The following is a 51,749-nucleotide window of genomic DNA, read 5'->3' as shown; positions in this document are numbered from 1 at the left end:
CGCACCGAACTCGCCCACCACCTCCACCTCACCGAAGAAGAAGTCGCGGAAGGACAGCTCGCCGCCCACGGATACGCCACCCGCTCCCTCGACACCCCGGTCGGCGACGACGGCAACGCCTCCGGCGCGAAGCCGCGCCATCTGGCGACCGCCGAGCCCGCCTACGAGCTGATCGAATCCCTGGCCGCGCTCCGGCCCCTGCTCGACCGGCTCGACGAACGCGACCGGCACATCATCGAACTCCGCTTCGGCGAAGAGCTCACCCAGGCCGAGATCGGCCGGCGGATCGGGCTCTCCCAGATGCACGTGTCACGGCTGCTCACCCGCATCCTCGGCGAACTCAGGGAAGGCCTCACCGACGACAGCGCCCCTACGGACGGGCCGGCAGACTGACCTCCAGCCACACCACCTTGCCCGCAGCCCCCGCGCCCCTGGCCTCGTAGCCCCACGCCCCCGCCAGCCTGTCCAGCACCATCAGGCCGTGCCCTCCCGGCAGCGAGGGCGAGCGGGACGAACGTACGCGCGGCGGCTCCGGGCTGGGGTCGGAGACCTCCACCCGCAGCCCCTCCCGCTCGCGCCGCAGGACGAACTCCTCCGGCCCCCCGGCGTGCAGACACGCGTTGGTGACCACCTCCGACACCAGCAGCAGCACGTCCTCGACCCGCTCCTCCCCCGCCTCGCTCCCCGCCGGAATCCACCCCCAGTCCGCCAACGCCTCCGCCGTGAAATCGCGACACCGCGACACCACCGTCCGCGCGCCCCGCAGCAATAGCCTTCGCACCTGAACTCCCTCGCCGTCAGCCATGACCCTGTCGGGGCTCGATCTCGTTCCCCGGCCCTTCTTTCCGCACAGATGACACGGGTGTCATGGAATTCACCGGTCCTCTCACACTTTCTGCTCCTTTTACCTCTTTCCGAGAACAGTGGTCACATTCCTGAGATTCGAGGGATTACGAAAGAGGGTTCGGGGAAAACGCGACGCGCACTCCCCACCGAAAACACCGCCGCCCAAAAACCCGCCACGGCCCCCGGGAAGAGGCCCCGGACGGCACGATTCGGCCCGGCCGACCGGGGAAGCCGCCGCATATGAACGGTCGCCCCGTCCCGCACACACAGCCCGTGGCCACCGGCGCCCGTCGCTACGAACTGACGGAGGAACCCGGGGTGGTGGGCACCTGCCGGGACCTGACGCGGCGGGCGCTGAGCGAGTGGTTCGGAGCCGCGGGCGCGTCCGGGCAGGTCGCCGCCGAGGACGCCCTGCTGCTGGTCTCCGAGGTCGTCACGAACGCGTTTACCCACGGGGGCACCCCGCGCGAACTGCGGCTCGACCGCGTCGGGGACCGGTTGTGGGTGCAGGTCAGCGACACGAGTCCGGTGCGCCCCCGGCCCCACGGCCCGCACCGCCCCAGCCGTTCCTCCGGACACGGCCTGTACCTCCTGGAGCGGCTGTCGGCCGCCTGGGGCTGCGTCCCGAGGGACGGCGGCAAGGCCGTCTGGTTCGAGGTGGAGGTGCCGCCCGCACCCAGATCCCGCGACCACCCGCGTCCGGAGGGATGAGCCGGAGCGCGGTGTTTACGGAGCGCGCCGCGCGGTCACTCGCAGGGCGAGGCCGGTCCCCCGGCCCGGACCGGCGGTGAGCACGTCCCACCGCCCCTGTCCGTCCCCACCCGTCCCCCGCGATTGGACAGCGCCATGAGGGTCGTCGTCACAGGAGCCACCGGAAACGTCGGGACCAGCGTGGTCCGGGCACTCGACCGCGACCGTACGGTCACGGACGTGCTCGGCGTCGCCCGCCGCGTCCCCGACCTCCGGATCGGCGGGACCCGCTGGGCGGCGGCGGACGTCGACCCCGGCGGCCCCGACCTGGCCGGGCTGTTCGCGGGGGCCGACGCTGTCGTCCACCTCGCCTGGAAGTTCCAGCCCACGCACGACCCGGTCGAGACCTGGCGCACGAACGTCCTAGGCAGCATCAGGGTCTTCGAGGCGTGCGCCCGGGCGGGCGTGCACTGCCTGGTGCACGCCTCCTCGGTCGGCGCCTACTCCCCCGGTCCGTCGGACGGGCGCCCCGTCGACGAGTCGTGGTCCACCCACGGGTGGCCCGGCGCGGCCTACACCCGGGAGAAGGCGTATCTGGAGCGCTATCTGGACGGCTTCCAGCTGGCCCACCCGGATCTGCGGATCGTGCGGATGAGGCCGGCGTTCCTGTTCAAGGAGGAGGCGGCGAGCGAGCAGCGCCGCATCTTCGCGGGCCCCCTCCTGCCGTGGCGCGTCGTCCGGCCGGGTCTGCTGCCCGTCGTGCCCTCCGTCAAGGGCCTGCGCTTCCAGGCCCTGCACACCGACGACGCCGCCGAGGCCTACCGGGCGGCCGTGGTGCGGCCGGTCCGGGGGCCGTTCAACCTGGCGGCCGATCCGGTGCTCGACACCGACGTGATGGCCCGCCTCCTGCGGGCCCGCGCCGTTCCGGTACCGGCGGGCGCGGCCCGCGCCGTACTCGCCGCCGCGTGGCGCCTGCGCCTGGTGCCCGCCGCGCCGGGGCTGTTCGACGCGGTCCTGCGGCTGCCCCTGCTCGACGCCTCGCGGGCCCGCGAGGAGCTGGACTGGACGCCGTCGTGGACCTCCGAGGAGGCCGTCGGCGAGTTCCTGGAAGGCCTCGGCCGGGGGGCCGGGCTCGGCACCCCGCCCCTGGCCGCCGACGCGGCGCCGGCGGAGGCGTGAGGACGTGTCCGCGGACGGCCGGCGGCGGCCGTCCGCGGACACGGGCCGGTCTCAGCTCCCTACGACCTTGCGCACGTTCTCCACGCGGCCGCAGTCCGAGGCGAGCTGCCGGGCGCGCTCCTTCAGGAAGGCGGCGCCCAGTTCGGCCCTGCGGTCGTCGGGGACGCTCTCCCGGGCGCCGTTGAGGATGGTGCGCTCCTCCTCGTCGAGGTGGTGGGTGACCGCCTCGACCAGCTTCTCCAGGCGCTCGTCCCACTCGTCGGAGCCGACCTCGTCGACTTCGAGGAGGGCGAGGAGGGCCTCGTTCCCCTCCTCGTGCTCCTCCGTGCCGTGGTCCACTTCCTCGTTGTCGACGTTCTTGAAGCGCTTGAGCGCTCCGTAGACCTCGGCCTCCTCGGCCTCGCCGTGCGCGATGAGCAGGGCCGAGAACTCCTTCAAGGCCGCGGCCCGGTCCGCCTCGACGCTCCGCATCCGGCGGAAGAGGTCCTCCATCGTGCGGTGGTCCTCCAGAATGGCCGCGACCACGTCCTCGTTCTCCTTGCTACCGGCCATCGTGCTGTCTCCTCCTCGACTCGTCCTCCGTCGCGCGGCGCTCCGACGCGTTCGGCGGGTACCCCTGCCGGGGAGAACCAATCGCGCCCGTCAGGGGGAGACCGGGCGGCGGGCGGCGGCGAGCAGGTCCTCCCGGTCGACGAGCTTGACGCGGGGGCGGCCCTGGGCCCGGCCCTCGACGCGCTCGGCGGCGTCGATCGCCCGCCAGCCTTCGAGGTCGACGGCGTCGGGGCGGGCCGGGGCGGCCGGCGGTCCTGCGGGAGCGGTCAGGCGACCGGCCTCGAGGTCGTCGAGGAGGGCGGTGACGGTCTCCTGGGCGCAGGACTTGTTGGTGCCGATGAATCCGGTGGGGCCGCGCTTGATCCAGCCGGTGACGTAGACGCCCGGTGCGACCCGGCCCCGCTCGTGCGGCACCGTGGCGGTCTCCTGGTCGAAGGGCAGGCCCGGGACCGGTTCGGCGCGGTAGCCGACGGCGCGCAGGACCAGGGACGTCTCGATGGTCTCGGTGGCGTCGGTGGGGACGGCCCGTACGGTGCCGTCGTCGGCGTGGCGCAGTTCGGTCCGTACGACGGTCAGGCCGGTCACCCGGTCGTCGCCCTCGATCCGTGCCGGGCCGGTCAGGAAGCGCAGGACGATCCTGCGGCGGCCGGGGACGGGGGTGCGGGCGGCGAGTTCGGCGAGGACGGCCGTCTTGGGCGTGGCGTCCGCCGGGAGGGCCTCGGGCCAGCCCTCCACGAGGACGTCGACGCCGTCGAGGGCGGCGAGCGCGATCAGTTCGGGCAGGGTGAAGGCGGCCTCGGCGGGTCCTCGGCGGCCGAGGACGACGACCTCGCGGACCCGGCTCGCGCGCAGCGCGGCCAGGGCCCGGTCGGAGATGTCGGTGCGGGCGAGGGCGTCGGGGTCGGCGGTCAGGACGCGGGCCACGTCCAGGGCCACATTGCCGTTGCCGACGACGACGGCCCGTTCGGCGTCCAGCGGGTGAGCGGCGCCGTCGTGGTCGGGGTGGCCGTTGTACCAGGCGACGAAGTCGGTGGCGGAGACGCTGCCGGGCAGGTCCTCGCCCTCGACGCCGAGGCGCCGGTCGGTGGCCGCGCCCACGGCGTAGACCACGGCGTGGTGGTCGCGGACCAGGTCCTCGTGGTGCAGGTCGCGGCCGATCCGGGTGTTGAGGCGGTACGAGAAGCCGGGCTGGCTCTCGATGGTCCGGAAGAGCTCGGTGACCCGTTTGGTGTCCTGGTGGTCGGGCGCGACCCCGGCCCGCGCGAGGCCGTACGGGGTGGGCAGCCGGTCGTACACGGTGACGCTCACGCCGGGGTGCCGGAGCAGTTCGTCGGCGGCGAAGAGTCCGGCCGGTCCGGCTCCGACCACGGCCACCCGCAGTCCGGCGGTCTCCACCCGGCGCTGCGGGGGCACGAGGGCCATGGGGGTGCGGTCGGCGTGCGGGAAGGTGTCGTAGTAGGCGCGGTTGATCTCGAGGAACGGCAGCTCCGCCTCGGTGAGCTTGGTGTGCGGTTTGAGGGCGTCCACCGGGCAGGCCGTCGTACAGGCTCCGCAGTCCACGCAGGTGCGGGGGTCGACGTACAGCATGTCGGTCTGTCCGAAGCCCGGTTCGCCGGGGGCGGGGTGGATGCAGTTGACCGGGCAGGCCAGCACACACGACGCGTCGGCGCAGCACGACCGGGTGACGACGTAGGGCATGGGGAGGGGTTCTCCGTTCACGTTCACGGGGCCGGCGGGACGGCTCGCGGCCGGCGGCCCCGCCCGGCGGGCGGGCGGGTGTGCTGCTGGGGGTGGGGGGTTACGGCGTCACGCGGCGTGCGGGGCGGGCTCGCCGCGGAAGCGGGACGGGCGTCCGTCGATGCGCAGGGCCCGCCACACCTTCCGGGAGGTCCGGTTCATCAGGCCGATGTCCTCGGCGAGCATCCGCACGTCGGAGAAGAGGTCGCGGAGCATCCTCTCGCCGTCGGGGGACTTCCAGAAGATGTCCTTGATGACCCAGTGGGGGACGCCGATCTTCTCGGCGGTCTTCCGGTCGGGGACGACGATGACGTCGCCGAGGACCCGCATGATGACCGGGAAGGCCACGGAGAGGGCGCCCCGGCGGAACTTCCCGTAGCCGGGGACCTTGACGCGGAGGAACTCGTGGGCGAAGGAGATGTGCCGGGCCTCCTCGGCGACGTGGATCTGCATGAGCCGCCGCATCAGCGGGTGGACGTCCTCGCCGCTGCGCAGGATCGCCTTCTGGAGGTGGTCGATGGGCTCCTCCCCGGCGAGGACGCCGGTGAAGAACGACTCGGGAATCAGGGAGCCGGCCAGCGGCAGGAAGCGGCTGACGACCCGGAAGGAGCGGCGGCCGCCGGGCACGTCGGCGCCCGCGCGGTTCACGAACTCCTGGAACATCTGGGTGTGGTGGCACTCCTCCGTGGCCTCGTGGGTGAGGTAACGGAACTCCGGGTTCTGGTTGGGCAGCGAGAAGAGGTAGTCCATCACCCCGCGGATGAGGACGTTCTCGAACTGCATCCCGACCTTGACGATGTTGGCGTACCGCCACAGGCCGATCTTCGTCCGGACCTCGAGCGGCTGGGCCTGGTACCACGGGTGGCCGCCCAGCGGGTCGGCCTCAGGGAGTACCCAGCGGGGGTCCTTCGGGTCGATGGCGAAGTCGGGGTTGTCCCAGTCGATGTCGGTGAAGGCGTCGAAGTGGATGTGCACCGACGCCTCGGACAGGGTCCGGAGCCTCTCGTGGTAGCTCTCCTGGCTGATGGTCATCGTCTTCCTCGCTCTCTCTCGTGATCGGTCTCCGGAGGGGTGGGGGGTCCGGCGTCAGACCGCCGGGGCGTGGTCCTGCCGGCCGGTGGCGGGCCGCGTCCCGGGGGCGGTCCGCTCGAAGCGGAGGGCGGGGTCCTCGACGGGGGAACTCCGCAGGGCCCGGCGGTCGCGGTAGTAGTTGTTCCAGATCCGCCAGGGGTCCCGGGTGCCCTGGCGGGGCATGATCGCGTCGCCGCGCGCGATGTAGCCGGAGGTGAGCGACTCGCCCATGACGGAGACCGGGGAGCGGTCGGACGCGGTGGCGACGGGGGTGGCGCTGGTGAGGCCGTGCCGGTCCATGTGGGCGACGAGGCGGCTGACGTACGCGCAGGCGAGGTCGGCCTTGAGCGTCCAGGAGGCGTTGGTGTAACCGATGATCATCGCCAGGTTGGGGACGCCGTCGACCATCACGCCCTTGTAGAGGAGGTGGTCGCGGGTGACGAGGGGTTCGCCGTCGACCGCGATCTCCATGCCGCCGGCGAGCTGGAGCTTCAGGCCGGTGGCCGTGATGACGATGTCGGCCGGGATCTCCTCGCCGGACTTCACCTTGATCCCGTTCTCGGTGAACGTCTCGATGTGGTCGGTGACCACGGAGGCCCTGCCGCTCTTGAGGGTCGTGAAGAGGTCGCCGCCGGGGACCACGCACAGCCGCTGGTCCCAGGGCTTGTACGCCGGGGTGAAGTGGCGCATGTCGACGCCCTTGCCGAGCCGTGCCCGCACCGCGCCGAGCAGCACCTTGCGCATGAGCCACGGTGCCTTGCGGCACAGGGCGTACAGGCCGCGCTGGAGCGCGATGTTGCGGGCGCGGCCCACGCGGTGGACGAGTCCGGCGGGGACGCGGAGCCTGCGCAGGACGGTGGAGACGGGGTCGTCGGCGGGCAGCGCCAGGATGTACGTGGGCGAGCGCTGGAGCATGGTGACGTGCGCGGCGGTGTCGGTCATCGAAGGGACCAGGGTGATGGCGGTGGCGCCGCTGCCGATGACGACCACGCGCTTCCCGGCGTGGTCGAGGTCCTCGGGCCAGTGCTGCGGGTGCACGAGGGTGCCGCCGAAGCGCTCCTCGCCGGGGAACTCGGGCCGGTGGCCGCCGTCGTAGTCGTAGTAGCCGGTGGCGCCCACGAGGAAGCGGGCCTTCCAGGTCTCGGTCGTGCCGGTGGCCTCGTCCAGGGTCTCGACGGTCCACCGCCCCTCGTCGCTCGACCAGTCCGCGCGGACGGCCTTGCGGCCGAAGCGGATGTGCTCGGTGACGCCGTGTTCCTCGGCGGTCTCCTGGACGTAGCGGCGGATGTCCATGCCCTCGGCGAGGATCTTGGTGCCGTGCCAGGCGCGGAAGCCGTAGCCGAAGGTGTACATGTCCGAGTCCGAGCGGATGCCCGGGTAGCGGAACAGGTCCCAGGTGCCGCCGATCCGCGCGCGCCGCTCGACGACCGCGTACGTGGTGCCGGGGTTGCCGTCGGCCAGGTGGCAGGCGGCGCTGATGCCGGACAGGCCCGCGCCGATGATCAGCACATCGACGTGCTGGTGCTCCATCTCGATACCCCTCTGTCGCCGGACCGCGTGCTTCCGCGCCGGTGCACCGGTCCCGGGCGTCGTCGCCCGGGACGGGAATTTACCTGTGTCACTGCGTCCAAGGTACCGGCGGTAACACATGATGCGCCACCCCCGGGACCGATCGCGCGCGGCTCCTTCGCGGGGCCGGGTACGATCCACGCCGTGGCGGAGGACAGAGATGCACGCGGTGACGGACGCCCCGACGGCCGGGACACGCGCTGGTCCGGCCACCGGGCCGAGCGCCGTGACCAGGTCCTGGCCGCGGCCCTCACCGTCATCGGCCGGGAGGGCCCGTCGGTCAGCGTGGCGGCGATCGGCGCCGAGGCGGGGATGCCCCGTTCCGTGGTCTACCGGATCTTCCGCAGCCGCGAGGACCTGGACGAGCGGATCCGCGCGCGCATCGCCGACGACCTGCTGGCCGCGCTGTACCCGGCCCTCGATCCGAAGGGCACCGTCCGGGAGGCCGTCGAGCTGGGCGCGGCCACCTATGTCGGCTGGGTCGCGGAGCACCCCCGGCTCCACCAGTTCCTCGGCGCCGGCTCGCCCGAGCAGCACGCCGGCGGCTCCCGGGTCGTGGCGGGCACCCGGACCGCCATCGCCCTGCACCTGGCGCGGCTGCTCGACGCGTACGCCGAGCAGCTGGTCGACGGCGGGAAGGCACCCGCGGGCTTCACCCTCAATCTGGCGTTCGGCATGGTCGGCCTGGTGGACGGCGTGGTCAACCAGTGGGCCGCCCGCCCCGAGTCGAGGAGCTCCCTCGACGACCTGACCCATTTCCTGAGCGACGCCCTGTGGGGCGTCCTCTCGGAGTCCACCCGGCGGCTGGGTCTCGTCCTCGACCCGGACGAGCCGATCGGTACGGCCCTGGAGCTGCCGGCGCGGCCCCGGCCCTGATCCGCCCCGCGCCCCGGCGGCTCCGTTTGCGGAGCGGTGGGCGCCGGGTTTGAGTGTGAGGGACCCCTCGCGTCGCCGGAGCCCGGCCCCGCACGACGGACGGACGGCCGGCCGCGCGGTCCCGCAGTCGCAGGGCAAGGAGAGACCGATGGCACCCCACCACAAGTCGAACAAGCAGGTCGAGGGCGACCCGGACACCGGGCACGGCCGCGGCCTGCCCCGGCGCCCCGACGAGAAGAAGCTCGACGAGCACCTGGAGGAGGACCGCGAGGAAGTGGGCCTGCCGGTGGACCCGGACGACAGGAACCGGTAGGAACCCGTAGGACTCGCAGGACCAGCCCGGTCGGTCGGGCGGCGGAAGCCGCCCGGCCGGTGGGTCAGGAGGGGCCCGGCCGGTGGGTCAGGAGGGGTCCGGGACCAGGCGGGGGACGAGCCGGACGTAGGCGACCATGCCGAGGACCTCGACGAGGGTCTGGGCGACCACGACGACCGCGGCGACGGCCAGGGAGTCGGGCAGCGCCAGGGCCAGCGGCAGGACCACGAGGGAGTTGCGGGTGGCGCCGGTGAAGACGATCGCCCTCCCGGCGGGCGGCCCCAGGCGGAACAGCCGGGCCACGGCCTTCCCCGCGAACGCCATGACGACCAGGAACAACGCGTAGAACGGGACGACGGCGGCGACGTAGGCGAGGCTGCCGCCGATCCCGGGGACCTGGGAGGCCACCACAGTGAAGAGGGTGGCGGCCATCAGGGGCACCATCGTCGTGGTCGCCGCCCCGGAGACCCTCCGCCCGGTCGGCCGGCGCGCGGCCCACGCCTGGAGGGCCCACGCCAGGAGCAGGGGGACGACGATCAGGAAGAGGAACGCCTCCGCGAAGGGGCCGGCCTCGACGACGTCGGACAGCTCCGGCCCCATGAACAGGTACAGGAACCCCGGCAGCAGGACCATCTGCGCGACCAGGAGGACCGGGGTGGCGGCGAGCAGCCTGCGGGCGGAGCCGCCGGCCAGGCCGCAGAAGACGATCACGTAGTCCACGCACGGGCACAGCAGCACCAGCAGGACGCCGAGCCGGACCGCCCGGTCGTCGGGCAGCAGGGGGAACACCGCGGCGACCACCAGCGGCACCACTCCGAAGTTCACCACCGCGGCGGCGGACAGGAACCTGCCGTCGCGCAGCGAGCGGGCCAGCTCGGCGGCCGGGACCTGGAGGAAGGTGACGAACAGCAGCGCGCCGAGGACCGGGTTGATCGCGTGCGCGAGGCCCGGCCCGAGACCGGGGGCCGCCCACCCCAGCAGGGCCCCGGCGCCCATCGCCGCCAGGTAGACCGCGACCTGGTGGTGCTCCATCCGCTCGACCGGCCCCCGCGACCCCCGCTGTGACACCCGCACCGCTCCCTCGTACCGTTCCGGCCGCTCCCCGACGACCCCGGGGGCCATCCTCGCAGGTCGGCGCCGTCGTAAAAGCGGGGGCGGAAACGGACGCGCGCCGGCCCCGTGGGTGCGGGGCCGGCGCGTGGAGGTCCAGCTTGCCGGGGACGGCGGCCGCGTGGACCGTCGGTGTCCTCGTCAGCCGGCGAGGAGTTCGAGGGAGTCGATCACGCGGTTCGAGAAGCCCCACTCGTTGTCGTACCAGGCGACGACCTTGATGTGGCGGCCCTCGACGCGGGTGAGCTCCGAGTCGAAGATCGAGGAGGCCGGGTTGCCCGTGATGTCGGAGGAGACGAGCGCGTCCTCCGAGTACTCCAGGACGCCCTTGAGCGGGCCCTCGGCGGCGGCGCGGTAGGCCTCCAGGACGTCCTCGCGGGTCACGTCGCGGGAGACGGTCGTGTTCAGCTCGACGATCGAGCCGACCGGGACCGGAACGCGGATCGAGTCGCCGGACAGCTTGCCGTCCAGGTTGGGCAGCACGAGGCCGATGGCCTTGGCGGCACCCGTCGAGGTCGGGACGATGTTGACGCCGGCGGCACGGGCGCGACGGGGGTCGCGGTGCGGGCCGTCCTGCAGGTTCTGCTCCTGCGTGTAGGCGTGGACCGTCGTCATGAAGCCGTGCTCGATGCCGGCGAGGTCGTCGAGGACCTTGGCCAGGGGAGCGAGCGCGTTCGTCGTGCACGAGGCGTTCGAGACGATCGTGTGCAGCTCCGCGTCGTACGCGTCGGTGTTGACGCCGTACGCGAGGGTGACGTCGGCGCCGTCGGCGGGCGCGCTGACGAGCACCTTCTTGGCTCCCGCGTCGATGTGGGCGCGGGCCGCCTTGGCGGACGTGAAGCGGCCGGTGGCCTCCAGGACGATGTCGACGCCGAGCTCGGCCCAGGGCAGCTGCGCCGGCTCGCGCTCGGCGAGCACCTTGATGCGGTGCCCGTCGACGACCAGGACGTCGCCGTCCACGCTCACCGGACGGCCGAGGCGGCCGGAGGTCGAGTCGAAGGCGAGGAGCCGGGCGAGCGCGGTGGGCTCGGTGAGGTCGTTGACGGCGACGATCTCGAGGCTGCTGTCGCGCTCGAGCAGCGCGCGCAGCACGTTGCGGCCGATGCGGCCGAATCCGTTGATGGCGATACGAGTCATGGCGATGTCCCTTCGGTTCGCCACCCATGCTCGTGCGCGGCGACCGTCCGTGACAGCGGCGTGATCGCCACGGTCCGCAAGTATCGCGCCAGAGGGCCGTCGGGGCCGGTTCACTCCCCCTGGGCGAAGGTGCGCCGGTAGTCGCTGGGGGTGGTGCCCAGGATCCGCTGGAAGTGCAGCCGCAGATTGGCCCCGGTGCCGAGCCCCACGTCGGCGGCGATCTGCTCGACGCCCCGCTCGGAGCGCTCCAGGAGCTCACGGGCCATGTCGACGCGGGCCCGCATGACCCACTGCATGGGCGTGTAGCCGGTGTCCTCGGCGAACCGGCGCGAGAACGTGCGCGCCGACACCGCCGCGTGCCGGGCCAGGACGTCGAGGGTGAGGGGTTCGCCGAGCCGGTGCAGCGCCCACTCGCGGGTGGCGGCGAACCGCTCGCCGAGCGGTTCGGGCACGCTGCGCGGCACGTACTGCGCCTGGCCGCCACTGCGGTACGGGGCGGCGACCAGGCGCCGGGCGGCGTGGTTCGAGGCGGCCACCCCGAGGTCCCCGCGCAGGATGTGCAGGCAGAGGTCGATGCCCGAGGCCGCGCCGGCGGACGTCAGGACGCTGCCCTCGTCGACGAAGAGCACGTTCTCGTCGACCCGGACCAGGGGGCGTTTGGCGGCGAGCGCCCGCGCGTAGTGCCAGTGCGTGGTGGCGCGCTTGCCGTCGAGGAGTCCGGTGGCGGCGAGGGCGAAGGCGCCCGTCGAGATCGCGGCGAGCCGCGCACCCCGGTCGTGGGCGGCGATCAACGCGTCGACGACGGCCTGCGGCGGGTCCTCCCGGTCGGGGAAGCGGTAGCCGGGGACGAAGACGACGTCGGCCCACGCGAGCGCGTCCAGGCCGTGGGCGACCTGGTACGACAGACCGTCACCACCGGCGACGACGCCGGGTTCGGCGCCGCACACCCGTACCTCGTACGGCATGCTCGCGCGGGTCGTGAAGACCTGCGCGGGGATGCCGACGTCGAGGGGTTTCGCCCCTTCGAGGACGAGGACGGCGACGCGATGCAGACGGGAAACGGGCACGTCACGAGGGTACGCGGGGCGTGTCGGGCGCGGGACGCGGGCGCCCGGACGCGGCCGCGGATCCCTCACCGGGGCCCCGGTTCCCGGAACCCGATATTCGGAATCACATCCTCCACTTCCCGTGGCCCGTGTCAGGAACTTTTTCCCGGGTGCCGGCACTCATGATCAATGGGCCCCGGGCCGCGCCGTGACGGCGCCGTCCCTCCACGCCCCGCGGCGCACCCCTGTCGTGCGCCGCGCCGGACGATCCCGATGAAGTCGAGGAATTCACCGTGCCCCTGACGTCACACCGACGCCTGGTCGTGAGCACCACCCTGATCGCCGCACTCGCCGCGGGCGTCGCCCCCGCCACCGGTGCGTCCGCCGCCACCCCCCGCACTCCGGCCGCCGCCCCGCAGGCTTCCGCGGCCCTCCCGCAGACCCCCGCCGCCGTCCGGGCGGCGGCGAACAGGGTCCCCGCCCCCGACATGGACGGCGTGGTGACCGCGCTGAACGCCGCCCTGGCCAACGGCGCGCCGGGGGCGATGGCCCGGTTCTCCGGCCCCTCCGGCGTCCAGAGCCGTACGGTCGGCGTCCAGGACCGGGTGAACAACACGCCCATGAACATCGGGTCGCGGTTCCGCATCGGCAGCGTCAGCAAGACCTTCTCCACGGTCGTGCTCCTCCAGCTGGTGCAGGAGGGACGGCTGACGCTCGACACGCCGGTCAACACGTACCTGCCGGGTCTGCTCCCCGACGCCCGCATCACGGTCCGTCACCTGCTCACCCACCGCAGCGGGCTCGCCGACTACACCGACCCGATGTTCGCCAACACGGTGCCGGGCTTCGAGTCCGTGCGGAACAAGGTGTTCAGCTACCAGGAGCTCGTGAACCTCTCCCTGGCGCTGCCCCGGACCACCGAGCCCGGCGTGGCCTACAAGTACTCGAACGCCAACTTCGTGGTGGTCGGGATGCTCATCGAGAAGCTCACGGGCAAGCCGGTGGCGGACGCGTACCAGCGCCGCATCTTCGGGCCGCTGGAGCTGCGCAACACCTCGTACGTACATCCCGGGACCACCATCGCGGGGCAGCACGTGCGCGGGTACCTGTACCCCGACACGGCCGGCGAGCCGCTGGTGGACTCCACGGAGCAGACCGTGTCCTGGGCGCAGTCCGCCGGGGCCGTCATCTCCGACGCCGCCGATCTGAACACCTTCACCAGGGCGCTCGTGCGCGGCCGTCTGCTGTCCGCGCCGATGATGGAGGCGATGACGACGGTGACGCCGACGGACACCACCGACACCCGGTTCTACGGACTCGGCCTGCGCCGCTACGACCTGTCGTGCGGCACGCGGGTGTACGGGCACACCGGCACCGTGCAGGGCTTCTACACGTACGCCTTCTCGACGCGCGACGGCCGCCGCAGCCTCTCGGCCGTGGCCAACTCCACGAACCGCGGCGTGGTCAACACGGCGCTCGGCGGGACCCTCGAACCGGCGTTCTGCGGCAAGAAGCCCGCCTCGGCCGCGCGCTCCGCCTCGCCCTCGGCGCGCGACTTCTCGTCGCTGCCGGCGGAGCGGGACCTGCCCGAGCGGCACTGACCGGTTCCCCGGGGGGGCGCCCGGCATCTCCACCGGCCGGACGCCCCCCGGGGTTCACGCCTGGTACTCGGTGAGGTCGATGGCGTGGACGCGCAGCGGGACGCCGAAGACCGGGTGGTCCAGCTCGCGCTCGGCCTCCATGCCGAGCTTGGCGACGACGTTCTCGGACGCGGCGTCGGAGAGGTGCGTGACGGCGACGACCCGGTCGAGCCCCCGGTCCTGGAGGGCCCACTCCAGCACCGCGTGGGCGGCCTCGGAGGCGTAGCCCTGGCCCCAGAACTGCCGGCCGAGGCGCCAGCCGATCTCGATCTCGTGCGCCGCCTCGGGCAGGTACTCCGGCACGGAGAGCCCCGCGAAGCCGATCAGCTCGCCGGAGGCGAGGAGCTCCACGGCGAAGAGGCCGAAGCCCTCCTCGTCCCACTCCTCCTCGTACCGCTCGATGTCCCCGGCGGTCTCGTCCAGGTCGCGGACCGAGCCGTCGCCGATCCAGCGCATGACCTCGGGGTCGGCGTTGATCTCGGACAGCGGGACGAGGTCGTCGTCGCTCCAGCGGCGGAGGAGGAGGCGGGGGGTGCGGATCTCGGTCATGGCCCCATCCTGACGCACGCGGCGGGCCGCCCGTGCCACCGGGCGCCGGGTGCGCTCCCCCGCCGCCGGATTCAGCGGTAGTACCCCTCGACCACGGCCCTCACCTCGTCGAGCAGCGCGGGGCCGTCCTGCGGTACGGGCGGCGGGCCGCCGTCCGGGCGGATGTCCAGGAGCTGTTCGTTCGAGAGGGCGAAGACCACCCGGCCGAGGCCCGCGCGCCGGACGGCCGCCTCGCACATCCCGCACGGCTGGCAGCTGGTGTAGAGGGTGGTCCGGGCCGCCGTGGGTCCGTCCAGTTCCCTGGCGGCCCACCGGGCCAGCTTCAGTTCCGGGTGGGCGGTGATGTCCCGGTCGGTGAGGGTCGTGTTGCGGTCCTCGGCCAGGACCGTTCCGTCCGGCGCGGCGAGGAGCGATCCGAAGGGCGGGTCGCCGCCCTCGCGCGCCTCGGCCGCGAGGGCGATGGCGCGCCGGAGGAGGGCGTGGTCGTCGGGGGTCGTCATGACGGCTCCGTTCGGGTGCGGGGAGTGCCGGGGTGCGGGGCGGGGCGGGACGGACCCGGGAGGTCCGGGAAGACGCGGGCGGCCACCGTGGCGAGTGCCCGCCAGGCCTCCTGCGGGTGCGCGGTCTCGCGGGGGTCGCCGTGGTACGGGTCGAGGACGACGCTCTCGGCGCCGAGCAGCCGCAGCTGGTCGAGGTCGTCCACGATCTGGTCGATCGTGCCCTCCCCCGCGAGCCGTTCGGCTCCCGTGACGGGCTCCTCGGTGAGTCGCAGGGCGATCCGCGGGGCCAGGGCGGGCACGGGGAGCCGGTGCGCTTCCGCGTACTCCGCCAGCCGGGCGGCGCCCTCCCTCAACTGCGGCAGGGTGCGGCGCAGCGGGTGCCAGGCGTCCCCGAGGAGCACGGCGCGGCGGATGCCCGCGTCGCTGTGCCCGCCGATCCAGACCGGGATCCGGCGGTCGCCGTGGTCGGCGGTGTCCGCCCAGGCCTCCCGCACGGCCCTCACGTGCTCGTCGGTCAGCCGGCCGCGCCGTTCGAAGGGGACGCCGAGGGCGGCGAACTCCTGGCGCGCCCATCCCGCGCCCACGCCGAGGACCAGCCGGCCGCCGCTCAGCTCGTTGAGGTTGGACGCCATCCGGGCGGTGAGCAGCGGGTGCCGGTAGGGGGCGATGAGGACCGTGGTGCCGAGGCGGACGCGGGTGGTGACGCCGGCCAGCCAGGACAGGGTGGTGAAGGGCTCGTAGAAGGGGGCCGGGTAGCGCTCGGCGACGTCGGGCGTGACGACCACGTGGTCCGAGACCATCAGCAGGCCGAAGCCGAGGCCCTCCACGGTCAGGGCCCAGCTCCGCAGCGTTTCCGGATCGGCTCCGGGGCCGAAGTTGAGGACGTTGACTCCGATTTCCACGCGGCACAGGCTAGCCCGGCGGGAAGGCCGCCTTGAAGCGATTCCCGCCCGTCCAGAGGCTGTTCGGCCGTGGATCCGCCGGTAATCTGGGCGGATGACCGAGACTCTCGACGCGACGGACTGGGCGATCCTGACGGAGCTCCAGCGGGACGGCCGGGTCGCCTACACGGAGCTGGCCCGGCGGGTGAACCTGAGCGCGTCCGCGACTAAGGAGCGGGTGCGGCGCCTGGAGGAGACCGGGGTGATCACGGGGTACCGGGCGGAGGTGGATCCGGAGCGGGTCGGGTACGGGGTGCTCGCGGTGGTGCGGCTGAAGTACCCGGGCACCCGGCACGAGCCGCTGCGACGGCTGCTCGGGGAGCGCCGGGAGGTCCTGGAGTGCCTGCGGACGACCGGGGACGACTGCTACGTCCTGAAGGTGGCGGCGACGTCGATGGGCCATCTGGAGGAACTCGTCGACGCGCTGGCCGACTTCGGCAGCACGACGACGAACCTCGTCTTCAGCCGCACGCTGTCCCTCCGGGGCCCGAGCGAGCCCGGCCCCCGCGGGCGCTGAGCGGGGCGTCCCGGGCGTTCCGGACGCGGAACCGTCCCGGAGGCGCCGGCTGCCTCCGGGACGGTTCTCTGCGCTGCGGTGCGACGGGTCGCGTGGCGGGCCCGTGTGACGGGCCGCGTGACGGGCCGTGTTACGGAGCCGGGGTTACGGGACGATCCGCAGGAGGCGGTTCGGGGAGCCGCTGCCCGGGCTGGTGACCTTGTTGGGCGTGGCGCCGTTGACCAGGGCCGTGGCGACCTGGGCCGGGGTGGCGGAGGGGTGCCCGGCGAGGTAGATAGCGGCGGCGCCCGCCACGTGCGGGGCGGCCATCGAGGTGCCCGAGATGGTGTTGGTGGCGCTGTCGCCGGTGTGCCAGCCCGCCGTGATGGACACGCCGGGGGCGAAGAGGTCGAGGACCGAGCCGTAGTTGGACCAGCTGGACTTGGCGTCGTTGTTGCCGGTGGCGCCGACCGTGAGGGCCTCCGTGACGCGGGCGGGCGACGAGGAGGAGGCGTTGGCCCCGGAGTTGCCGGCCGCGACGGCGTAGGTGATGCCATCGGCGATGGACCTCCTCACCGCGTTGTCGAGGGTGGTGGAGGCGCCGCCGCCGAGGGAGAGGTTGGCCACGGCCGGGACCCCGGCGGTGTGGTGCGAGGTGACCCAGTCGATGCCCGCGATGACGCCGGCGGTGGTGCCGGAGCCATTGTTGTCGAGGACGCGGACGGCGACGACCTTCGCCTTCTTGGCCACGCCGTAGGTGGTTCCGGCGACGGTCGTGGCGACGTGGGTGCCGTGCCCGTTGCCGTCCTGGGCCACCGTGTCGCCCTGGACCGCGTCGTAGCCGTTCACGGCGCGCCCGGCGAGCTCGGAGTGGCTGATGCGGACGCCGGTGTCGATGACGTAGGCCGTGACGCCGGCGCCCGCGCTGTCGGGGTAGGTGTAGGTGCCGGAGAGCGGCAGGTTCGCCTGGTCGATGCGGTCCAGGCCCCAGGGGGCGTTGTTCTGCGTCGCGTCGGAGCGGACCACCTGGTTCTGCTCGACGGAGGCGACGGACGGGTCGGCGGCGAGGCGGCGGGCCGCCGTCGCGTCGAGGGTGGCCGTGTAGCCGTTGAGGGCGGAGCCGAACGTCTTGCGGACGGTGCCGCCATAGGCGGATATCAGCTTCCGGCCCTTGTCCGAGCCGGCCTTGAAGCCCGCGCCCTGCTTCAGGGTGACGATGTAGCTGCCGGGGACGGCGTCGGCCGATCCCGCCGCGAGGACGGTGCCCTCGGCCGGGGCGGCCGGAGCGGCCTGGGCCGGGACGGCGGCGAAGGTGCCGAGCAGGGCGGCCGCGGTCGCGGCGGAGGCCGTCACGGCGAAGCGGGTCTTGGTGCTCTTCGGGAGTGCCATTGCGAGGGAGTCCTCCTCGTCGGCGTCGTGCCCGGGGGTGGGGGCGGCACGACTGTGGGGGATGCACGTGGGACCACGTACACGGCCGGGAACCGGTGTGTCCGGCCTCGGCGTGATCAGCAGCCTGGCGGCTCCACGGGCGTGACTCAAGGAAGTTGACGGCTTGTCATGCATCCGCCACATGCCCGCAATCGAACCCCCTCGGAACCCCTCTGAGGTGGCCTGATCAGGTGTGCGGGTGGCCGGAATCCCGACCCGCCTAGGTTTTGCCACCACAAGCCATGCATCAGGCCGAGAGCGAGATACGAAGACCGCTACCTCGCCGGCAGCCCATTCAGACGACCGGCCGACTGTCAGTGACTCGTTCTACGCTTTCAGCCGTGAACATGGATGATCTTTCATGGCAGGTCGGCAACTGTGGTGGCCTGCCTCCCCGAAAAGTGGATCTCCTGCTGGAGCGCGGTCACCTGGACCTGGTGATTCGGGCAGCGGAAGAACGCGCTGAGTGGTTTTGCGCGGAGCGCGCGGCTCAGGAGCTGTGCCTGAGGGGCGCGTTCGGTCGAGCCATCGAGGTGGTCGAGCCGTTTGCGGCTCTCGGGTGGCGACCGGCCCTCTGGGCGAAGGCGAACGTTCTGTTGCGGGCGGGCAGGACGAACGAGGCCCTGGATCTGGTCCGTCCTGACGAGGAGGAGCGCACCTCGGAGTACGCGTGCCGGGACTTTGCCGAGCTGCTCGTCAGGGCAGGGCATGTCGACGAGGCAGTCGATCTGCTCGTGCCGCGTCTTGGGGGGTGGTGGATCCGGTCAGTACTGGTGGAGATCACCGAGGGCCAGGGCCGCGACGAGCGGGTGCTGGAGTTGATCACCCCACACGCCGAGACCGCGCGGCAGGCCCTCGAGAAGAACCGTTGGGCTTCCGACGACGAGGAAGCCCTGGTGCTCCAGGCCCGGATGCTGGAACGCATGAACCGCACCGACGAGGCGATAAGCGTCCTCGGCGCGGACATCGCCGCGAAACGCTACGGCACCCAGAACACCCTGACCGCCTACGCCGAACTGCTGTCACGCCACGGCCGGCTGGACGCCCTGCGCGAGCTGGCCACCGGAGAGCACGCCCACACCGTCCTGGACATCTTCGCCGGCGCCCTCCGCGACCGCGGCCGGGCCGACGAGGCCGAGACGGTGATGCGAGAGGCCATCGCCGCTGACGATTGGGTCGGGTATCGGGCCTGGCTCTCCGTGACCCTGTTGCGGGATGGCCGGTTGGACGACGCAATCGCCGTGGCCGAACCCGGTTTCAGCTGGTACGACTGCTCCAACCTCCTGGCCCCACTCGTCCATCCGCTTTTCGACCGACCCGAAGAACTGCTCCACCTTCTGGATCACCCCCTGACCGTTCCCCATTACGGTCACGAGGAGTTTCGGTACTGGTGGAGGGCCTTCGCCCTCGCCGGTCTCGGTCGCGTCGAGGAAGCGATCGCCGCGGTCGAGGCCCACCCGGACCCGTTCAACGACCCTCGGCTCGTCAGAGCCGAACTGCTCAGTACCGCCGGCCACCTCGCGCAAGCCGAGGCGGAACTGCGGGATCTGGGTACTGTCAAAGCACGTGAGGATCTGTTCGAGGTCCTCGTCGAGCAAGGGCGAGCGGCCGAGGCGGTCACCGCCCATCCCACCGTCACCGAGCAGCGTGCCGCCAGGGCGAAGACCGCACCCGTCCCCCTACGGGAGGACGGGTACTCCGCGAAACCCCCCTTTTAGCAATCCAGTTCGGTTTTGTGATCTATCCACCGACTGGGCGGGCGAGCGGTCATCGGGGCACCGCGTCGGGCCGTGGCCTGGCGGCACGCGAGGCTGCGACGGCCCCATTCCGATGGTTCGGCGCGCCGGGGGAATGTAGCGTCGCGATCATGGAATTACCGATCGGAACCACCACCGACCAGGCGCCGGCGGACCCGGCCGTCACCGAAGACATGCTGGCCACCCAGCCGGTCGGCTACTGGTGTGGCCTGATCCATACGACCGTCACCCGGCATCTGCGTGACGCCATGGCCAAGATCGACGTCACGCAGCCGCAGTACTGGGTGCTCAACCGCGTGAACGGCGGGCCCACGGCGCCGAGCCGTGAAGAGGTCGTCGCGCAGCTGACGCACCTTGCCGACGGCCCTCACGAGATCGCCAGGGTCGTCGACCAGTTGCTCCACCGCGCATGGCTCCGGATCGACGATGGGCAGTGCCTGCACCTCACGGATGCCGGAGAGGCCGCCAGAGCGCGGCTCCGTGAGCTGGCGGCCGAGGTACGTGCCGTAGTCCACCAGGGCATCAGCGACGAGGAGTACGTGGCCGCGCTCAAGGTGCTGCGCAAGATGGTGGCCAATGTCGAAGGTGACGGGACTCCTGGTAATCCGTCCTGATTTCGCGGTCTCGTGACGGACCCGGCTGGGAGCGGATGCGGCCATCGCGTGATCGTCGAGGATTGTGTGGACTCCTGAAGATCGTGCGGTGGCCGCGGGCCGGTTCGGCCGAGTCGAGCCCCGGGCGACCGCCCGCGCCTGCCTGCTCGGGCCGATGCAGCGCCTGCTGCGAAGCGCGCACTGGGACGCTGATTCCGTCCGCGACGAAGCCCACGCCTACGCAGGCGACCGCCTCGGCAGCGACGGTGGCGTACTGATCGTCGGCAAGACCGGCTTCATGGAGAAAGGGCGACCCTCGGCGGGGTACAGCGGCAGTAAACCGGCACCGCCGGCCGCGTCGAGAACAGCCAGGTCGGCGTTTCCCGCGCCTACTCAACCAACCGGGGGCGGGTGCTGATCGACCACCGGCTCTACCTGCCTGAGCATTCCTGGTGCGCTGATCCCGAGCGTCGTCAGGCTGCCGGGATACCCGACGAGGTGCGGTTCGCGACCAAGCACCGCCTGGTTTAGGAGATAATCAACGCCGCGCTGGACGCCGGGGTGGAGGCACCGTGGGGGACCGGAGACGAAGCCTACGGGCAGGACCCGCAGCTTCGTGCCGCACTGGAAGCACGCGGGACCGGGTCCGTTCTGGCCGTCGCCTGCTCCACCCGGGTAAGGATCAACCACGGTCACACGCCGATTCGTGCGGATACAGTCGCGGGCCGCCTGCCCAGAGCTGCCTGGCACCGGCAAAGCGCCGACAACGGCGCGAGAGACCCGCGCTACTACGACTGGACCTGGATCCACCCCGACACCGCCGACTGCTGATCCGCCACAACCCCACCACGAGGGAACCCGCCTTCTACCTGTGCCGGTCACCCACCGCAGCATCCCTGGCCGAACTCGTCCGCGTGGCCGGCACCCGCTGGAGCGTCGAAGAGTGCTTCCAGTCCGCCAAGGGACAAGTCGACCTGGACCACTACCAGGTGAGGCACTGGACAGCATGGCACCGGAACGTCGTGCTCGCCACGTTCGCGCTGGCCTTCCTGGCCGCCGTCACCATCGGCATAGCCCCCGCCTAGGCAGCCGAACCGCGTCACCACACCCGGGGCGACACCCTGATCTTGCTGACCGTCCCGGTTCGCTGTCGGAGGGCAGCGGCCGGTGGGCGGCCACGTCGGCGCGGAGGATGTTGGCCAGGACACGGGCGTCGGCCGCGTCCGACTTGACTCGGGCGACGCTGCTGCGGTCCCGGTAGCGCGCAGTGGCCAGCGGATTGATCGCGTAGGCCTTCCGCCCGGCAACCAGCAGGCCGCGCGGAGTCTCGATTGCCACTGGTATGAGCTCCTCCGGGTCGTCGCCGTGGTGGGCCAGCAGCTCCAGCAAGGCGTTTAAGCCGGCGCTGTCGTCACTGATCCCCAGCTTCGCCACCTGGGTGCCGTCCTGGTAGACCAGCGCAATGTCGTGGTGGTTCTTGGCCCAGTCGATGCCGCAGAAGACCTCGCTCAACCTCGGTCTGCCGGAGAACTCCGGGCTCGCGAACTACTGAGGGGTCGGCCCCTGCCTGCGGGCTGGGGACATGAGATCCTGGCTGGATGCAATGCCGCCGGGCGGGGCGCGGTCTTGCTGAAGGGATCACGTCCCTGGATCCACCTTGGGCCTCCGCCCGACGGCGTAACGAAGAGGAGCCGGTCTGACCTGAGGGACCACAGTCCCGGAAGGACGGCAGGCTTCCACCTCATCCAGTACCCCCTTGTACTTCCGTACTCGGGCACACTGCTGAGCTATTGCTCGGGCAGAGCCGTGTTCTGATCGGTGCGCAGCATTACGCCCAGGTCGGGTTCGAAGTCCTCATCGGGCGGTGCCGGCCGGTGGAAACGCTCGGTGCGCGGAATGGTGACTTCCACCAGCCGGCCCTTCTGGAACATCCACGGCCCGAAGCAGTCGTCGTCCTGGTCGCGAAGCAGAACCTGCACCGTGTGCGGCTGCGGCAGCGAGTCCAGGCGCCTGAGCAGGCCCTGTCGGCCACGCATTTTATCGAACTCCAGGGCCCATCCGAACTCGTAGCCCCAGTGCCCCGCTATCAGGACGAAGCGACCTCGCCACGTGCGTTCCGGATCGTCCTGGGTCAGCGGTTCCATCACCTTGTCCGACCAGCGGGCGAGTACGATGACCTCGGCGTCTCTACTCATGCCGGAGCATGACCGCATCCACCTGATCCACCGCAACCAAATTCCTCAACCGGCCGACGCAGGCAAGGACAGGCGGATTGGCGACGAGCTCTCAGCTCGCCATTTGACCTCTGCTGTTGTTACGAGCGGCTGTGATCACGCAATGTCGGCGGGTACTGGTATCTGTCATCTGGTGACCAGCGAAGACAGCGCCCCCGCTCCCCAGTGGTTCAACATCGTTCTCGGCCCTGAGAACGGTCCCTACGCATGTCCCTGCTGTGGCTACCTGACCCTGGAGGCCCGTGGCGCTCACGAGATATGCACGGTGTGCTACTGGGAGGACGACGGCCAGGACGAGCACGATGATGATGTTGTCCGAGGAGGCCCGAACCAATCGCTCAGTCTTGTTCAGGCACAACGCAACTTCGAAGAGACGAGTGCGTGCGATCCAAGATGGGTCAAGTACGTCCGGGCTCCGTTTCCCGAAGAGCAGTAACACGGTTACTCAGCCCGCGACACATCTGGGCAACGAGCCAGGTCCAGCGGTCGGCCGCGGCAGAGTCTCGAAGCTTGGGTGGAGTCCAGCCGAGGGTCTGCTCGAACAGGCGGAATGTGTGCTCGATATCGAAGCGGCGGAGGAAGGACTGCCAGCATCGGTCGATGTCGGCTTCGGTGGCGCCGGTGCGCGACCACCACAACCAGACTGGCTTGTTGACCCCGCCGCTGGGCAGCTTCTGAACGACCAGGCGGATGACGGTGCCCTCGATGAGAGGCAGAGGTCCGCCATGGTCGAGCCAGGCGGCCCGGCGGGGCAGCCGCGGGTGCAACCGGTCCCACGCCTGAGCGGTCGCCTTCCCGTAGAGCCGAGTGTCCGTGGTCGTCACGGCCTGCTCGGTGCCCCGGGTTGCGGAGTCACCGAATACGAACTCGCCGCCATGCTTGGGTGGCCGGCCGCCTTTGGGGTTGGCCAGGTGGAACTCTTCGCGGGAGGGTGTCGTGCGCCGCATTACCCGGTCTGAACGGAGTCGGCCAAGGACTTCGACGGGCAGGTCACCCAGCAGGGGGGCAACGCGCGGAGCGTCGTATCCGGCGTCCAGCACCACCAGGGCCTCCGGGTCCCCCGGCCGCCACTGGCCTGCGGCGACAAGCCGCTCGATGACCTGACGGATCTGCGTAGTGGTCACCGCGGCGACGTCGGCACCAGGCTCCAGCCGGACCGCATCCGGCACCGCCGTCCAGGACGTGCGGCCGGTCTCCAGTGCGGCCACCACCGAGTACGGCCACCCGGGCACCGTCTGATGCTTGCCCTCACCCCGGCCGAACGTGTGACAAAAGACCCGGTCAGCACACGTGTTGGCGTCCGGTCGCAGCCAGGGCGAGACATCCACCGCCAGCACGAGCCGACCGTCCGCCATACGTGGCAACGGCACCCCAGCCGGAGCACGACATAGTCGGGCCACGTCGATCCGGCCCTGGTTGAGCCCGCCGCACCGGCCCGTCCGTGCACAGCAGCGCGTCGCATAACTCGAACAACGCGTCGCCCCGCGCTGTCAGACACGTGTACAGCTCCGACCGGAAGTGTGACACTTCCGCGAACGCACCCCGCAGGACGCCTGCCGCACCAAACTCACGACCACGGCCTTCGCGCTGATCCACTCTGTAACGGAGCACAGGATCAGACGGGGACCGTCTACATATCCGCTGAACTGCCAAAACACCGACCGAGTTCGAGCCATGTTCGCCGCCAGTCGTTAAACGACAAGCTCAACGCCGGCGAGCACGACCTGTCGGACGGCCCTCAGCCCTCCGGAGTGCCCGTCAGGGAGCGGGCGAGCGCCGTGGCGAAGCCGTCCGGGTTGTCCAGCATCAGGTTGTGTCCCGCGCCGGGCACCTCGATCACCGGGACGCCGAACGCGGCGGCCCGCTCCGCGGCGGCGTCCGGCAGGCTCGCCTCCCCGACGAGGAACGTGCGGGGCGCCGCGAGCCCGGCCAGCAGGTCCCCCGGGGCGGGCGTGCTCCCCTCGACGAGCGCCACCGCGCTGCGGTGGACGGCCAGCGGGTCGGCGAGGCGCAGCCGGGCGGCGTAGTCGGCGCGCCCGGCGAGGGCGAGCATCCGGGAGAACCCCCTCGTCACGAACGCCTCCTCGCTCTGGGCGGCCACCGGCGAGCTGAACGCGCCCCCGCCCGCGTACAGGTTGGGCTCCGCCACCACGAGCCGGGCGACCAGATCGGGGCGGGCCGCCGCCAGGTGGATCGCCACGGCGCCGCCCATCGAGTGCCCGACGAGGTCCACCCCGGCCACGCCGAGGTGGTCGAGGACGGCGGCCACCACGGCCGCCTGGGACTCCATCCGGTAGTCGAAGTCCGCGGGCCGGTCGCTCAGTCCGTGGCCGAGGAGGTCCACCAGGAGCGCCCGGCCCCCGCCGAGCGCTGGATGGGTGGCGATGTGGGCGAAGTCGGAGGCGGCCGTGCACCCGAGGCCGTGGACGAAGACCCGTACGGGCCCTTCGCCCGGCAGGTCGATCCACCGGACGTACGCCCGCTCCCCGGTCAGGAACAACTCCCGCATACCGCTCTCCCCTTGCCGTGCCGCCGCCGTACCGCTCTCGTACCGCTGTCGTACTCCTGTCGGGCGCCACCCTACGAGCCGGTACCGACAACGCCCGCCGGAGCGGCCTGCCGCCGCGCGCGCGGACGGTCGGATAGCGTCGGGCCCGGCGCCGCGCCGGCGCCGCCGGACGCCATCCGAAAGGACACACATGCCCCTCGAAGGTGAGTACGAGCCCAGCCCGGAGGCGTGGGTACGGAACCAGGTCGAGCTCTACGAGTCCTCCGGGGGCACGAAGGGCACCACCCTGCGCGGGATGCCCGTGGTCCTGGTGACCAACCGGGGCGCGAAGAGCGGCAAGCTCCGCAAGACCCCGCTGATGCGCGTCGAGCACGACGGGGCGTACGCGCTGGTGGCGTCGAACGGCGGCGCCGTCAAGCACCCCGTCTGGTACCACAACCTCGTCGCCTCGCCGCGGGTCGAGCTGCGCGACGGCACCGAGGTGTGGGACATGGAGGCGCGCGTCGTCACCGGCGAGGAGCGCCGGGAGTGGTGGGACCGGGCCGTCGCCGCCTTCCCGGACTACGCCGACTACCAGCGCAAGGCGGACCGGGAGATCCCGGTGTTCGTGGTGGAGCGCACCGGCTGATCGGCCGGTCGGCGGGAGGGCCCGGGCCGGTGTCGGCCCGGGCCCTTCCCTGTGCGTCCGCTCAGCCGGTGCGAAGGATCCGGAAGCGGCCGGGCTCCGCCGGGTCCCGGTCGGCGATCTGGACCGGTGCCCAGGTCCACTGCCGGACGCCGATGCCCGGCGCGCGGGAGAACCGGATCGTCCCCCGGGTGCCCTCGACCTCCACGTCCGGCCACGACGCGGCGACGGCCGCCCGGTCCGTGCCGTGGGAACGCAGGGCCGCGGCGAGGACGGTGACGGTGTCCCAGCCCTCGAAGGCGACGAAGGAGGGCGCTTCGCCAAGCCGTTCGCGTAGTTCCTTCCCGACCCGTTCGCCGAGCGGGCCGAGGTGCTCGGGCAGGTAGCGCAGGAACGGGATCCCGGCGCCGTCTCCGCCCAGGGCCTCGGCCCATTCCGCGAACTCCGGCTGTCCGGCCGGAGCGCCGATCAGGACGTCCGCGAGCCGCCGGTCCCCCCGGACGGCCCGGACGATCGGCACCGCGGGTTCCGGGTGGCCGACGAGGAGGAGGAGCGCCGTCGCGCCGTGCTCGACGAGCGCGTCGCACAGGGCCTCGGGGGTGAGCGCGTTCGCGTCCAGTTCGACGACGCTTCCGCCGAAGGGAGCGAGGCGGTCCCGCAGGATCCGGGCCCCGGAGGCCCAGTAGACGCTCGGCTGGGTCGCCACGGCGATCCGCTGCCGGCCCGCGCCGAGGAGGAAGTCCGCGTAGAGCCGCCAGCCGTGGGACTGGGCCGGGGCCAGGCGCGCGACCCACTCCGTCGGTTCCCCGGTGAGCCCGTCGAGCACGGCGGATGAACAGAGGAACGGCAGGCCGAGGGTGTCGGCCCGGGCGGCGGCGGCCCGGGCGACGACGCTGTGATATTCCCCCGCCACGGCGGTCACGCCCAGACCGGCCAGTTCGTCCACGGCCGCCGCGGCCCGCTCCGGGTCGGCCGCGGTGTCCCGGACCAGGAGCTCCAGCGGTCTGCCGTCGATCCCGCCGGTCTCGTTGACCTCGCGGACGGCCAGGTCGAGCCCCGCGAGCAGGTGCCGGCCCGCATCGGCCCAGCCGGGTCGCGTCAGCGGGACGAGGGCGCCCAGCCGGACGGACGCCCCGTCCGGGTGCTCCGCCCCGGACGGCGACGGTGACGTGCTCGGCGGCGTGTTCGGTCGTGGGTTCATCGGGCGGCGTCTCCCCTGGGGATGGTCACGCCGGACATTCGATCCGCCGCCCTCGTCGGCGGGCAACCGATTATCCGTCCGCCGGACCGCCGGGCTTCACCGCCGCTCGCCTCCTCCCCGGGACCCGGCCGCCCGCCTCCGTACCGAGGCCAGGTCCCCCACCCCCGGTCACCCGGGTCAGGCCCACCCCCAGCAGGACGACCGCCATGCCCGTCACCGTCCGTACGGTCAGCGGCTCGTCGAGGACGAGGGCGCCCAGGGCCACGGAGACCACCGGCAGCAGATAGCCGACCGTCGCGGCGCTGGTGGGGCCCTCCTCCGCGATCATGCGGTAGTTCAGGTGGAAGGTGACCCCGGTCGCGAGGACGCCGAGGACGACGACGGCGACCACCCCGGTCCAGGTCACCGCCGCCGGACCGCCGACGGCCGGGGCGGGCGCGCTCAGGGCGGTCGCCGCCAGGAGCTGCGCGGCGGAGAGGGCCAGGGGCGCGGTGCCCCGGCCGGTGAGACGGCGGGCCATGTACGCGAAGGCCACCGCGTAGCTCGCGGACGCGCCGAGCAGCGCGAGCGCGCCCGCGCCCAGGAGGCCGGAGTCCGCGCTCCAGGGCGCGAAGATCAGCAGGACGCCGCCGAAGCCGAGGACGAGGCCGCCGAGCCGGGCGGCGCGGAGCGGGCGTTCGGTGCCCAGGCCCAGGCCGACGAGGAGGGACCAGAGCGGGGTGGTGGCGTTCAGGACGCCCGCCACCCCGCTGTCGACGGTCTGTTCGCCGATCGAGAAGAGCAGGAACGGCAGCGCGTTGCAGAAGAAGGCGGCGACGGCGAGGCGTCCCCAGGTGCCCCGGTCCCGCGGCAGCCGCTGCCCGGACCCGTACGCGAGCGCCAGGAGCACCGCCGCGCCGAGGAGGCACCGTACGAAGGTGATCCACCCGGGGGTGAGGCCCTCGTCGAGGGAGATCTTGATCCAGAGGAAGCCCGAGCCCCAGAGCAGGGCGAGGACGCCCATGCGTATCACCGATGTCATGGCTCCACGCTCCCCCGCACCCGGCGTGCAGGACAAGCGAAGGATCGTGCATCCGGCGTTAAGCTCTGCTACATGCTGGACGTGAGACGTATGCAGGTGCTCCGGGCCGTCGTCGCCAGCGGCTCCGTCACGGGCGCGGCCGCGCACCTGGGTTACACCCCTTCCGCCGTGAGTCAGCAGATCGCCGTCCTGGAGAAGGAGGCGGGCATCGCGCTACTCGAACGCTTCGGCCGGGGCGTGCGGCCGACCGCCGCCGGGCGGTTGCTGACCGAGCACGCCACCGTCATCGGCCGGCGGGTGGCGGAGGCCGAGACCGCCCTCGCGGACCTGCGGGCGGGGCGTACGGGGCGGATCGCGGTCCGCTACTTCGCCACGGCGGGCGCCGACCTCGTCGCCCCCGCCCTGGCCCGCTTCCGGGCCGAACACCCGGGCGTGCGCGTCGATCTGAGGATCGCGGAGGGCGCGCCCGACGCGGACGCGGACCTCACCCTCGTCGTACGGCCCCGGGGCGGCGCCCCGGACGCGTACGGCGAGGGTCTCCGGCTGGTCCACCTGGTCGACGACCCGTACCGGGTCGTGCTGCCGAAGGGGCATCCGCTGGCCGGTCGCCGTGCCGCCGTCGACCTGGCGGAGCTGGCCGCCGAGCCGTGGGTCGGCAGCGAGCGCCCGGGCCCCTGCCTCGACGCGGTCCTGGACGCCTGCGCGGCGGCCGGGTTCAGTCCGGACATCGCGGTGGAGTGCGAGGAGTACGCCACCGCGCAGGGTTTCGTCGCGGCCGGTCTCGGGATCAGCCTGGTCCCGCTGATGGGTCTGGGCGGCCGCCACCCGGGCGTGGTCGTCCGCAGGGTCCGGGGCCCGGAGCCGGTGCGCGCGATCCACGCGGCGGTACGGGAGTCCTCGCTGGACCTGCCCGCCGTACGGGGCCTCCTGACCGCGCTCCGGGAGGTGTGAGCGTCCGGGTCAGGCCGGGGCCAGGACCGTCAGGAGGTGGGCGACCTCCCGGGCCACGGCCGCGCGGGCCGGGGTCAGGTAGTGGCGGGGGTCGACCGCGTCCGGATGGTCGGCGAGGTGGGTGCGGACCGCCCGGGTGAAGGCCTTGTTGAGGTGGGTGGAGACGTTCACCTTGGTCATGCCGGCCGTGACGGCGGTGGCGAGGTCCGCGTTCGAGACGCCCGAGGAGCCGTGCAGGACCAGCGGGACGTCGACCGCGACGCGCAGCCGGGCGATCAGGTCGAAGTCGAGGACCGCGTCCCGGGTCAGCATCTGGTGGGAGCTGCCGACGGCGACGGCGAGGGCGTCGACTCCGGTGGCGGCGACGAAGGCGCGGGCCTCCTCCGGGTCCGTGCGGACGCCCGGGGTGTGGGCGCCGCCCTTGCCGCCGACCTCGCCGAGTTCGGCCTCGACCCAGACGCCGTGGCGGTGGCACTCCTCCACGACCTCGCGGGTCGCGGCGACGTTCTCGGCGTAGGGCAGCTTCGAGGCGTCGAACATGACGGAGCCCAGGCCGAGTCCGACGGCCTCGCGGACGAGGTCGGGGTTCTCGGCGTGGTCGAGGTGGACGGCGACGGAGACCTTGGCGGCGCGGGCGATCGCCAGGGAGGCGAGGGCGACCGGCTCCAGGGCCCCGTGGTAGCGGACGGTGTTCTCGCTGATCTGGAGGACGACTGGGCGGTCGGCGTTCTCGGCGCCGGCCACGATGGCCTGGGCGTGTTCGAGCTGGAGGACGTTGAAGGCCCCCACTCCGGTGCCCGCCGCGCGGGCGCGGCGGGCGATCTCGTCGGTCGGCGTCAGCGGCATGGCGCGTCTTCTTCCGGGGTGCGGTCGGCGGCGGGGCGGGGGTCGGGCGGGGACGTCGGGGCGTCGGGCGTGAATGCCGGAGCCTCGGGCACGGGTGTCGGAGCGTCAGGCATGGACGTCGGAGAGGACCACGGAGCGGGTCAGGTTGCGGGGGGTGTCCGGGTTCAGGCCCTGGGCCTCGGCGACGGCGACGGCGAGGCGCTGGGCGCGGATCAGGTCCGCGAGCGGGTCGAGGCCGCTCTCGGAGAGGATGCCGCCGACCTTCCGCACGTCGTCCGCGAGTCCGGCGGGGAGCGTGCCGAAGCCCCAGGCGACCCGGCCGGGGCCGGTGATGCTGATGGGGCCGTGGCGGTACTCCATCGCGGGGTACGCCTCCGTCCACGCGCCGGCCGCCTCGCGCATCTTGAGCCCGGCCTCCAGGGCGAGTCCGTAGGTCCAGCCGCTGCCGAGGAAGGTGAACTGCCCGGCCGTGAGGACGGCCTCGTCCAGCGGGGAGGCGAGGGCCTGTTCGGCGTCGCGCGCGGCCTCCTCGACGGTGGCCACGCCTTCGGGGAGGGCGCCCTCGGCCTCCAGGTGCGCGCGGAAGAGGGCGAGCGCGGTGGTGGCGAAGCGGGTCTGGACGACCGACTCCTCGTCCGCGAAGTCGAGGACGGCGACCTCGTCGGCGAGGTCCATCACCGGCGTGGCGGGGTCGGCCGTGACCGCGCCCGTGGGTACGGTGCCGCGCAGTCGGGTGAGGACGGCGAGGACCTCGCTGGTGGTGCCGGAGCGGGTGAGGGCCACGACCCGGTCGTAGCGGCGTCCGTAGGGGAACTCGGAGGCGGCGAAGGCGTCGGTCTCGCCGTGGCCGCCGGACTCGCGCAGCTCCGCGTAGGCCAGGGCCATGAACCAGGAGGTGCCGCAGCCGACGACCGCGACCCGCTCGCCCCGCCGGGGCAGGGCGGCGACGTGCCGGGGCAGGGTGCGGGCGGCCTGGCGCCAGGTCGCCGGCTGGGAGTCGATCTCCACGGCGGTGCGGGTGGTGCTCATGCCGATCTCCTTGCAAGAAAGACTGCGCGATATTGAATGAACATGCTTGAACTCCGACCCATTCAAGCAGAAACATGCACAGCGTTTCCAGATCCCGCACTCTCCGGAGGCTAGAATCGGACGCTCGCACGACCGGGAGGGAGGGACCCATGTCCAAGCACGAGCGGTGGAACACGCTCCTCGAACTACTGGCGGCCTCGGGAAAGATCGAGGTGGAGGAGGCGGCGACGGCGCTCGACGTCTCCGCGGCCACGATCCGCCGGGACCTCGACGAACTCGCCGAGCAGCAGCTCCTCGTGAGGACACGGGGCGGCGCGGTGGCGCACGGCGTGTCGTACGAGCTCCCCCTGCGGTACAAGTCGACGCGGCACGCGCCCGAGAAGAAGCGGATCGCGGAGGCCGCGGCCGATCTGGTCACGCCCGGCGAGGTCGTCGGGCTCAACGGCGGCACGACGACGACGGAGGTGGCGCGGGCGCTGGCGCTGCGGTTCGCGAGCGGGCGCGCCGAGGTCCCGGGGCCGGTGACGGCGCCCTCGGGTCCGGCGCTGACCGTGGTCACCAACGCGCTCAACATCGCGGGCGAGCTGGCGGTGCGCCCGCAGATCAAGATCGTCACGACGGGCGGCGTCGCCCGTCCGCAGACCTACGAGCTGGTCGGCCCGCTGACGGTCGGGGTGCTCAGCGAGGTGGTGCTCGACGTGGTGGTGCTGGGGGTCGACGGGGTCGACGCCGAGCTGGGCGTGATGGCGCACCACGAGGACGAGGCGAGCATCAGCCGGCTCTTCGCGGAGCGGGCGAGCCGGGTCGTCGTGGTGACCGACTCCTCGAAGATGGGCCGCCGGGCGTTCGCGCGGATCTGTGGTCTGGACCGGATCGACACCCTGGTGACCGACACGGGCATCGCGCCGGAGACGGCCGCCCAGCTCACCGAGGCCGGGGTGAAGGTCGTCACCGTCTGACCCGCCCACCCTCATTGGTCTCCAGTCGAACCAATCATGAGCCAAGGGTGTTCGGGATCCCGGCTGTTAACCCAGTAATTACCGCACGGGCGTATACCTTTGACCGTCCCTCCCTCCATCATGTGTCCGACGTGCCGCCGGGGCACACCGTGACACGAGAGGCGGGGCATGATTCCCATCAGCCGCAGGGGGTTCGTCGGCATCGGCGCGGGGCTCGTGGCGGGGGCGGCGCTGCCGTCGGCGTCCGCGTCGGCCGCCGCGCGGGCCGCGACCGGCACCCTCACCGACGTCAAGCACGTGGTGGTCCTCATGCAGGAGAACCGAAGCTTCGACCACTACTTCGGCACCCTGCGCGGGGTGCGGGGCTTCGCCGACCGCGCGGCGGGCAACCTGCCCGGCGGCTGGGGGACGTTCAACCAGCCGCACCTCGGCGGCCGCCAGTACCCCTGGAAGCTCAGCGACACCCCGCCGGCCGGAGGCGTGGACGGGGAGACCCTCGCGCAGTGCAACGGCGACCTGCCGCACAGCTGGACCTCGCAGCACGCGGCCTGGAACAAGGGGCGCCTCGACAACTGGGTGACGGGCGTGGGCAACGTCCGCACGCTCGGCCACCTCGACCGCGAGGACATCCCCTTCCACCACGCGCTCGCCGACCACTACACGATCTGCGACGCGTACTTCTGCTCGGCGCTCAGCGCCACCGGACCCAACCGGACCTTCCTGTGGAGCGGGAAGATCGACGCCTCCAGTAAGGACGGCGGCGAGGAACGGGGCCTGACCTGGGAGACGTACGCGGAGGCGCTCCAGCGCGCCGGGGTGAGCTGGAAGGTCTACCAGAACGCCCAGGACAACTACGGCGACAACGGCCTCGCGTACTTCAAGAGGTTCACCGACGCGCGGCCCGGGGACCCGCTGCACGACCGGGGCATGGGCTCGGTCCCGAAGGCGACCGGCTCGACCCCGGACGACATCGCGGCGGCGATCCGCGCGGACGTCCTGGCGGGGACCCTGCCGCAGGTGTCGTGGGTGGTGGCGAGCGAGGCGTTCTCCGAGCACCCCTACGCGCCGCCCGGGGACGGCGCGCACTTCGTCGACCTCGTCTACCGGGCCCTGGCCGCGAACCCCGAGGTGTTCGACTCGACCGTGCTGTTCCTCAACTACGACGAGAACGACGGCTTCTTCGACCACGTGCCGCCGCCGGTCGCCCCGCCGGGCACACCGGGCGAGTACCTCGACGGCGTGCCGATCGGCCTGGGCTTCCGCGTCCCCATGCTTGTCATGTCCCCGTGGACCCGGGGCGGCTGGGTGAGCTCCGAGGTCTTCGACCACACCTCCGTGCTGCGCTTCCTGGAGACCTGGACGACGGCCCTCGGCACCCCGGCCGCCTGTCCCCACATCAGCGCCTGGCGGCGGAAGGTGACGGGCGATCTGACCGGCGTCTTCGACTTCGCCCGCCCGGTGTACGGAGTGCCCGCCGGACTTCCGTCGACGGCGAAGGTGATCGGGCAGGCCACCTGCAAGCCGCTGCCGAACCCGGTCCCGCAGAACAACGCCCTGCCCGCGCAGGAACCGGGCACCCGGCCGGCACGCGCCCTGCCGTACCAGGTGAACGGCAACCTGGACCGCTTCGAGTTCGGCTCCGGCGGCAAGATCCTGGCCTGGTTCTCGATGACGAACCGGGGGACGGAGGCCAGGCGGGCCGCGCACTTCTCGATCCACCCGCACCAGCACCGCGACACGGCCGCCTGGCAGTACACCGTGGACCCCGGGGGCACGGCCTCCGACTTCTTCAACATCGGCACGGGCTCGGGGTCCGGGAAGTACGACATCTCGATGATGGGACCCAACCGGTTCCTGCGCCGGTTCATCGGCGACGCCTCCAAGGCGGGCAAGGACGTCGAAGTGGCGGCCCGGTTCGCGACCGAGCCGGGGACCGGGAAGACGGCCCTCTGGCTCAGGATGACCAACGCCTCCGCCGGGCCCGTCACCTTCACGATCCGCTCCAATGCCTACCGGACGGACGGGCCGTGGACGTACACGGTGCCGGCGGGCTCCGCCACCGAGGACTTCTTCAACGCCGTCGCGTACCACCGGGGCTGGTACGACTTCACGATCACCACCGGCGTCGACGGGACCTGGTCGCGCCGGTACACCGGCCACATCGAGACCGGGGCGCCGAGCGTCAGCGGCTGAGTCCGGCGGCCCGGGCGCGGTTTCCCCGTGTCCCGGGCCCCGGGCGTCAGCGGCCTGCGTGCGCGGCGCGGCGGGCCGTGGCGTCGAGGAGGGCGAGCGCGTCGCCGGCCGTGCGCCCCGGGGCCCGGTTCCAGGGGCCGATGAGGTCCCGCCATCCCCGCGACCGCAGCTCGGTCATGATCCAGGCGGCCGCCTCGTTCATGGTGTCCGCACCGCCGTAGCCGAGGCGGTGGGCGGCGAGGAGCGCCCCGCAGACACAGCGGGCCCCGCGCCTGTCGCGCAGCTTGTACGGGGCGTTCTGCCAGCCCCACTCGGTCAGCACCAGACGCGCGTAGCCGAGGTGGACCGAGGGGCGCAGCTCGACCCCGCCGATGCGGCGCCAGGCGTGCAGGCGGTCCGGCAGTACGGCTCCGATCCGGCCGGGGAGGCGGCGCTCGACGGGGGCCGGCGCCGGGAGCGCGTCGAGCGCCTCGGCTACGAGCCGGTCCACGGGCACGCTCAGCAGGTCCCGCCAGTCCCGCCCCTCCCCCGGCGACGGCGACCCGGGGGCGGGCGCGAGGGGCTGCGGGGCGGGCGCAGGCGACCCGGGGGCTAGCGCGAGCGGTTCGGGGGCGAGTGCGAGCGGTTCCGGGGCGGGTGCGAGCGGTTCCGGGGCGGTCCAGTCGGTGACGATCCGCTGCCAGACGGCGCTCTCGTAGAGGGCGGCGGCCTCGCGGTCGAGGGTGTCGGGGGTGAGCTGGGGGGCGGCGGGGGGCATCGGGCGGCTCCTGGGTCGGGCACTCCATCCTTCGACAGGAATGTCGGCTTTGCGCGCTTTGCCCTTGAGTGGCACCGGATGCCACCCAAGACGACCCATCGACCCCGAAAACCCCACTCGACAGTTTTTCGCCCTATTTACCCATCAATGGAATTACATCGCATATTCGGACATAACCCACCGGGTGACGCGACTCACTCCGCACGGCCCGCCGCACGGCGCCGACCTCTCCCGCCCCGTACCGCACAAGGAAGTTCGGCGCCTTTCCGGGCCGACCGATCTTGAATTCCCCGAATTCGGTGATCCTTTTACCCGTGCCGCCGCTCTGATCCTCTTGTTATTCGCCGCATTACTGGCCTACGGTCACCCCCATTCGAGCGGAACGCCTAATCCTGCCACCGCTCGGAAACCTCCCTTTTCACCCGACGGCAGGAGCGGGGGACCCACGAATACGCCGGTCCGGTGATCCGGAACGGCTCGGGGTGCAGCCGCGTGCGCGCGGCCGGACATCTCCCGTCCGAACCCGACAGCTCACCTCGTAGGCGCCGGAGAGGAATCCGTCATGCCTGCACACGGTAAGCACCGCCGCCCCCGCCGCAGCCGCGTCTCCCGTGGTCTCGCACTGGTCGGCACCGGTGGAGCCGCGCTGTCCCTGCCCCTGATCGCCCCCGCCACGGCCGGCGCCGCGCCCGCCGCCGGCGCCCCGGAGATCGCCGCCAAGACCTTCGCCGCCCCCGCCGCCCCGGTCGCCGCCAAGGCCCCGGCCGCCCCGGCGACCGCGCGCACCTACACCGTCGTGAGCGGTGACTCGCTTTCCCTGATCGCCCACAAGAAGGGAATTCAGGGAGGCTGGAAGAGCCTTTACCGCGCCAACCAGAGCGCCGTGGGTGACAATCCGTCACTCATCCACCCCGGTCTGGAACTGACGATTCATCGGGGTTCCGCCAAGGCCGTCCCCTCTCAGGCGAAGACGCAGGAGAAGGCGGAGCGAAAGGCCGAGCGCAAGGTCACCGCGAAGGCGGAGAAGTCCAGCACGACCGACCGGGCGAGCCGCTCCGAGCGCCGCGCGACCGCCCCGTCCACCGGCAGCGCCACGGGAGCCTCCGCCGCCGCCCCGGCCGCTGCCGCCGCTCCGGCCGCCGCTCCGGTCGCCGCCACCCAGTACGCCGACAACCTCGACGGCTGGATCCGGCAGTCGCTGGACATCATGGCCCAGCACGGCATCCCCGGTTCCTACGAGGGCATCCACCGCAACATCATGCGCGAGTCCTCCGGAAACCCGCAGGCCATCAACAACTGGGACATCAACGCCGTCAACGGCACCCCCTCGAAGGGCCTCCTCCAGGTCATCGAGCCGACCTTCCTGGCCTACCACGTGCCCGGCACGTCGATGGACCTGTACGACCCGGTCGCCAACATCACCGCCGCCTGCAACTACGCGGCCGACCGCTACGGCTCCATCGACAACGTCAACGGGGCGTACTGACCGTCGTCAACGGGGCGCACCGGTGCCCTGACGCCGGAAGTGTCCGGTGAACCAGGAGGTGGCGAGCTCCGCCACCTCCTCCAGGGCACCGGGCTCCTCGAAGAGGTGGGTGGCCCCCTCCACCACGGCCAGCCGGTTCTCGCAGCGCAGCAGCGCCCCGGCCCGCCGGTTGAGGTCCAGGACCAGCGGGTCGTCGCCGCCCACCACCAGGAGGGTCGGGGCCCGCACCCCGGCCAGGCGGTCGGCCGCGAGGTCCGGCCTGCCGCCGCGCGAGACGACGGCGGCGACGAGGGACGCGGGGTCGCCCGCCGCCCACAGCGCGGCCGCCGCTCCCGTACTCGCGCCGAAGTAGCCGAGCGGGAGCCCCGCGACGTCGGGCCGCTCGGCCAGCCGTTCCGTGGCCCCGGCGAGCCGATCCGCGAGGAGCGGGGTGTCGAAGACGTGCGCCCGGTCGGCCGCCTCGGCCTCGCTCAGCAGGTCGAACAGCAGGGTCCCGAGACCGGCCCTGTTCAGCTCCGCGGCGACCGCCCGGTTCCGGGGGCTGTGGCGGCTGCTGCCGCTGCCGTGGGCGAACAGGACCAGGCCGGCGGCCCCCTCGGGCACGGCGAGCCTCCCCGCGAGGGTGGCGCCGCCGACCGGGAGCCGTACGTCCGCGTCCCGGACGACGGGGTCGCGCGCGGCCCGGCTCCGGTCCAGACAGGCGATCACCTCGTCGTCCGGCGTCTGCGGGAACTCCCGGTAGAACTGGCCGACGGCGTAGAACCCCTCCGGGGTGCGGACGCTGACGGTCTCGTCGGCCTCGCCGCCGAGGCGGGCGGTCCAGCCGGGCGGCGCGACCGGCACCGCGAGGACGATCCGGGCGGCGCCCCGGGCACGGACCACCCGGCAGGCCGCCAGGGCCGTGGCGCCGGTGGCGAGCCCGTCGTCGACGACGAGGACCGTCCGTCCCTCCAGGGGCAGGGGCGTCCGGCCGCCCCGGTAGCGGCGGGTGCGCTGGTCCAGCTCGGTCAGCTCGCGCTCCTCCACGGCGGCCAGCGCGCGGTCGTCCACCCCGGCCTCGTGGAGCACCCGGTCGTTGAGCACCCGCACGCCGCCCTCGCCGATCGCGCCCATCGCGACCTCCGGCCGGTGGGGCACGCCCAGTTTCCGGACGAGACAGACGTCGAGCGGGGCGTCGAGGGCGTCGGCGACCTCGACGGCCACCAGCACGCCGCCGCGCGGAAGGCCGAGGACCACGACGTCCTGGCCCTTGAGGTGGTCGAGCCGGGCGGCGAGCTGCCGCCCCGCGTCGCTGCGATCGCTGAAGAACATGGTCCGACGCCCTTCCGCCCGGGCGGGCCCGGGGAGGAACGCGGTGCCCGTCCCCTGCCCGTCCCTCCAGGGTAGACGCGTCGTCCCGCCCCGCCCGGCCGACAGGGGCGGGACGGCGAGGGGCGGGCCCGGATGACTCGGACGGCTGAAGCAGTTCGGACGGCTGAGGCGGCTCAGGCCGCGAGGAAGGCCTCGATGGCCTCGGCCAGGGCTTCCGGGGTCTCCTCGGGGACGTAGTGCCCGGCGTCCTCGATGACTTCGAGGCGCGCGTTCGGGTACCAGCGCAACCAGGTTCCCTCCATCGCCTCGGTGCCGAGCGCCGGGTCGTGCGCGCCGACGACGAGGAGGACGGGCGTGGGGTTGTCGCGGACCCGCTCGTGGAAGTCGGCGCGGGACCAGGAGTCCAGGTAGGCGCGGAAGGCCGTGGCGGAGGAGCGGCTGAGGGAGCGGTCGACGAGCGTGCCCAGCCAGGCGTCGTCGTACCGGCCGCCGGTGGTGTGGTCGATGATCGCGCGCCGGTTGGCCGGTTCCCCGGCGGCTCCGGCGAAGAGCTCCCAGGACTCCCCGTCGAGGGGGAACCCGGCGGCGGAGACCGGCGAGACGCCGATGAGCGAGCGGACGCGGCCGGGCGCTTCGAGGAGCATCAGCTGGGCCGCCTTGCCGCCCATCGAGTGGCCGATGACGGAGAAGGAGTCCCAGCCGAGGTCGTCGGCGACCGCCAGGGCGTCGGCCGCGACCTCCTCCATCGTGTAGGCGCCCTCGTGGTCGAGGGCCTCGCCGTAGCCGCGGCAGTCGACGAAGGCGTAGGTGCCGACGGCGCCGTCCAGATGCGCGCGCAGCGGGGCGAAGCTGGTGCGGTCGCCGAACCAGTTGTGGAGCACGAGGGCCCTTTCCGGCCCTTCGCCGTGGACGTCGTACGGAAGAACCCGGCCCGTCATCGTGCCCCCTGGTCGCGCGGTGGCGCCGCCGCGCGTGGACGGCGGCGGTCGACCACCGAGTGTGACGGTCCGGACGCGCGAGGTCAACGACGTCGTGCGGGAAGGGCCCTTCCGGGATGCGGGGGCTTCGGCTCCGGGGGCATCCTTGCTGTGTGACCTCGCACGGCGCTTCCGGCCCCGGCCCGGCGGGCGGCACCGGGCGTCCGTCCGGGAGCGGACCCGGCGACGAGCCCGCTTCCGTCGCCCTGACGTGGGCGCTCGCGGAGGCGGCGCTCGGCGCCGTGGAGGAGGTCGGCGGATACGCGGGCGGGGTGTACCTGCGCTCCGAGACGCCCGGCCTGCTGCGGCTCGCGGTCCTCGTGGGGCTGCCGGGGCCGCTGTTCCGTCCGTGGTGGCGGATGCACACCAACCGGCCCTTCCCGGTGGCCGAGGTCCACCGCTCGGGCCAGGCCGTCCACCTCGCCGACGCCGAGGACGCGATGCGGCGCTTCCCCCAGCTGGTGGCGAGCCTGCCGTTTCCCTTCGCCTCCCTGTACGCGCCGGTGATCGCGGGCCGCGAGCGCTTCGGCGTGCTCGTGGCGCTGCGCGCGCCCACCCCGGGCGTGCCGGTGGACGCGCGGGACCGGAGCCGGATGACGCGGGGCGCGCTCCGGCTCGGCGAGACCCTCACCGAGCTGTCCCGGCAGGGGACGACGGTCGAGTGGGCCGGCGATCCGGTGTGCGTGCAGCTGCCGACCGGCTCGGGGCCGCCGGTGCGGTTCGGCTCCTTCGACTGGGACCTGGTCTCGGGCATCGTGACGATGGACGAGGGGCTCCTGAAGATCCTCGGGGCGGGGGTTCCCTCGCCCTGCACGATCGAGGTCCTCACGTCCCTCCTGGAGCCGGAGGACGGGTACGCGCTGTGGGCGGCGGCCCGGCACGCGACGGGCGCGGGCGGGCGCCCCCTGGTGCGCAGGCTCCGGCTGAAGGGCCCGGACGGCGGACTGCACCTCCTGGAGGTGTCCGCGCGGGCACGGCGTACCGGCTCCGAGAAGGGCTCCCGGCTCGTGGGCACCCTCGTCGACCTCGGCACCGGCCTGATCGGCTCGGACGCCACCGACCGGCTGCCACGGGCGCTCCTGGCCGTCGACCGGCTCGGGCGCGTCACGTACGTCAACGAGCGCACGGAACAGCTCCTCGGCCGGCCGCGCAGGGACCTGGCCGGGCGGCCGCTGTGGGAGGCGCTGCCCTGGTTCGGGTACCCCTTCCACAAGGAGCAGCTGCGCGCCGCCCTGCTCTCCGGGGAGCCGGTGCGCTTCCTGGCCCGTCCGGAGGGGGGCCGTTGGCTGTCGGTCTCGCTGCATCCGGGGCGGGACGGGCTGACGCTGGTGCTCCTCCCGGAGGAGGGTCCCGCGGGCCTCGCGCAGAAGGCCGGGACGGGCCGGCGCCTCGCGGACGAGCTGGCCTCGCCCGGGGACCGGGCGGCGGACCTGTACCGGCCGGTGGCGCTCGCGATCGCGCTCACCGAGGCGGTGACGGCGCGCCAGGTGTCGGCGGTGGTGACGGAGGAGCTGCTGCCGGCGTTCGGCGGGCGGCAGTTGGCGATCTACCTGCTGAGCGACCGGCGTCTCTACCTGGCGTGGGAGACGGGCTTCCCGAAGGGCTTCCTCGAACCCTTCGACGGGGTGGGCCTGGACGCGCGGGTGCCGGGGGTGGTGACGCTGACGACGGGCAGGCCCCTGTTCTTCGAGTCGATGGAGCAGCTGGGCCGGACGTATCCGGGTCTTCCGCTGGACGCGGATTCGGGGGCGCGGGCGTTCCTGCCGCTGATCGCCTCGGGCCGGCCGGTGGGCTCCTGCATCCTCGGCTTCGACCAGCCGCGCGGGTTCAGCCCGGAGGAGCGGACCGTGCTCACGGCGCTCGCGGGGCTGATCGCGCAGGCCCTGGAGCGGGCGCAGCGGTACGACACGGAGTCGACGGTCGCGCGGGGGCTCCAGGACGCGCTGCTGCCGCACCGGCTGCCGGTCCGGGTCGGGGTGGACACGGTGGGCCGCTATCTGCCGGGCACGCAGGGCATGGACGTGGGCGGGGACTGGTACGACGTGATCGAGACGGGTCAGGGGCGGCTCGCCCTGGTCATCGGCGACGTGCAGGGCCACGGGGTGGCGGCCGCGGCCACGATGGGTCAGCTGCGCAGCGCGGTACGGGCGTTCGCGCTCGGGGGCCACCGGCCGCAGGACGTCATGCGGGGCACCAACCGGCTGCTGATCGACCTGGACCCGGGGCAGTTCGCGAGCTGCTGCTACGTCCTGCTCGATCCGGAGACGGGCGAGGCGCGGGCGGTGCGGGCGGGGCATCCGCAGCCGTTGCTGCTGCGGCCGGACGGGACGGCGGAGCAGGTGGACCTGGCGGGCGGGATGGTCCTGGGGATCGACGACCGGGCCTCGTACCCGGTGTCCCGGCTGCGGCTGGCCCCGGGGTCGGTGCTCGCGCTGTTCACGGACGGGCTCGTGGAGCGGCCGGGGAGGGACATCGACGAGGGGATCGAGCGGTTGCGCCGGGCGCTGGCCGCGACGGCCTCCCTGCCGCTGTCGGAGACGGCCGACCGGCTGACCCGGGAGGCCCGGCAGGCCACGGCCCGGCCGGACGACATCGCCCTGCTGCTCGCGGCGCGGTGGCCGGAGGGCGGCTGAGCCGTACGGGCGTCCCGCGCCGGGCGGAGGACCGCGGGAGGAGTGCGCGTACGCGTGGGCCGTCACCCGGTCGGGCCCGTGGCGCTGGTCGGCGGCCCCGGCCCCGGGGAGGCTGGGGGTGCCGCGCCGATCAGGCCGGACCAGTCAGGGCGGCAGCCCCGAGGAGGACACGTGCAGCAGGACAAGCAGCCCGAGTACGGCCCCGTGGTCTTCCGCGACCGCTCGGCCGGGTACGCGTTTCTGACCCGCTCCACCGCGACCAGCGACCGGACCATCGAGTGGGACGACGGCAACACGTATCCCGTCGTCGACGTCGAGATCTCCTCCGAGAGCCACCCGTTCTACACGGGCAAGGCGCGGACCGTGGACACCGAGGGCCGGATCGCCAGGTTCGAGCGCCGCTTCGGGGAGCAGGGCTCCTCCGAGGACTGAGCCCCCGGCCGCCTGTTCACCGCAGGTTCCGGGGACGGCCCGCGTCCGCGCGAGAGCGGGGCGGCGGTGGCCCGGGAAGCGCGGCGGGGGGGGGGGGGGGGGGGGGGGGGGGGCCGGGGGGCGGGCCCGGGGGGGGGGGGGGGGGGGGGGGGCGGGGGGGGGGGGGGGGGGGGGGGCGGGGGCCGGGCCCCGGGGGCCCCCCCCCCGGCCGGTGGCAGGCGAGCGGGGGCGTAAGGCCCGCCGCTCATCGGCTCCGGAAGGCGATCAGGCCTTCACGACACCGGACTCGGCGACCTTGATGGTGGCCTTGGTGGAGCCGGAGGGGGAGCCGAGGGACTCGATCTTCTTGACCAGGTCCTGGCCCTCGACGACCTCGCCGAAGACGACGTGCTTGCCGTCGAGCCAGTCGGTGATGATCGTGGTGATGAAGAACTGCGAGCCGTTGGTGTTCCGGCCGGCGTTCGCCATCGAGAGCAGGAACGGGCGGTCGTGCTTCAGCTGGAAGTTCTCGTCCGCGAACTTCTCGCCGTAGATGCTCTTGCCGCCGGTGCCGTTGCCGTTGGTGAAGTCGCCGCCCTGGAGCATGAACTGCGGGATGACGCGGTGGAACGGGGATCCGGCGTAGCCGAAGCCGTGCTCGCCGGTGGCGAGCTCACGGAAGTTCTGCGCGGTCTTCGGCACGACGTCGTCGAACAGCTTGAAGACGATGCGGCCCGCGGGCTCGTCGTTGATGGAGATGTCGAAATAAACGTTGTCGCTCATGGGGACATCCTGTCATTACTCGCGCACCGGGTGCGCACGGGCCGCCTCCGGCCGTGTCACGGCGCGCCGGTGCCCCGCCTCCCGTGGGGCGGCGGGGCACCGTTCGCGTCGTCGGACACGGGGTGGAGAAGGGGTGTCAGAGCAGTCCGCCGGTCTCCGGGGCCTGGAGGGCGCCCCCGGTGCCCTGGACGGTGTCGTGGAGGACGGTCTCGACGCCCTGGTCCTCCTGGAGGAGGCCGAGGGGGCTGCCGACGGGGTTGTTCCCGACCGCGGCGTTCGCCTGCGGCGGAGGCGTGACGAGGGCGGTGACGACACCTGCGGCGAGGGAGGCGATGGCGAGGATGCTGCGCTTCTTCATGCCCTGGTCAACTACTGAACGGCCGAGGGGTTACGGGCTTTCCCCGATCGGACGCGGATCGGGCACGGTCCGGCCGCGCACCCAGACGAGCAGCAGCACCGAGGCGACGGCGGCGAGGGCGCACCAGGTGGAGACGAACTCGGTGGTCCACAGGAGGGCGCAGACGGCGGCCCCGGCTCCGGTCAGGAGCCCGAGGAGCCGCAGGAGCCGGTCGCGGGCGAGCAGCAGGGCGCCGACGGTGGCGAGGAGGTACGCGGCGAGGAGCAGCGGCGCGTACGGCAGGTCGACGACGTAGCCGAGGGTGCGGCCGCGGATCTCGGCGGTGACGGGGCGGGTGGCGAGCCGGTACGCGAGGAGACAGGCGGTCGCGAGCCCGATGGCGAGGGGCACGAGCAGGCGCGGCCGGTCGGCGGGGCGGGCGGCGGTCAGGACGCCGACGGGGATCCAGAGGGGCAGCAGGGGCAGGGCGATGACGGCCCAGGCGAGGGTGGCGGGTCCGGCTCCGCCGCCGGCGTGCCAGACGGCGGCCTCCACGACCTGGTGGGCACCCAGGAGCAGGGGCAGGGCGGCGAGCGGCGCGTCCCCGGGACGGCGTACGGAGGCGAGGGAGGCCACGCCCACGGCGCCGATCCCGAGGCCCGCCCAGAGGTCGGCCGCAGCACTCCAGCACATAGCGCACTTTTACCTTATATCGGGCGGAACCGTACGTTCGTGGTGGGTGTCTTCACCAGTGACACCACTGTCCCCGAGCACCAGGAATGGGGGACGTCATGCATCACCGTCGTGCGTTCGCCGTTGTCACCGCTGTCACCGCGGGAGTCCTGCTGACCGCCGGGATCGGCGCCACGATCCCGGCGGGTGCGACCGGCGCTCCGTCCCGGAGCGGGCCGGCCCCGGCCACAGCCCTGGTCGTCAACGCCCGCTGGGGCGGCCACGCGACCTTCGACCGGCTCGTGATCGACGTGCGGGGCGCCGTGCCGTCGGTCACCGTGCGCCAGGTCTCCGCGCTGTACCAGGACGGCTCGGGCCGGAAGGTCCCGCTGGCGGGGAAGTACTTCCTGGAGATCAGGCTCTCCCCCGCCGCCGCCCACGACGACACCGGAAGGTCCGTGTACCGGGGGCCCCGGCTGGCCAAGGTCTCCCTGCCCGCGCTCAAGGGGGTCGCGCTGACCGGCGACTTCGAGGGCATGGTCACCGTCGGGGCCGCCTTCGACGCCAAACCCGCCCCCAAGACCTTCCGTCTGCACTCCCCGGAGCGTCTCGTGGTCGACATCCCCCATCCGGTGGGCTGCCGATCCTGAGACGTGCCGATCTCGCTGACCGGCGGTCTCGCCGACGTGTGGTCAGCGCTCCCCGGGACCGGCCTCCAGGTACACGGGGATTCCGGTCCTGCGGGCGCGGTCGATCGCCACGAGGCGGACGAACTCGGCCGGGTCCATCTCCCGCTCCCACTCGTCCAGCGTGCGCAGGCCGTACTCGCTGTGCTCCGCCGGGTCGAGGACGACGGCGGCGATCTGGTCGTCCGTCAGCTCGCCGCCGTCGAAGACGAAGCCGATGTGGTTGGCGGGCCAGTCGTCGCCCCGGTCGGTCGTGAAGTGGGTGCCGAGCAGCCGGGGCTCCCCGGTGAAGGCGATCCCGGTCTCCTCGCGGCACTCGCGCACCGCCGTCTCCCAGGGCGTCTCCCCCGGGTCCATGTTGCCGCCGGGCCACTGCCACATCCCGGAGTGGTAGGTGGCGCGCAGCTGGAAGGGGCGGCCCCTGGTGTCGGTGAAGTAGAGGCAGGCGTAGGCCGTCGCTCTCGGCAGGGTCGCTACGTACTCGACGGGCGGCAGCCAGGTGTTCGCCATGGGGCGGCTCTCTCTCGACGGGCCGATGGGATCGCCTCCATCCAAGCGGTCCGGGGAGCCCGGCCGGGCCGCTCACCGGTGGATCACCGGATCGTGTGATCGAACCCTTCCCCCGTCGCCCCGGGGCGGATCAGGAGGCGGAGACCAGGCCCGTCTCGTACGCGATGATGACCAGGTGCACTCGGTCGCGGGCGTCCAGTTTGGCGAGCAGCCGGGTAACGTAGGTCTTCGCGGTGGCGACGCTGATGTGCAGTTCGCCGGCGATCTCGGTGTTGGAGAGACCGCGACCGACGAGGGTGAGGACCTCGCGTTCCCGGTCGGTGATCCCTTCGGCACGGCGGCGCGGGGCGGCGGGCGCGGGCCGGCGGCGGTCGGTGAACTCCTTGATGAGGCGCCGGGTGACGGTGGGGGCGATGAGGGCGTCGCCGGAGGCGACGACGCGGACGGCGGCGAGGATGTCGTCCAGGGCCATGTCCTTGACGAGGAACCCGGACGCGCCCGCGTGCAGCGCCCCGAAGACGTGGTCGTCGTCATCGAAGGTGGTGAGGACGACGACCCGGGCGCCGGTGGGGCCTTCGGTGATGAGCCGGGTGGCCTCGATGCCGTCGGTGCCGGGCATCCGCAGGTCCATGACGACGACATGGGCGCCGGTCTCCTCGACGAGCCGGACGGCTTCGGCTCCGTCGGCGGCCTCGCCGCTCACCACGAGGTCGGCGGTCTCGGCGATGACCATGCTCAGGGCGGTCCGCACGAGGGGCTGGTCGTCGGCGAGGACGACGCGGACGGGCCGCGCGGGGGCCTCGGCGGTGCTGCTGCTCATGCGGAGGTGACTCCAGTGGGAAGAGGAAGAGGAAGGGGAAGGGGGAGGCGGGCGGTGACGCGAAAACCGCCGTCCGGGCGGGGGCCGGCGGTGAAGTCCCCGTGCAGCAGGCCGACGCGCTCCCTCATGCCGGGGAGGCCGTAGCCGGAGCCCCCACCGGATCGTTCGCGCTCCCGTCCGGGGGCGGGCCCGAGGTCCTCGACAGTGAGGGCGAGGGCCTCGGGGTCGCGGTGGTCGACGGTGACCGTGCAGCGGTCGGCGCCGGAGTGTCGCACGACGTTGGTGACGGACTCTTGCACGAGCCGGAAGGCGGACAGGTCGATGTCCGGGGGCAGCGGCCGGGGAGCCCCGATCCAGCGAACGGCGACCTGGACCCCGGCGGCTGCGGTCGTCTCGGCGAGCCGATCGAGAGCGGCAAGCCCCGGCATCTCGGGAAGCCCGGGTGCCTTCGGGAAGGCGGGGGTGTCGGGGGGTGGGAGCGTTTCGGTGGGCGGGGGCGTTTCGGGGTGTGGGGACTTTTGGGAGTGTGGCGGGGTCTCGGAGGGTGAGGGCGTCCCGGAAAGCGCGGGTGTTCCTGAAGGTGCGGAGTCGGTTCCGGGACCGGCGGAACCTCCGGCGCCTCGGGGACCCTGTTTCGTGGCCCCGCCGCCGTCCCCGTCCCCGCCCCCGCCGCCGTCCCCGCTGCCGTGCCCGTCCTCGTCGGCGGTACGCAGGGCGCCGAGCATACGGCGCAGCCCGGCCAGGGTTTCCCGGCTGGCGGTCTCGATGGCGGCGAGGGCTTCGCGGGCCTGGTCGGGGCGGTTGTCGATGACCCGGCGTGCGGCGCCGGCCTGGAGGGCGACGATGCCGATGCTGTGGGCGACGGTGTCGTGCATCTCACGGGCGATCCGCAGCCGTTCGGCGGTGACGGCCTGTTCGGCGATCCTGAGCCGGGTCTGCTCGGCGTGCTCGCGGGTCTGTCGCTGCGCACGGCCGAGGAGCCAGGCGACCGCGGCGGTGAGGCCCACGGTGAGGGCGGTGGTGGTGCCGACGCTCCAGCCGCACGCGAGGCGGACGGCGAGATAGCCGGCGATGGTGCCGAGGCCGAGGAACACCGCCCGGTCGGACTCGTGGTGCGGTCGGGTCATGGCGATCGTGTAGAGGGCGATGTCCACCGCGAGGTACTGGGCGAGAGGGATGGCGGTGACGCCGAGGGGCAGGGAGCCGATGACGGCCGCGCCGAGCAGATGACACAGGGCGGCGCCCGGACGGCGGGTCAGGAGGACGCTGCCGCGCAGGGCGAGCAGGGTGGCGAGGGCCAGCATGGTGAGGCCGTCCCAGCGGAGGATCACCACACCGGCGAGGACCTCCGCCTCCGCCTGCCCGGGGAGCCGGACCCGGAGCAGGGCGGTGAAGAGGAGGCCCGCGAGCCAGGCGAGGGCGGTCCCCCCGCCGGGGGTGATCTTCCTGAGGAATGGCGCTGCCTGTGCGGCTGACATGCGAATGATCGTAGGGCGGAGGGGGCCGACGGGTCATCAACCCGTGGTTGTAAGACCGGGGGTGACATGCGGGGGCGCCGATTGTCGGCCCTGGTCCGATGTCCGCCGGGGGGTCGGGGCGGCACGGTGGTGCACATGATCGAAGTCATGGAACTCACCAAACGCTACGGCACCACGACCGCTGTCGACGGGCTGACGTTCACCGTGCGGCCGGGCCGGGTCACCGGCTTCCTCGGGCCGAACGGGGCGGGCAAGAGCACCACGCTGCGGATGGTCCTGGGCCTGCACGCAGCGACGAGCGGGGCCGTCACGGTCGACGGCCGGCCGTTCCGGGACCGGCCGCGCGGCCTGCGGCACGTCGGCGCACTGCTGGACGCGACGGACGTGCACGGCGGCAGGACCGGCCGGGCGCACCTGAGGGTGCTCGCACGCGGCAACCGCGTCCCGTTCGCGAGGGTCGACGAGGTTCTGGAGGAGGTCGGGCTCGCGGCGGTGGCGAGACGGCGGGTGGGCGGCTATTCGCTGGGCATGAGGCAGCGGCTCGGAATAGCGGGCGCGCTCCTCGGCGATCCGCCCGTGCTGCTCTTCGACGAGCCGCTCAACGGTCTCGATCCGGCGGGGGTGAAGTGGGTGCGGGGGCTGTTCCGGCGGCTGGCCGCCGAGGGCCGTACCGTCTTCGTCTCCAGTCATCTGATGAGCGAGATGGAGCACACCGCCGACGAGCTGGTGGTCGTCGGGAAGGGGAGGCTGATCGCGGCGGAGAGCCTGAGGGACTTCGCGGCGCGCGGTACCGGGGAGAGCGTGACCGTCGGCACGCCCGACCGGGCGGCCCTCAGGACCCTGCTGCTCGCGGAGGGGGCGGGGGTCCGGGAGGAGTCGGGTCTGCTGACCGTGACGGGGCTGCCGGCCGCCCGGATCGGCGCGATGGCCCTGGAGCACGGGATCCCGCTCGACTGTCTGGTTCCCCGTACCGCCTCTCTGGAGGAAGCCTTCATGGAACTGACCGCGGACAGCGTCGAGTACACGGCGGGAGAAACCCGATGACCTCCTACGACGTTTTCGCGGACGCCATGGGCGGCGTACGCTCCGTGGCGGAGCCCCGTGCGCGCTTCCTCGACCTGGTGGGGTCGGAGTGGCTGAAGCTGTGGTCACTGCGATCGACGGCCTGGTCGCTGCTGCTGAGCGCACTGGTCGTGGTCGGCTTCAATCTCGGGGCCGCCTGGGACCACTACCGCTACTGGTTCCAGTACGACGCGGCGAGCCGGGCCGATTTCGTGGCGAACGAGTTGGCGTTGTGGGACGCGTTCACGGGGAACGCGTCCATGGTCCTGGTCCTCTGTGCCTCCGCGACGGGGGTGGTGGCGGTGACCGGCGAGTACGGCACGGGGTTCGTCCGCACGGCGTTCGCGGCGGTGCCCGCGCGTGGGGCGCTGATGGCGGCGAAACTGCTGGTCATAGCCGGTGTTCAGACCGTGTTCGGGGCGGTCGCCGCAGGGCTTTCGTTCTGGTCGACGCAGACGGTGCTCGCGGAGCGAGGTGTCGGACTGCCCCTCACGCACCCCGGGGCGCTGCGGATCGTCGTGGCGTCCACGCTGTTCGCGCCGGTCTGCGCGCTGGCCGGGGCGGCGCTCGGCACGGTGTTGCGGCAGAGCGCGGTCTCGGTCGTCGGCTCGGTGGTGCTGCTCCTGCTGGTGCCGTCGGTCCTCAGCGACGAGCGCCGTCTCTCGGCGGTGTTCGCCCATGCGACGCCGCTCCACGCGTGGCAGCGGCTGGTGGCCGTGGGAACCCACGGGGAGCCGTACCCATGGACGACGGGGGGCGCCTGGCTGGTGTACGCGTCGTGGGCGCTGGGGGCGGTGGCGGTCTCGGTGATGGCGGTGCGGCGGAGAGACCTGTGAGGGCCATGCCCGCTCCGGCGGACCGGGGCGGGCACGGGGGTCATCGGCCGTTCGGCAGGAAGCGACGCAGACGGCGGCGGACGAGGTGCTCGTGGACGAGCCGGCCGACGAGGGCACCTCCGTAGACGACGAAGCCGACGCCGACGAGCCAGGACTGGAGGACGAGGACGGTTCCGAACTGGCCGTACGTCACGGCGTTCGAGGCGATGAGGGGCGAGAAGACGAGCTGGGAGAAGATCCGCAGCCCGAGGAGGCCGAGGGCGGTGAGGACGCCTCCGGGGAGGAGGGCGCGCCAGCGGATGCGTCCGCAGAGCAGGAAGCGCTGGGACCACCAGAAGAAGAGGAAGGTGCCGATGAGGTCGCCGAGGGCGACGGCGGCGGTGGTGAGGGCCGACGCGTTCTCGGGGGCGGGGAAGGCGACGAAGACGAGGAGGGCGGCGACGAGGACGGCGAGCCAGACGACGTGCCGCCACATGGTGTGCCAGCGGGCCGTGGGGAGGTCCCAGACCCGCTCGTATCCGGTCTGCACGGCGGATCCGAAGGTGACACCGAAGGCGGCGAGGGCGGCGAGACCGAAGGCGGTGGTGCGTTGCAGGGCCTGCCCCGGCTGGCCGAAGAGCCGTTCGACCTCCTCCTGGGAGACCTCGGTGACGCCGAGGCCCTGGACGAGCCAGCGGGCGAAGCCCTGCCCTCTGGCGAGGTCGGCCGCCGCGACGACGATGAGGAGGGGGACGAGGGTGAGGAGGCTGAGTGCCGCGAAGCCCATGGCGCGGTGCATGAGTTCCATGGAACGGCCGCGGTTCCACGCGAGACCGACGGGAGAGGCGGCGACGCGGTCGTGGAGCCGCCGGAACCAGTGGCCGTGTTCGGTGGGGGCACCGTCGTGCGGCGGACCGGGTGTGGAGGGCATGACTCGTGAGGTACCCGTCCCGGCGGCGCGACATCGCGGGGGTGCCGCCGAACGGGTGGGGCGGGTGTCCGGAGGAGTGGGGCCGGGCGTCGGGCCCTGGAGATTCGGGCCCTTGGGAGGCGGGGGCGGGAACGGGTCTCAGGAGCGGAAGGAACGGTGCCGGGGACAGGGTCCAGGAAGTGGAGGGGCAGGCGTTGAGCGCCAGGACCAAACGCGGAAGGGGCAGGCGCCAGGGCCACCGGGGACGGGGTCCAGGATGGAGGGGCAGGCGTCGAATGCGGGGCTCAGGTGTGGAGGGGGCGGACGCCGGGGCCGGGGCGGGCGGTGACGTCGCGGGCGGAGAGGGTGGCCCGTTCCTCTCCCTCGCACTGGACGACCACGCGGACGGGGGCTCCGCAGTCGGTGTGGCGGATGTCGAGGACGGGGCCGTCGGGGGCCTCCGTGTGGGTGTCGCCCCACTGCTTGAGCGCGAGGAGCACGGGCCAGAGGTCGATGCCCTTGGGGGTGAGCCGGTATTCGTACCGCGTTCGGGTGCCGGGTTCGCGGTAGGGCTCGGCGCGCAGGATCTCCGCCGCGACGAGTTTGCGGAGGCGGTCGGCGAGGACGGCCTCGGAGAGCCCGAGGTGCCGGCGGAACTCGTCGTACCGGCGTACGCCGTTGAACGCGTCCCGCAGGATCAGCAGGGTCCACTTCTCGCCGACCAGGTCCAGGGTGCGCCGGACCGAGCAGTTCTCCGTGTCCGTCTCCAGCCACTTCATCGTCACACTCTAGCCACCTGGCTGTGTCGTTGACAGTCAGCTTTCATCACGGCTAGCTTCGCCATAAAGAGCCAGCGAAGAGTCGGCTGGTCGAAGTCGGGTGGAGAGTGGTCATGGGACGCACGCGCACGGTCGAGTGGGAGGACCCCGCGGCCTCCGCGCGGGCCGCGGGGACGATGGCGGGGCTGGACTTCCTGCGGGAGATCGCCGCGGGAAGGCTGCCCGGACCGCCGATCGCCGCGCTCCTCGGATTCGACCTCGAAGAGGTCGAGGACGGGCGGGTGGTGTTCTCCTTCGAGCCGGCCGAGGAGCACTACAACCCGATCGGGAGCGTGCACGGCGGCGTGTACGCGACGCTGCTGGACTCGGCGGCCGGGTGCGCGGTGCACTCCACGCTCCCCGTGGGGACGGCGTACACCTCGCTCGACCTGTCGACCCGTTTCCTCCGCCCGATCACGATCGCCACCGGCAAGGTGAGGGCGGTCGGCACGGTGCTGACCCGGGGGCGCCGCACGGCACTCGCGGAGGCGGGACTGTACGACGCGGAGGACCGGCTGCTCGGCCACGCGACCAGCACGTGCATGGTGTTCCCGGTTCCGGCGTAGCCTTCCGCGTCACACGGGCGCGGGGTGGTTCGGCGGGCCGGGGTTCAGCGTATGCCGGGGACCGAGCGGGTGCGGGTGCAGCCGTCCGGAACGGTGTCGGGGAAGCCGCTCGCCTGAAGGGCGGCGCTCACCAGGGTGGCCAGCAGGTCGATGTCGGAACCCATGTCCAGACGGACCGTCACCCATCCGGATCCGGCACGCAGGCGGACGGCGCTCGACCCGAGGAGGGCCGGTCGCAGCTTGGCGATCATGGCGCGGGTGAGGTGGACGTCGGCCTCGTGTTCACCGTGGAAGTGCACGATCTCCTGCGTCGCGGTGCCCAGTCCGACCTCGGCGCCGCAGTGGGCACGGCCAGGGGTCAGCGAGGGCCAGCTCATCAGACGTTCACTGGCATGTCTGGCCGTGTTCATACGAGGAGCGTGCCGGGCGCCGGAGCCGCGCACAAGCGTCCTGCGGAAAGAATCCGGCCGACGCGCAAAACAGGGCATCGGGAGGGCTCTCGTGGCCGTACGGCACGGCGGCGCGTGGGGCGGAAGTGACTCTGTGTCACGGTGGGGGCGTCCGCCGCACGGGCCCGCTTCGCTGGGGGGCGGGGGTGGTTTCGGGCCCTCCCGGTTGTACGGCGGACGGGTCGTCGAACTAGCGTGGCACCCATGGAACTCTTGGGAGAGATCACGGGCGACCGCCCCCTGCTGGTGCTCGCCGTCAAGGAAGAGGCGCAGTTCCTCGACACGGGGCTGCCGGTGCTGCTCACCGGCATGGGCAAGGTGAACGCCGCGACCGCGCTGGCGACCGTGCTCGGCCGGGGGCCCCGGCCCTCCGGGATCGTGAACCTGGGAACGGCCGGGGCGCTGCGGCCCGGTCTGACGGGGACGCACGTCGTCGGCACCGTGGTGCAGCACGACTTCGACGGGCGGCTGCTCGCCATGCTGACGGGCGAGTCCTACGGGGCTCCGCTGACCCTGCCGGACGGCGGTGACGTGGTCCTGGCCACCGGTGACACCTTCATCTCGGACGAGGTCGCCCGCGCCCGGCTCGCGGAGCAGGCGGCTCTCGTCGACATGGAGGGGTACGCCCTCGCGCACGTCGCCGCGGTCGCCGGGGTGCCGCTGCGCGTCG

52 protein-coding genes, 3 pseudogenes and 1 riboswitch (1 of these 56 only partly in view) are annotated in these 51,749 nt (G+C 72.8%); of the genes and pseudogenes, 23 read left to right on the top strand and 32 right to left on the bottom strand.

The features are described from left to right. On the top strand, positions 1 to 393 hold a 393-nt coding region (locus ACIQD7_RS25790), incomplete at its 5' end, for a sigma-70 family RNA polymerase sigma factor (protein ID WP_402444590.1). Here the strand turns inward: ACIQD7_RS25790 and ACIQD7_RS25785 are convergent. Further along, positions 371 to 712, bottom strand: a complete 342-nt coding sequence (locus ACIQD7_RS25785) for an ATP-binding protein (protein WP_402444588.1) — start codon at positions 710 to 712, stop codon at positions 371 to 373. The genes ACIQD7_RS25790 and ACIQD7_RS25785 overlap by 23 nt on opposite strands. 407 nt (positions 713 to 1,119) lie before the next feature. Here ACIQD7_RS25785 and ACIQD7_RS25780 point away from each other — a divergent pair, with 407 nt between their 5' ends. Beyond that, the gene (locus tag ACIQD7_RS25780; protein WP_402444586.1) at positions 1,120 to 1,557 is read left to right on the top strand and encodes an ATP-binding protein; all 438 of its coding nucleotides are present in this window, start codon (positions 1,120 to 1,122) and stop codon (positions 1,555 to 1,557) included. A 135-nt stretch (positions 1,558 to 1,692) separates the two neighbouring features. Then, positions 1,693 to 2,715: an NAD-dependent epimerase/dehydratase family protein gene (locus ACIQD7_RS25775; protein ID WP_121828571.1), complete on the top strand. Its 1,023-nt coding sequence runs from the start codon at positions 1,693 to 1,695 to the stop codon at positions 2,713 to 2,715. Positions 2,716 to 2,766: 51 nt separating this feature from the next. Here the strand turns inward: ACIQD7_RS25775 and ACIQD7_RS25770 are convergent, their stop codons facing one another. The 4 genes from ACIQD7_RS25770 to ACIQD7_RS25755 form a co-directional block, all read right to left on the bottom strand. After that, positions 2,767 to 3,267 (bottom strand): hemerythrin domain-containing protein, encoded by a 501-nt coding sequence (locus tag ACIQD7_RS25770; protein ID WP_121828570.1) that lies wholly within the window; start codon positions 3,265 to 3,267, stop codon positions 2,767 to 2,769. 90 nt (positions 3,268 to 3,357) lie between these two features. Next, positions 3,358 to 4,965 (bottom strand): FAD-dependent oxidoreductase, encoded by a 1,608-nt coding sequence (locus tag ACIQD7_RS25765; protein ID WP_402444584.1) that lies wholly within the window; start codon positions 4,963 to 4,965, stop codon positions 3,358 to 3,360. Positions 4,966 to 5,073: 108 nt separating this feature from the next. Next, positions 5,074 to 6,036, bottom strand: a complete 963-nt coding sequence (locus ACIQD7_RS25760) for a diiron oxygenase (RefSeq protein ID WP_121828568.1) — start codon at positions 6,034 to 6,036, stop codon at positions 5,074 to 5,076. 54 nt (positions 6,037 to 6,090) lie between these two features. Then, the gene (locus ACIQD7_RS25755) at positions 6,091 to 7,605 is read right to left on the bottom strand and encodes a flavin-containing monooxygenase (RefSeq protein WP_402444582.1); all 1,515 of its coding nucleotides are present in this window, start codon (positions 7,603 to 7,605) and stop codon (positions 6,091 to 6,093) included. A 183-nt stretch (positions 7,606 to 7,788) separates the two neighbouring features. On the opposite strand from ACIQD7_RS25755, the gene ACIQD7_RS25750 reads away from it, so the two are divergent. Both ACIQD7_RS25750 and ACIQD7_RS25745 read left to right on the top strand, forming a co-directional pair. Further along, a complete protein-coding gene (locus tag ACIQD7_RS25750) occupies positions 7,789 to 8,520 on the top strand; it encodes a TetR/AcrR family transcriptional regulator (protein WP_161371755.1) in 732 nt (243 codons plus the stop codon). Between the two features lie 148 nt (positions 8,521 to 8,668). Beyond that, positions 8,669 to 8,833 (top strand): hypothetical protein, encoded by a 165-nt coding sequence (locus ACIQD7_RS25745; RefSeq protein WP_402444580.1) that lies wholly within the window; start codon positions 8,669 to 8,671, stop codon positions 8,831 to 8,833. 87 nt (positions 8,834 to 8,920) lie between these two features. Here the strand turns inward: ACIQD7_RS25745 and ACIQD7_RS25740 are convergent, their stop codons facing one another. The 3 genes from ACIQD7_RS25740 to ACIQD7_RS25730 all read right to left on the bottom strand — a co-directional run bounded on the left by ACIQD7_RS25740 (position 8,921) and on the right by ACIQD7_RS25730 (position 12,147). Continuing rightward, entirely contained in the window at positions 8,921 to 9,865 is a 945-nt protein-coding gene (locus tag ACIQD7_RS25740; RefSeq protein WP_402444602.1) for an arsenic resistance protein, read from the bottom strand. Between the two features lie 219 nt (positions 9,866 to 10,084). Beyond that, positions 10,085 to 11,080, bottom strand: a complete 996-nt coding sequence (gap, locus tag ACIQD7_RS25735) for a type I glyceraldehyde-3-phosphate dehydrogenase (RefSeq protein ID WP_402444579.1) — start codon at positions 11,078 to 11,080, stop codon at positions 10,085 to 10,087. 110 nt (positions 11,081 to 11,190) lie between these two features. Further along, on the bottom strand, positions 11,191 to 12,147 hold the full coding sequence (locus tag ACIQD7_RS25730; RefSeq protein ID WP_121828564.1) for a GlxA family transcriptional regulator: 957 nt from the start codon (positions 12,145 to 12,147) through the stop codon (positions 11,191 to 11,193). Positions 12,148 to 12,419: 272 nt separating this feature from the next. On the opposite strand from ACIQD7_RS25730, the gene ACIQD7_RS25725 reads away from it, so the two are divergent. Continuing rightward, entirely contained in the window at positions 12,420 to 13,727 is a 1,308-nt protein-coding gene (locus ACIQD7_RS25725) for a serine hydrolase domain-containing protein (protein ID WP_402444577.1), read from the top strand. 54 nt (positions 13,728 to 13,781) lie between these two features. On the opposite strand, the gene ACIQD7_RS25720 is transcribed toward ACIQD7_RS25725, so the two are convergent. The 3 genes from ACIQD7_RS25720 to ACIQD7_RS25710 all read right to left on the bottom strand — a co-directional run bounded on the left by ACIQD7_RS25720 (position 13,782) and on the right by ACIQD7_RS25710 (position 15,717). Next, the gene (locus ACIQD7_RS25720) at positions 13,782 to 14,315 is read right to left on the bottom strand and encodes a GNAT family N-acetyltransferase (protein ID WP_402444575.1); all 534 of its coding nucleotides are present in this window, start codon (positions 14,313 to 14,315) and stop codon (positions 13,782 to 13,784) included. A 71-nt stretch (positions 14,316 to 14,386) separates the two neighbouring features. Then, positions 14,387 to 14,815 carry a nucleoside deaminase gene (locus ACIQD7_RS25715; protein ID WP_121828561.1) on the bottom strand — a complete coding sequence of 143 codons (429 nt, stop codon included), beginning with the start codon at positions 14,813 to 14,815 and terminating at the stop codon, positions 14,387 to 14,389. After that, on the bottom strand, positions 14,812 to 15,717 hold the full coding sequence (locus ACIQD7_RS25710) for a TIGR03619 family F420-dependent LLM class oxidoreductase (RefSeq protein ID WP_402444573.1): 906 nt from the start codon (positions 15,715 to 15,717) through the stop codon (positions 14,812 to 14,814). The genes ACIQD7_RS25715 and ACIQD7_RS25710 overlap by 4 nt, the downstream gene beginning before the upstream one ends. Before the next feature lie 94 nt (positions 15,718 to 15,811). Between ACIQD7_RS25710 and ACIQD7_RS25705 the strand changes: the two genes are divergently transcribed. Next, entirely contained in the window at positions 15,812 to 16,273 is a 462-nt protein-coding gene (locus tag ACIQD7_RS25705; RefSeq protein ID WP_121828559.1) for an Lrp/AsnC family transcriptional regulator, read from the top strand. 144 nt (positions 16,274 to 16,417) lie between these two features. Here ACIQD7_RS25705 and ACIQD7_RS25700 read toward each other — a convergent pair whose 3' ends face one another. Next, complete coding sequence (locus tag ACIQD7_RS25700; RefSeq protein ID WP_402444570.1) at positions 16,418 to 17,641, bottom strand: S8 family peptidase; 1,224 nt, start codon at positions 17,639 to 17,641, stop codon at positions 16,418 to 16,420. A 386-nt stretch (positions 17,642 to 18,027) separates the two neighbouring features. Between ACIQD7_RS25700 and ACIQD7_RS25695 the strand changes: the two genes are divergently transcribed. From ACIQD7_RS25695 to ACIQD7_RS25685, 3 genes and pseudogenes are all read left to right on the top strand, one after another. Then, complete coding sequence (locus tag ACIQD7_RS25695; protein ID WP_402444600.1) at positions 18,028 to 19,398, top strand: tetratricopeptide repeat protein; 1,371 nt, start codon at positions 18,028 to 18,030, stop codon at positions 19,396 to 19,398. A 149-nt stretch (positions 19,399 to 19,547) separates the two neighbouring features. Further along, positions 19,548 to 20,051: a MarR family winged helix-turn-helix transcriptional regulator gene (locus ACIQD7_RS25690; RefSeq protein WP_402444568.1), complete on the top strand. Its 504-nt coding sequence runs from the start codon at positions 19,548 to 19,550 to the stop codon at positions 20,049 to 20,051. Between the two features lie 61 nt (positions 20,052 to 20,112). Next, positions 20,113 to 21,115: pseudogene (locus ACIQD7_RS25685) on the top strand (IS701 family transposase). A gap of 58 nt (positions 21,116 to 21,173) precedes the next feature. On the opposite strand, the pseudogene ACIQD7_RS25680 reads toward ACIQD7_RS25685, so the two are convergent. Together ACIQD7_RS25680 and ACIQD7_RS25675 are read right to left on the bottom strand one after the other, a co-directional pair. Further along, a pseudogene (locus ACIQD7_RS25680) lies at positions 21,174 to 21,542 on the bottom strand (transposase); the annotation flags it as partial. Between the two features lie 275 nt (positions 21,543 to 21,817). After that, entirely contained in the window at positions 21,818 to 22,225 is a 408-nt protein-coding gene (locus tag ACIQD7_RS25675; RefSeq protein WP_402444566.1) for a hypothetical protein, read from the bottom strand. Between ACIQD7_RS25675 and ACIQD7_RS25670 the strand changes: the two genes are divergently transcribed. Beyond that, positions 22,203 to 22,700: a CPCC family cysteine-rich protein gene (locus tag ACIQD7_RS25670; protein WP_402444565.1), complete on the top strand. Its 498-nt coding sequence runs from the start codon at positions 22,203 to 22,205 to the stop codon at positions 22,698 to 22,700. The two genes, ACIQD7_RS25675 and ACIQD7_RS25670, sit on opposite strands and share 23 nt — an antisense overlap. A 31-nt stretch (positions 22,701 to 22,731) precedes the next feature. Here the strand turns inward: ACIQD7_RS25670 and ACIQD7_RS25665 are convergent. Continuing rightward, positions 22,732 to 23,812 (bottom strand): annotated as a pseudogene (locus ACIQD7_RS25665) (transposase); the annotation flags it as partial. A 190-nt stretch (positions 23,813 to 24,002) separates the two neighbouring features. After that, on the bottom strand, positions 24,003 to 24,773 hold the full coding sequence (locus ACIQD7_RS25660; RefSeq protein WP_402444563.1) for an alpha/beta fold hydrolase: 771 nt from the start codon (positions 24,771 to 24,773) through the stop codon (positions 24,003 to 24,005). A 190-nt stretch (positions 24,774 to 24,963) separates the two neighbouring features. Between ACIQD7_RS25660 and ACIQD7_RS25655 the strand changes: the two genes are divergently transcribed. Continuing rightward, a complete protein-coding gene (locus ACIQD7_RS25655; RefSeq protein ID WP_402444562.1) occupies positions 24,964 to 25,401 on the top strand; it encodes a nitroreductase family deazaflavin-dependent oxidoreductase in 438 nt (145 codons plus the stop codon). A 61-nt stretch (positions 25,402 to 25,462) separates the two neighbouring features. On the opposite strand, the gene ACIQD7_RS25650 is transcribed toward ACIQD7_RS25655, so the two are convergent. After that, positions 25,463 to 26,599 (bottom strand): ABC transporter substrate-binding protein, encoded by a 1,137-nt coding sequence (locus ACIQD7_RS25650; RefSeq protein ID WP_402444560.1) that lies wholly within the window; start codon positions 26,597 to 26,599, stop codon positions 25,463 to 25,465. A gap of 70 nt (positions 26,600 to 26,669) precedes the next feature. Further along, the gene (locus ACIQD7_RS25645; RefSeq protein WP_402444558.1) at positions 26,670 to 27,620 is read right to left on the bottom strand and encodes a DMT family transporter; all 951 of its coding nucleotides are present in this window, start codon (positions 27,618 to 27,620) and stop codon (positions 26,670 to 26,672) included. 72 nt (positions 27,621 to 27,692) lie between these two features. Between ACIQD7_RS25645 and ACIQD7_RS25640 the strand changes: the two genes are divergently transcribed. Further along, complete coding sequence (locus tag ACIQD7_RS25640; protein ID WP_121828553.1) at positions 27,693 to 28,571, top strand: LysR family transcriptional regulator; 879 nt, start codon at positions 27,693 to 27,695, stop codon at positions 28,569 to 28,571. A gap of 9 nt (positions 28,572 to 28,580) precedes the next feature. On the opposite strand, the gene ACIQD7_RS25635 is transcribed toward ACIQD7_RS25640, so the two are convergent. After that, on the bottom strand, positions 28,581 to 29,417 hold the full coding sequence (locus ACIQD7_RS25635) for a ketose-bisphosphate aldolase (RefSeq protein WP_402444556.1): 837 nt from the start codon (positions 29,415 to 29,417) through the stop codon (positions 28,581 to 28,583). Positions 29,418 to 29,522: 105 nt separating this feature from the next. Then, positions 29,523 to 30,446, bottom strand: coding sequence for an SIS domain-containing protein (locus ACIQD7_RS25630; protein WP_121828551.1), 924 nt, complete (start codon positions 30,444 to 30,446; stop codon positions 29,523 to 29,525). Between the two features lie 149 nt (positions 30,447 to 30,595). On the opposite strand from ACIQD7_RS25630, the gene ACIQD7_RS25625 reads away from it, so the two are divergent. Then, positions 30,596 to 31,405 (top strand): DeoR/GlpR family DNA-binding transcription regulator, encoded by an 810-nt coding sequence (locus ACIQD7_RS25625; RefSeq protein ID WP_161371762.1) that lies wholly within the window; start codon positions 30,596 to 30,598, stop codon positions 31,403 to 31,405. A 168-nt stretch (positions 31,406 to 31,573) separates the two neighbouring features. Then, positions 31,574 to 33,598: a phosphocholine-specific phospholipase C gene (locus ACIQD7_RS25620; RefSeq protein ID WP_402444554.1), complete on the top strand. Its 2,025-nt coding sequence runs from the start codon at positions 31,574 to 31,576 to the stop codon at positions 33,596 to 33,598. Positions 33,599 to 33,644: 46 nt separating this feature from the next. Here ACIQD7_RS25620 and ACIQD7_RS25615 read toward each other — a convergent pair whose 3' ends face one another. Further along, on the bottom strand, positions 33,645 to 34,355 hold the full coding sequence (locus ACIQD7_RS25615) for a hypothetical protein (protein WP_402444552.1): 711 nt from the start codon (positions 34,353 to 34,355) through the stop codon (positions 33,645 to 33,647). A 373-nt stretch (positions 34,356 to 34,728) separates the two neighbouring features. Then, positions 34,729 to 34,913, top strand: a riboswitch (cyclic di-AMP (ydaO/yuaA leader). 4 nt (positions 34,914 to 34,917) lie between these two features. On the opposite strand from ACIQD7_RS25615, the gene ACIQD7_RS25610 reads away from it, so the two are divergent. Then, a complete protein-coding gene (locus ACIQD7_RS25610) occupies positions 34,918 to 35,841 on the top strand; it encodes a transglycosylase SLT domain-containing protein (protein WP_402444550.1) in 924 nt (307 codons plus the stop codon). A gap of 6 nt (positions 35,842 to 35,847) precedes the next feature. Here the strand turns inward: ACIQD7_RS25610 and ACIQD7_RS25605 are convergent, their stop codons facing one another. Both ACIQD7_RS25605 and ACIQD7_RS25600 read right to left on the bottom strand, forming a co-directional pair. Further along, complete coding sequence (locus ACIQD7_RS25605) at positions 35,848 to 37,152, bottom strand: phosphoribosyltransferase family protein (RefSeq protein WP_402444548.1); 1,305 nt, start codon at positions 37,150 to 37,152, stop codon at positions 35,848 to 35,850. A gap of 173 nt (positions 37,153 to 37,325) precedes the next feature. Further along, complete coding sequence (locus ACIQD7_RS25600; protein WP_402444546.1) at positions 37,326 to 38,090, bottom strand: alpha/beta fold hydrolase; 765 nt, start codon at positions 38,088 to 38,090, stop codon at positions 37,326 to 37,328. A 152-nt stretch (positions 38,091 to 38,242) separates the two neighbouring features. On the opposite strand from ACIQD7_RS25600, the gene ACIQD7_RS25595 reads away from it, so the two are divergent. Both ACIQD7_RS25595 and ACIQD7_RS25590 read left to right on the top strand, forming a co-directional pair. After that, positions 38,243 to 40,762 carry a SpoIIE family protein phosphatase gene (locus ACIQD7_RS25595; protein ID WP_402444545.1) on the top strand — a complete coding sequence of 840 codons (2,520 nt, stop codon included), beginning with the start codon at positions 38,243 to 38,245 and terminating at the stop codon, positions 40,760 to 40,762. A gap of 171 nt (positions 40,763 to 40,933) precedes the next feature. Then, a complete protein-coding gene (locus ACIQD7_RS25590; protein WP_121828543.1) occupies positions 40,934 to 41,194 on the top strand; it encodes a type B 50S ribosomal protein L31 in 261 nt (86 codons plus the stop codon). A gap of 264 nt (positions 41,195 to 41,458) precedes the next feature. On the opposite strand, the gene ACIQD7_RS25585 is transcribed toward ACIQD7_RS25590, so the two are convergent. The 3 genes from ACIQD7_RS25585 to ACIQD7_RS25575 all read right to left on the bottom strand — a co-directional run bounded on the left by ACIQD7_RS25585 (position 41,459) and on the right by ACIQD7_RS25575 (position 42,986). Further along, a complete protein-coding gene (locus ACIQD7_RS25585) occupies positions 41,459 to 41,956 on the bottom strand; it encodes a peptidylprolyl isomerase (RefSeq protein WP_121828542.1) in 498 nt (165 codons plus the stop codon). A gap of 136 nt (positions 41,957 to 42,092) precedes the next feature. Continuing rightward, the gene (locus ACIQD7_RS25580; RefSeq protein WP_202526950.1) at positions 42,093 to 42,314 is read right to left on the bottom strand and encodes a hypothetical protein; all 222 of its coding nucleotides are present in this window, start codon (positions 42,312 to 42,314) and stop codon (positions 42,093 to 42,095) included. A 30-nt stretch (positions 42,315 to 42,344) separates the two neighbouring features. After that, a complete protein-coding gene (locus ACIQD7_RS25575) occupies positions 42,345 to 42,986 on the bottom strand; it encodes a DUF6629 family protein (protein ID WP_402444542.1) in 642 nt (213 codons plus the stop codon). 98 nt (positions 42,987 to 43,084) lie between these two features. On the opposite strand from ACIQD7_RS25575, the gene ACIQD7_RS25570 reads away from it, so the two are divergent. Then, positions 43,085 to 43,615, top strand: a complete 531-nt coding sequence (locus ACIQD7_RS25570) for a hypothetical protein (protein WP_402444540.1) — start codon at positions 43,085 to 43,087, stop codon at positions 43,613 to 43,615. 42 nt (positions 43,616 to 43,657) lie between these two features. Here the strand turns inward: ACIQD7_RS25570 and ACIQD7_RS25565 are convergent, their stop codons facing one another. The 3 genes from ACIQD7_RS25565 to ACIQD7_RS25555 form a co-directional block, all read right to left on the bottom strand. Continuing rightward, entirely contained in the window at positions 43,658 to 44,161 is a 504-nt protein-coding gene (locus ACIQD7_RS25565; RefSeq protein WP_121828538.1) for an NUDIX domain-containing protein, read from the bottom strand. Positions 44,162 to 44,291: 130 nt separating this feature from the next. Next, a complete protein-coding gene (locus ACIQD7_RS25560) occupies positions 44,292 to 44,981 on the bottom strand; it encodes a response regulator transcription factor (RefSeq protein ID WP_121828537.1) in 690 nt (229 codons plus the stop codon). Continuing rightward, complete coding sequence (locus ACIQD7_RS25555; protein ID WP_402444538.1) at positions 44,978 to 46,459, bottom strand: sensor histidine kinase; 1,482 nt, start codon at positions 46,457 to 46,459, stop codon at positions 44,978 to 44,980. The genes ACIQD7_RS25560 and ACIQD7_RS25555 overlap by 4 nt, the downstream gene beginning before the upstream one ends. 135 nt (positions 46,460 to 46,594) lie before the next feature. Between ACIQD7_RS25555 and ACIQD7_RS25550 the strand changes: the two genes are divergently transcribed. Then, positions 46,595 to 47,503 (top strand): ABC transporter ATP-binding protein, encoded by a 909-nt coding sequence (locus tag ACIQD7_RS25550; protein ID WP_402444536.1) that lies wholly within the window; start codon positions 46,595 to 46,597, stop codon positions 47,501 to 47,503. After that, on the top strand, positions 47,500 to 48,357 hold the full coding sequence (locus ACIQD7_RS25545; protein WP_402444535.1) for an ABC transporter permease: 858 nt from the start codon (positions 47,500 to 47,502) through the stop codon (positions 48,355 to 48,357). Before ACIQD7_RS25550 ends, ACIQD7_RS25545 begins: the two co-directional genes overlap by 4 nt. 40 nt (positions 48,358 to 48,397) lie before the next feature. Here the strand turns inward: ACIQD7_RS25545 and ACIQD7_RS25540 are convergent, their stop codons facing one another. After that, the gene (locus ACIQD7_RS25540; protein ID WP_402444533.1) at positions 48,398 to 49,267 is read right to left on the bottom strand and encodes a YhjD/YihY/BrkB family envelope integrity protein; all 870 of its coding nucleotides are present in this window, start codon (positions 49,265 to 49,267) and stop codon (positions 48,398 to 48,400) included. A 284-nt stretch (positions 49,268 to 49,551) separates the two neighbouring features. After that, positions 49,552 to 50,025 carry a winged helix-turn-helix transcriptional regulator gene (locus tag ACIQD7_RS25535; protein WP_402444531.1) on the bottom strand — a complete coding sequence of 158 codons (474 nt, stop codon included), beginning with the start codon at positions 50,023 to 50,025 and terminating at the stop codon, positions 49,552 to 49,554. 113 nt (positions 50,026 to 50,138) lie between these two features. On the opposite strand from ACIQD7_RS25535, the gene ACIQD7_RS25530 reads away from it, so the two are divergent. Beyond that, positions 50,139 to 50,630 (top strand): PaaI family thioesterase, encoded by a 492-nt coding sequence (locus tag ACIQD7_RS25530; RefSeq protein ID WP_121828532.1) that lies wholly within the window; start codon positions 50,139 to 50,141, stop codon positions 50,628 to 50,630. A gap of 44 nt (positions 50,631 to 50,674) precedes the next feature. On the opposite strand, the gene ACIQD7_RS25525 is transcribed toward ACIQD7_RS25530, so the two are convergent. Continuing rightward, a complete protein-coding gene (locus tag ACIQD7_RS25525; RefSeq protein WP_402444529.1) occupies positions 50,675 to 51,007 on the bottom strand; it encodes a luciferase family protein in 333 nt (110 codons plus the stop codon). A gap of 276 nt (positions 51,008 to 51,283) precedes the next feature. Here ACIQD7_RS25525 and ACIQD7_RS25520 point away from each other — a divergent pair, with 276 nt between their 5' ends. Further along, a protein-coding gene (locus tag ACIQD7_RS25520) for a nucleosidase (RefSeq protein WP_402444526.1) crosses the window boundary here: on the top strand, positions 51,284 to 51,749 show its 5' portion. The gene runs 119 nt beyond the window's last position; the window shows 466 of its 585 coding nt (coding positions 1-466); its start codon is at positions 51,284 to 51,286; the stop codon falls past the right edge of the window.

This window comes from Streptomyces sp. NPDC093071 (assembly GCF_044754545.1).
GTDB lineage: Bacteria > Actinomycetota > Actinomycetes > Streptomycetales > Streptomycetaceae > Streptomyces.
The sequence above is the reverse complement of the archived record's forward strand: the minus strand, read 5'-3'. Positions and strand labels throughout refer to the sequence as shown.

Bases quoted from the DNA above. Each gene is read 5' to 3' on its own strand.
- ACIQD7_RS25525 (WP_402444529.1), bottom strand. From the start codon at position 51,007: ATGAGCTGGCCCTCGCTGACCCCTGGCCGTGCCCACTGCGGCGCCGAG.
- gap (WP_402444579.1), bottom strand. From the start codon at position 11,080: ATGACTCGTATCGCCATCAACGGATTCGGCCGCATCGGCCGCAACGTG.
- ACIQD7_RS25770 (WP_121828570.1), bottom strand. From the start codon at position 3,267: ATGGCCGGTAGCAAGGAGAACGAGGACGTGGTCGCGGCCATTCTGGAG.
- ACIQD7_RS25530 (WP_121828532.1), top strand. From the start codon at position 50,139: ATGGGACGCACGCGCACGGTCGAGTGGGAGGACCCCGCGGCCTCCGCG.
- ACIQD7_RS25745 (WP_402444580.1), top strand. From the start codon at position 8,669: ATGGCACCCCACCACAAGTCGAACAAGCAGGTCGAGGGCGACCCGGAC.
- ACIQD7_RS25775 (WP_121828571.1), top strand. From the start codon at position 1,693: ATGAGGGTCGTCGTCACAGGAGCCACCGGAAACGTCGGGACCAGCGTG.
- ACIQD7_RS25600 (WP_402444546.1), bottom strand. From the start codon at position 38,090: ATGACGGGCCGGGTTCTTCCGTACGACGTCCACGGCGAAGGGCCGGAA.
- ACIQD7_RS25630 (WP_121828551.1), bottom strand. From the start codon at position 30,446: ATGAGCACCACCCGCACCGCCGTGGAGATCGACTCCCAGCCGGCGACC.
- ACIQD7_RS25550 (WP_402444536.1), top strand. From the start codon at position 46,595: ATGATCGAAGTCATGGAACTCACCAAACGCTACGGCACCACGACCGCT.
- ACIQD7_RS25640 (WP_121828553.1), top strand. From the start codon at position 27,693: ATGCTGGACGTGAGACGTATGCAGGTGCTCCGGGCCGTCGTCGCCAGC.
- ACIQD7_RS25720 (WP_402444575.1), bottom strand. From the start codon at position 14,315: ATGACCGAGATCCGCACCCCCCGCCTCCTCCTCCGCCGCTGGAGCGAC.
- ACIQD7_RS25580 (WP_202526950.1), bottom strand. From the start codon at position 42,314: ATGAAGAAGCGCAGCATCCTCGCCATCGCCTCCCTCGCCGCAGGTGTC.
- ACIQD7_RS25570 (WP_402444540.1), top strand. From the start codon at position 43,085: ATGCATCACCGTCGTGCGTTCGCCGTTGTCACCGCTGTCACCGCGGGA.
- ACIQD7_RS25760 (WP_121828568.1), bottom strand. From the start codon at position 6,036: ATGACCATCAGCCAGGAGAGCTACCACGAGAGGCTCCGGACCCTGTCC.
- ACIQD7_RS25615 (WP_402444552.1), bottom strand. From the start codon at position 34,355: ATGCCCCCCGCCGCCCCCCAGCTCACCCCCGACACCCTCGACCGCGAG.
- ACIQD7_RS25690 (WP_402444568.1), top strand. From the start codon at position 19,548: ATGGAATTACCGATCGGAACCACCACCGACCAGGCGCCGGCGGACCCG.
- ACIQD7_RS25660 (WP_402444563.1), bottom strand. From the start codon at position 24,773: ATGCGGGAGTTGTTCCTGACCGGGGAGCGGGCGTACGTCCGGTGGATC.
- ACIQD7_RS25695 (WP_402444600.1), top strand. From the start codon at position 18,028: ATGGATGATCTTTCATGGCAGGTCGGCAACTGTGGTGGCCTGCCTCCC.
- ACIQD7_RS25675 (WP_402444566.1), bottom strand. From the start codon at position 22,225: ATGAGTAGAGACGCCGAGGTCATCGTACTCGCCCGCTGGTCGGACAAG.
- ACIQD7_RS25765 (WP_402444584.1), bottom strand. From the start codon at position 4,965: ATGCCCTACGTCGTCACCCGGTCGTGCTGCGCCGACGCGTCGTGTGTG.
- ACIQD7_RS25755 (WP_402444582.1), bottom strand. From the start codon at position 7,605: ATGGAGCACCAGCACGTCGATGTGCTGATCATCGGCGCGGGCCTGTCC.
- ACIQD7_RS25610 (WP_402444550.1), top strand. From the start codon at position 34,918: ATGCCTGCACACGGTAAGCACCGCCGCCCCCGCCGCAGCCGCGTCTCC.
- ACIQD7_RS25635 (WP_402444556.1), bottom strand. From the start codon at position 29,417: ATGCCGCTGACGCCGACCGACGAGATCGCCCGCCGCGCCCGCGCGGCG.
- ACIQD7_RS25715 (WP_121828561.1), bottom strand. From the start codon at position 14,815: ATGACGACCCCCGACGACCACGCCCTCCTCCGGCGCGCCATCGCCCTC.
- ACIQD7_RS25655 (WP_402444562.1), top strand. From the start codon at position 24,964: ATGCCCCTCGAAGGTGAGTACGAGCCCAGCCCGGAGGCGTGGGTACGG.
- ACIQD7_RS25585 (WP_121828542.1), bottom strand. From the start codon at position 41,956: ATGAGCGACAACGTTTATTTCGACATCTCCATCAACGACGAGCCCGCG.
- ACIQD7_RS25620 (WP_402444554.1), top strand. From the start codon at position 31,574: ATGATTCCCATCAGCCGCAGGGGGTTCGTCGGCATCGGCGCGGGGCTC.
- ACIQD7_RS25565 (WP_121828538.1), bottom strand. From the start codon at position 44,161: ATGGCGAACACCTGGCTGCCGCCCGTCGAGTACGTAGCGACCCTGCCG.
- ACIQD7_RS25575 (WP_402444542.1), bottom strand. From the start codon at position 42,986: ATGTGCTGGAGTGCTGCGGCCGACCTCTGGGCGGGCCTCGGGATCGGC.
- ACIQD7_RS25670 (WP_402444565.1), top strand. From the start codon at position 22,203: ATGACCTCGGCGTCTCTACTCATGCCGGAGCATGACCGCATCCACCTG.
- ACIQD7_RS25540 (WP_402444533.1), bottom strand. From the start codon at position 49,267: ATGCCCTCCACACCCGGTCCGCCGCACGACGGTGCCCCCACCGAACAC.
- ACIQD7_RS25645 (WP_402444558.1), bottom strand. From the start codon at position 27,620: ATGACATCGGTGATACGCATGGGCGTCCTCGCCCTGCTCTGGGGCTCG.
- ACIQD7_RS25605 (WP_402444548.1), bottom strand. From the start codon at position 37,152: ATGTTCTTCAGCGATCGCAGCGACGCGGGGCGGCAGCTCGCCGCCCGG.
- ACIQD7_RS25740 (WP_402444602.1), bottom strand. From the start codon at position 9,865: ATGGAGCACCACCAGGTCGCGGTCTACCTGGCGGCGATGGGCGCCGGG.
- ACIQD7_RS25625 (WP_161371762.1), top strand. From the start codon at position 30,596: ATGTCCAAGCACGAGCGGTGGAACACGCTCCTCGAACTACTGGCGGCC.
- ACIQD7_RS25700 (WP_402444570.1), bottom strand. From the start codon at position 17,641: ATGGCACTCCCGAAGAGCACCAAGACCCGCTTCGCCGTGACGGCCTCC.
- ACIQD7_RS25555 (WP_402444538.1), bottom strand. From the start codon at position 46,459: ATGTCAGCCGCACAGGCAGCGCCATTCCTCAGGAAGATCACCCCCGGC.
- ACIQD7_RS25545 (WP_402444535.1), top strand. From the start codon at position 47,500: ATGACCTCCTACGACGTTTTCGCGGACGCCATGGGCGGCGTACGCTCC.
- ACIQD7_RS25705 (WP_121828559.1), top strand. From the start codon at position 15,812: ATGACCGAGACTCTCGACGCGACGGACTGGGCGATCCTGACGGAGCTC.
- ACIQD7_RS25560 (WP_121828537.1), bottom strand. From the start codon at position 44,981: ATGAGCAGCAGCACCGCCGAGGCCCCCGCGCGGCCCGTCCGCGTCGTC.
- ACIQD7_RS25535 (WP_402444531.1), bottom strand. From the start codon at position 50,025: ATGAAGTGGCTGGAGACGGACACGGAGAACTGCTCGGTCCGGCGCACC.
- ACIQD7_RS25650 (WP_402444560.1), bottom strand. From the start codon at position 26,599: ATGAACCCACGACCGAACACGCCGCCGAGCACGTCACCGTCGCCGTCC.